Raw genomic sequence first — 57,671 nt, forward strand, 5'->3', positions numbered from 1 at the left:
ACACGGTCGTGGCTGACGAAGATCAGCGTGCCCGGGTAGTTTTCCAGCGCCAGGTTCAGCGCCTCGATCGATTCCATGTCCAAGTGGTTGGTCGGTTCGTCCATGATCAGCACGTTCGGCTTTTGCAGGATCAGCTTGCCGAACAGCATGCGACCTTGCTCACCACCGGAAATCACTTTGACCGACTTGAGGATCTCGTCGTTGGAGAACAGCATGCGGCCCAAAGTGCCGCGAATCATCTGCTCGCCCTGAGTCCATTGACCCATCCAATCGAACAGAGTGACGTCGTCTTCGAAGTCGTGAGCGTGATCCTGGGCGTAGTAGCCCAACTCGGCGGCATCGGTCCACTTGATGCTGCCGGCGTCCGGGGTCAGTTCGTTGACCAGGGTGCGCAGCAGGGTGGTTTTGCCGATACCGTTCGGACCGATGATCGCTACGCGCTCGCCAGCCTCAACCTGGAAGCTGAAGTCCTTGAACAGCGGCTTGCCATCGAAACCTTTGGCCATCTTCTCGACCATGACAGCCTGACGGTGCAGCTTCTTGTTCTGATCGAAACGGATGAACGGGCTGACACGGCTCGAAGGCTTGACCTCGGCCAGTTGGATCTTGTCGATCGCCTTGGCGCGGGAAGTGGCCTGCTTGGCTTTCGAGGCGTTGGCCGAGAAGCGGCTGACGAACGATTGCAGCTCGGAAATCTGTGCTTTCTTCTTGGCGTTGTCCGACAGCAGTTGCTCGCGGGACTGGGTCGCCACGGTCATGTACTCGTCGTAGTTGCCCGGGAACAGGCGCAGCTCGCCGTAATCCAGGTCAGCCATGTGCGTGCACACGCTGTTCAGGAAGTGACGGTCGTGAGAGATGATGATCATCAGACTGCTACGCTGGGTCAGGACGTTCTCCAGCCAGCGAATGGTATTGATATCCAGGTGGTTGGTCGGTTCGTCGAGCAACAGCACTTCCGGGTCGGAAAACAGTGCCTGCGCCAGCAAAACGCGCAGTTTCCAGCCAGGTGACACTTCGCTCATCGGGCCGAAGTGTTGTTCGATGCCGATGCCCAGACCCAGCAACAGCTCACCGGCACGGGATTCGGCGGTGTAACCGTCCATTTCGGCAAATTCGGTTTCCAGCTCGGCCACGGCCATGCCGTCTTCTTCGCTCATTTCCGGCAGCGAGTAGATGCGGTCGCGCTCGGCCTTGACCTTCCACAGCTCTTCGTGACCCATGATCACGGTATCGATCACGGTGAATTCTTCGTAGGCGAACTGGTCCTGGCGCAGTTTACCCAGACGCACGTTCGGCTCGAGCATGACTTGGCCGCCGGTCGGATCAAGGTCACCGCCGAGGATTTTCATGAAGGTCGACTTGCCGCAACCGTTGGCGCCGATCAGGCCATAGCGGTTGCCCGCGCCGAATTTGACCGAAACGTTTTCGAAGAGCGGCTTGGCGCCGAACTGCATCGTGATGTTAGCTGTAGAAATCAAGAGTTTTTCCTGCGAAGCATTCGAGTAGCGAGGGTGCGGCTGGAGCGCTTGGCCCGAGTCAAAGTGCGCTGAAGCGGGAAAGACCCGTCATCAACCAAGGGGGGCGCGTAAAGTTTGGCGGCGATTGTACTGGTCTGGCTCTTTAAACGATAGGGCGATCACGTCAAGATCGCCGATTGGCATGCTCGCGAGACAGATTTTCACAGATGAAGGTTCACTATCGGTTACAAAGTGTGGCTAAAATGCCATCCATTCACCCAGCGCCCCATAACGGCGCGGGCTCATGGATGTGCCATTTGTATTCAGACCACTGCATCAGGCGCTGGGCCTCAGGCCGTCAGGCGCGCAGTTTGTTCACTTCTGACGTGTGACGATTTCCGTGAAACTCATCATTGCTGCTATTTATGTCATTTCGATTGCATACGTTCATCTTCGTGGCCGTGTGCGCCACAAGCTGGGTCGCCAGCTCAGCGATCACTCGACGTTTCTGGCGCCGATCAATTGCTTCCTGTACCTGTTCTCGAAAAAGCCCAACAAACCTTTTCTCGATCCGTCGGAGTTTCCTGATCTAAGCCCCTTGCAGGCACATTGGCAGGAGATTCGCGAAGAAGGTCAGAATTTGCTGCGCGCTGGGGAGATCAAGCGTTCTAACCAATACGATGACGTCGGCTTCAACTCGTTCTTCAAATCCGGCTGGAAGCGTTTTTATCTGAAGTGGTATGGCGAAAGCCATCCATCGGCAATGAAACTGTGCCCGCGCACCACTGAACTGGTGCAGAGCATCGGTTCGATCAAGGCAGCGATGTTTGCCGAGCTGCCACCCGGCTCGAAACTGGTACGCCATCGTGATCCGTATGCAGGCTCCTACCGTTATCACCTGGGCCTGGAAACGCCAAACGACGCCGGTTGCTACATCAACGTCGACGGTGAGAACTATCACTGGCGCGACGGCGAAGCGGTGATGTTCGACGAGACTTTTATTCATTACGCAGAAAACACCACCGACCAGAACCGGATCATCCTGTTCTGTGACATCGAACGTCCGATGAAATACCGCTGGGCGGCGGCGTTCAACAGTTGGTTCAGTCGCACCGTGATGTCGGCGGCGGGTGCGCCAAACGATGCCGGTGATAAAACCGGTGGGATCAACCGTTTGTTTGCCAGAATCTACAAGATTCGCTTGCGCGGCAAAGAATTGAAAAAGCGTAATCGCAAGCTGTATTACATGGAAAAATGGGCGATCTTCGGTGGTTTGCTGGCGATCTTCATCCTGATCTGACGAATCCTTTGACTCACAGGTCGCTGTAGCAGCTGTCGAGTGCAACGAGGCTGTGATCTTTTTACCCTGCTGAAGTGAGATCAAAGGCAAAAGATCACAGCGTGCCGCAGCTCCTACATTGGACCTGCGTCGCGTCGGAGTGCTACGACTCTCGCAAAAACAACCTGTCAGTTGCCTGACGCTTTCTTCGTTTTCTTCGCCGGCGCAGCCTTGGCTTTCGGCTTCGCCGCCGCTTTCCCGCCCAGACTGCGTTTAAGCAGTTCCGTCAAATCAATCACATCCGCAGACTTGCGCTCTTCCTCGCCACCCACCGTCTCGACATCTTCGATCTTGCCTTCATGGGCCTTTTTCTCGACGAGGGCCATGATCTTGTCTTCAAACTCGTCCTTGTAATCCTCGGGTTTCCAGTCTGCGCTCATGTCCTGCACGAGTCGCTTGGCCATGTCCAGCTCACCTTTTGCCAGTTGTGGCTTGGTCACCTCACTGCCCAGCGCCAGTTCATCGAGGCTGCGCACCTCCTGTGGCCAACGCAGCTTTACCAGCACCAGCGCCGATTCCAGCGGCATCAACGCCGCCAGATACTGGCGGGTATGTAAAACCACACGGGCGAGGGCAACCTTGTTGGTTTTGCTCAGCGTCTCACGCAGCAGCGCATACACCTTGCCGCCGCGCTTGTCGGGTGCCAAGTAATAAGGTGTGTCGATGTTTTGCAGGGGGATTTGCTCGGCATCGACAAAGGAAAAGATATCAATGGTTTGCGTTGAGACCGGGTGCGCTGAACGGATTTCTTCTTCGCTAAGCACCACATAGCGACCCTTTTCGTAGGCCACGCCTTTGACAATGTGCTCTTTGGTGACTTCTTTGCCGGTCACTTTGTTTACGCGTTTATAGCCCACCGGATCCATGCTGCGGCTGTCGAGCCAGTCGAAATCGACGCCTTGCGACGAGGTCGCCGAGACCAGCGCGACGGGGATGTGTACCAGTCCGAAACTGATCGCGCCTTTCCAGATTGCCCGAGCCATGGTGAGTTCTCCGAGTGATGATCAGGTGACCTGTTGCGCTGGGCGAAAGTTTCCAGTGATTGCGGCGGCTGCCGCTGACTTGGTCAAGCCGTGTTACATGTTGTTTAAAGGCTGTGACTTAACAAATCCGAACCCTGGGCGTAGCGTGGACTCGAAGGCACTATCCCTGGCGCATCGAGAGGCCGCCCCATGAACCGATTTCTGTTTGTCATCGCTTTCCTCAGCCTCGGTGCGGGCTGGGCTCATGCGGACGTGCCATCCACCACGCTGCTGCTGGCACAAAGTCCGACCGGCAACAGCAACAATCCCTACAACAGTCCGATCCGCCGGGCCAACCCCAACAGCATGCAGGGCACTCAACCCAGTGCACCGCCGATCCGTGGCCCCAATACCGTGCCGGTGCCGCGCCCGCCGACCCTCGAAAACCGTGGTATCGGCAATGGTCAGCCAATCCGCTCGGTGCCGAGTACACCGCCAACCTTCATCCCCAATCCACCTTCACGAAGCACCGGTACTACCCGTTAAACGACAGGACTGAAGCCTGTCAGCCTTGAGACGAACAAAAGGAATCGTGCATGTTGCGTAAAACCCTTCTAGCCAGCCTTTGCGTCGGCGCACTGATCAGTGCTCCAGCGTTTGCCGCAGCGCCCAAAGAATTGCAAAGCGAACAGGGCACTCTTGAAGTCACCACGATTACCCAAGGTCTTGAACATCCATGGGCCTTGGCGTTTCTGCCGGATCGCCAAGGCATGCTGGTGACTGAGCGCCCGGGCAACCTGCGGGTGGTGGGTGTCGATGGCAAGCTGTCAGCACCGATCAGCGGTGTACCGCAAGTCTGGGCCAAGGGCCAGGGTGGTTTGCTCGATGTGGTGCTGTCGCCGGACTTCAAACAGGATCGGCTGGTGTATCTGTCTTACGCCGAAGGTGGCGGTGCCGGCGACAAAGCCGGAACGGCGGTGGGGCGCGGGCGACTGTCGGATGACCTGAAGTCGCTCAAGGATTTCAAGGTGATCTTCCGCCAGGAACCGAAACTTTCGGTGGGCAATCACTTTGGTTCGCGCTTGGTGTTCGATCGTGACGGATACCTGTTCATCACGCTCGGCGAAAACAACGACCGGCCCACCGCACAGGATCTCGACAAGCTGCAAGGCAAAGTCGTGCGTATCTACCCCGACGGCAGGGTACCGGACGATAACCCCTTTGTCGGTCAGTCCGGCGTTCGTCCGGAGATATGGTCTTACGGCCAACGCAACCCGCAAGGCGCAGCGCTCAATCCATGGACCGGCACGCTTTGGGAAAATGAACACGGCCCGCGCGGTGGCGACGAGGTAAACATCATCGAGCGGGGCAAGAACTACGGCTGGCCGCTGGCGACCCATGGCATCAACTATTCCATGCAGCCTATCCCCGAGGCACAAGGCAAGACCGCCGGAGGCACAATTGCGCCACATCATGTCTGGGAAAAGTCGCCGGGCGTCAGCGGTATGGCCTTCTATGACGGCGATCGCTTCAAGCCTTGGCAACACAATGCGTTTATCGGCGCGCTGGTGACGCAGGAGCTGATCCGTTTGCAATTCGAGGGCGACAAGGTTGTGCACGAGGAGCGCTTGCTCGGCGAACTCAAACAACGCATCCGCGACGTACGACAAGGGCCGGACGGCTACCTGTATGTACTCACGGATGAGTCGAACGGCTCCCTGTACAAACTGGGCCTCAAACCCAGCCTTTGACCGTCATCCCCCACTGTAGGAGCTGTCGAGTACAACGAGGCTGCGATCTTTTGATTTTAAAAAACAAGATCAAAAGATCGCAGCCTCGTTGCACTCGGCAGCTCCTACAGATACGGATGGGGCTTATGTTTCGCGGGAGAACAGGACGACTGCCGCACGCAACTTGCCTCGGCCAAATCGGCACATTTTTTCGAACTCTTCATGACTGACAGGCACGTGCTGGCAGTCCATCGGCTGGCGATGCTGGCTGTGATCGACATCCGGATCATGCAGATAAACAAAGTCCTCATCACAGTCGGTGACCATCACCCAGTGCGGGGACTTGGAACGAGTCAACCGATAGCTGCTGATCAACACCAGCGGCTGTCCCCCAGCGGCGAGTAACCGCGGGAGGTCCAGAGCAACACCGATCACTTGCTCGACGTCGCACTCCGCCAATTGCGCCATGAACTCCTCGTGCACCAAGCGCATGACGTCTTTTTTATGCGCATCGCGTACACCATCAAGAAACAACGCCCCGGTCAGACTCACCTGCAGGCGTACTCGAAACCCCCGTCGCCAAGCCGCCAGCGCCAGCCCTTGCGGACTGCATCCGCCATGGCCGGAAGTCATGAACACCGTGGTCGCTTCCCGCCAGATCTGCAGCTCCTCACGACGTTCGAGTAAACGTTGAGCCTGCAATGCGCCCATGGCCATCAGCAGGCAGGCCGGGCCGCAGGTGAATTCGGTGGTTTGCGGGTAGTAGGGCACTTTGATGCTGCGCGAGTCGCGATGCTCGAGGATGCGTTTTTCCAGGCGCAGTGCATCGGCATGGTCTTCGTAGTAATCGTGAATCACCGCGAAGCGCCGGTAGCCGTTGCGCTCGTACAGGGCAATCGCGGCCGGGTTGTCAGTGCGTACTTCCAGCCTCAGGTAGGCGCAATCATGCTCAAGGGCAACGGCCTCGATCCGTTGCAGCAGTTGTTTGCCCAATCCGCTGCCGCGCGACTCGGCGGCAATGGCAATCGAGTACAACCGCGCCAGTGATGTGCCGCGATGAAACAACACCAGTGCGTAACCCAGCAGATGGCCGCTGGATTCTGCCACCAGCAACTGCCCGTTAGCCCGGGTGATCATCCACTGAAAGCTGCGACTGGTCAGCCGATCAGTGGTGAAACATCGCATTTCCAATGCCAGCAACGCCGGCAAATCTTCAACTACCGCCAAACGAGAAATCGCACTCATATGACCACCGTAAAAGTTGCGTAACGAAACGGGACTTTCGAAAAACTTCGTGCTTAATAGAAATGGTCTTGTTCTCCAACGGATCAATCTCTATGTCAGCGGTACAGGGTCATTGGCGCGAAGTATCAGAGCAAAGTTTGCCGTCGGCAACTTTTTTAAATTCAGTTGTTAGAACTCCCAGCCAATTGCTGATCATTGTCGAACGCAAGGAAGACTGGGCTTCGTACTTCCCCAGCGAAGACATCATTACGGCGCAGGAGTACCTTGAACAAACGCGTGAAGGCGAGGCGGGCAAGCGCGTTCAGGTGATCAATCTGTGCCGCAGCTACAAGTATCTGGGTCATGGCTACTACTGCTCGCTCTTGGCTGAGGCCCGTGGCCACAAGGTCATTCCATCGGTACGTACGATCAGTGAGCTGACTAAAAAATCACTCTACGGACTGGCTTTGGATGATCTGGATAAAACGCTCGAAAAAGCGCTGAGTCATCATCTGTATAGCGATACCGAAGGCTTTACCCTGACACTTTATTTTGGCCGTACCCATATCGAACCATTGCAGGATTTGGCTCGTCAGTTGTTTGAAGTGTTTCCCTGTCCGATTCTGCTAGTTGAATTTCGCCGGCACAACGGTTGGCACATAGAGGGTATAAAGTCGGGTGTCTTGCACAAGTTGCGTGATGATCAGGAGGATCAATTCGCCGATGCGCTGGACAGCTTCAGTCGTAAAGTCTGGCGCGTGCCACGCTCGCGACATGTCGCCCGTTATGACTTGGCGATCCTGCATGATCCACAAGAGGCCTTACCTCCTTCCAACCGCAAAGCACTGGAAAACTTCGTGCGGGTCGGCAAGGGCATGGGTATCGATGTCGAACTGATCGAACGCAAGGATTATGCGCGTCTGGCCGAGTACGACGGTTTGCTGATCCGTGAAACCACCAGTGTCGACAACCATACCTACCGTTTTGCAAAAAAGGCTGAAAGCGAGGGGCTGGTGGTGATGGACGATCCGGCGTCGATCCTGCGCTGTACCAACAAGGTCTATCTGACCGATCTGCTCAACAGCCATCAGTTGGGCATGCCCGCCACCGAAATTCTCTACAAGGAGCGACCCGAGGACTTTGAGCGTGTCGGCGAACGTCTGGGCTTTCCGCTGGTTCTGAAGATTCCTGACGGCTGTTTTTCGCGTGGAGTGATCAAGGTCGAGAGCCAGCAGGCGCTGCTTGAAGCCACCGCCGAACTGTTCGAGCACTCGGTGCTGTTGCTGGCTCAGGAGTTTTTCTACACCGAGTACGACTGGCGTATTGGCGTACTCAACCGCAAGCCGATCTTTGCCTGCCAGTACTTCATGTCCAAGGGCCACTGGCAGATCTACAACCACAAAGCCAAGGGACAGGACATCAACGGTGAATGTCGCACCTTGGCGATCCATGAAGCGCCACGCGCAGTGGTCGAACTGGCGGTAAAGACTGCCAATCTGATCGGCGATGGACTCTACGGCGTCGACCTGAAACAGGCTGGCGATAAAGTCGTGGTGATCGAGGTCAACGACAATCCAAACCTCGACGCCGGCATCGAAGATGCTTACCTGCAGGACGATTTGTATTGCCTGGTGCTGGAAGAGTTCGTGCGCCGGCTGGAGCTGAAACGTCGCGGCCAGGCCTGGTGATCTACCGATGATCAACAGTTTTGCACTGAGCCACGGCGCGTTGCAGCGGGTTGAGCGACTGAACGCCGAAGTGATGCTGTTCAGCAATCCCGACGCGGCGGAGCGCGATCTGCTTCACAGTCAGTTCAAGGTCGATGAGCACGCACTGGCCTCGGCGCTGGACCCGGACGAAGTGTCGCGCATCGAGTTTCACCCGGATCATCTGTTCCTGATCTGGAAACGTCCGGAAAAATATTCCGGGGGAGGCAGCCTCGCCTTTGAGGTTTCGTCCTGCGGCCTGCTGTTCTCGCCGGGCCAGTTGCTGGTGATTGCCACCGATGACACGCCACTGCACGGCCTCGGCACCCGTCAGCGGTTAAACGCGCCACTGGATGTGTTGCTGGATGTGCTGTTCAACAACATTCATCACTACCTTGGCCACTTGAAGGTGATCAAACTGGTCGCTCGCGAGTTGCAGCAAAAATTCAATGCCTCAATGCAAAACCAGCATCTGGTGCAGATGTTCAACCTCAGCGAAAGCCTGATCTATTACATCAACGCCCTGCACAGCAATGGCGCAGTACTGACGCGGTTGCGCAATCATGCCGAGAAACAGCACTTCAGCAGCGAAGCGATCGGCCTGATTGACGACCTGATCATCGAGAACAACCAGTGCTACAAGCAGGCCGAAATCTATTCGACGGTGTTTTCCGGGCTGATTGATGCGCGCGGCAATCTGATGAACAACAGCATGAACAACCTGTTGCGCAAGCTGACGTTGATCAACGTGGTGTTTTTGCCGTTGAACCTGATTGCGAGTATCGGCGGCATGTCGGAATTCAGCATGATGACGGCCGGCACGCCTTGGTGGGTGTCGTATCCGCTGTTTTTGACGGTGATGCTGCTGGGGGCGGGCGGGATGTTGTTCGGCCTGCGGCGGCTGGCCAGATGATTATGTGCTGACTCAGAATGCCCTATCGCGAGCAGGTTCACTCCTACATTTGGAATGCAATCACCTGTAGGAGTGAGCCTGCTCGCGATAGCAATATCCGTAGCGCCAAATGCTCCGAATCAGCGCACTTGCACCACATCCAGCCCTTTACGTCGCTCCCGTATCGCGCGCACCACCAGATACAACAACGGCCCAATCGAGACAAAAACCGCCGTCAGCAACAAATAAGGCAGCACCGACCAAATCGTCTGCCCGCGAGACCGTGCATCCTTGACCATCCATACCCCGGCCAACGTCGCCAGCAGGTACAAATCAATCACCACTTGCGCGGTATCCGGGCGCGACATCAGGCTGATGCCGAAGTCGATCAACGATTGTTCAGCCTGAAGCATCACCGAAACGGTGTAGCCGGTAAACGCGAGCAAAGCGGTGAGGGGCAGGGCGACAGACATCATGCAATCCTTCCTTGGTGTGATGAGAGAGTCGCCAGACTAACGCCGCCGGCAAAAATTGGCCATTGACTTGCCAGCACCGCGCAGGCTAATTTCCAGCCCATGACTTCGACTGTATCGCGTTGCCAGCCAATTATTATTACCGCCATTCCTCATTTGGCGGGCTAGCTCACGACTGCAGCACCCAACCCGCCCTAGAGGCGGGTTTTTACTTTCTGTCTCCAGGGTTTTTGAAATGTGGCTCATGTAGGAGCTGCCGAAGGCTCGGGCAGCTCCTACAGGGACCGTGTGAAATTCTGCCAAGGAGATGTTCATGAGTTACACATACGATCAGCAAACCCTGCTTGAGCACTACGTGAAAAAGATCCTTGCTGCGCCGGTGTACGACCTCGCGGTGCGCACGCCTTTGCAAGCGGCGCCGGCGCTGTCGGAGGCGTTGGGCAACCGGATTCTGCTCAAGCGTGAAGACCTGCAACCGACGTTCTCCTTCAAGATACGCGGTGCCTACAACAAACTGGTGCAACTCAGTGAAGAACAGAAGGCGCGCGGAGTGATCACCGCCTCGGCCGGCAATCACGCGCAAGGCGTGGCGTTGGCAGCGCGCGAACTCGGGATTGCGGCGACCATCGTCATGCCAGCGACAACGCCGGAACTGAAAGTGCTGGGTGTGCGCAGTCGCGGCGCTGAAGCGTTACTCCACGGCGAGAGTTTCCCGTTCGCGCTGGCCCATGCGCTGCAACTGGCGGAACAAACCGGACGCACCTTCGTGTCACCGTTCGATGACCCGGATGTCATCGCCGGACAGGGCACGGTGGCCATGGAAATCCTCCGTCAGCACCAGAGCGCGCTGGACGCGATCTTCATCCCGGTAGGCGGTGGCGGCTTGATCGCCGGCATCGCGGCGTACATCAAATACCTGAGGCCGGAAGTGCGGATCATCGGCGTCGAATCCGAACACTCAGCGTGCCTGAAGGCCGCGCTCGAAGCCGATCAGCGCGTCGTGCTGCCCAATGTCGGCACTTTCGCCGATGGCGTGGCGGTAGCGCAGATTGGCGCGTTCGGGTTTGAGGTTTGCCGCTTCTGCGTCGACGAAGTGATCACCGTCAGCAACGACGACCTCTGCGCGGCGATCAAGAATATCTACGACGATACTCGCTCGATCACCGAACCTTCCGGCGCCCTGGCCGTTGCAGGGATCAAGCAATACGTAGCGCGAACCGGGGTGCGCGAGCAGACATTCGTGGCGATCGACTCGGGGGCCAATATCAACTTCGACAGCCTGCGCCATGTCGCCGAGCGCGCCGCGGTCTGCAGCGTCTCGGCGTGAGAGGTTTACGGCAGCAACGGGCGCAGGAAGCTGCGCTCATAGCTGACGATGAACTTCTTCTCGACCAGGCTGGCCACCAGTGCGGTGCTTTCCGGATCGGTCATCGCGATGTGCCGATAGCTCTCGTAATCCGCCAGTGACGGAAAACTGAACAGGCAATAAGCGATGTTGCTCGCGCCCTCGGACGGCAGAAAATAGCCGTGATGCGTGCCGCCCAAGCGCTCGACGATGCCGAGCCAGGCCTTGGCGTAGGCCTCGAACTCAGGCAATTGGTAGGGATCAATGACATATCGGACGTGGCAGGTAATCAAACGACGCACTCCTTGCTCGGGTTATTCCTGCAGGGCTGTACCGACTTTGTCCGACGCCGACCAGATGCGATATCGCACTTCGACATCCGACGGCGCATACACCACGACCGGCAACTTGCTGTTGTAACGCAGCATGAAACCGTCACCGACGACCGGCACGAACGCGCGTTTCTTCTGACTGCCGGGCGGGCAGGCCATCATCGTGCTCATCGGGCCGATGACTTTTTCCAGTCGATAGAACGGATAGCCCCAACCCTCAAGATTCTTCTCATCGAGAACGCCGCCCAAACGCTGGCGGTTGCAGTCCACTTCCAACGTTTTGCCGGCGAGAATTTCCACCTGGAAGTTGTCTTCCTGTTCTTGCTTGGGCAAGTGAATGACCTGGCGGGTGAACCCGGCTTCTGCCTTCGGGTACGGCGCGACGTCTTCAAGTTTGGCGGCGTGGGCGAGGGTGGACAGGCTGGCGATGAACAGCCCGGTGGTCGCGTAAACGCGGAAAGAACCCATGGAAGCCTCCGTGCGGGTGTAGGGTGGATAACCAGCATTCTTACCGTCATAGGCCGTGATTGCAAACCAGCGTCGAGTTGCAAATTGCAGTACCCGCCGAGGCCATTCTTGCAATTTGCAAGTAGCCAAATACTGGCACCGCCGCCAAGTGCTTGATTTCATGAGGGTGAAAATGAACCGATGAAAGGCACGCTTTATGCGTCTTTTCAGTGCGGCGCACCGGCCTTGGGCGCCTACACTCCAATGGGCATTTCGCAGTACCACCGCTTGTAGCACCCAGGGAAACAGCGGGGACACACCCGTGCAGGGGCAGCAACGGTCAGCGTGAATACTTGATTGGCATCTCACAGTAAGGAGAGGGTTTCGCCATGTTTCTGTCTGCCTTGGAACTACGCAATATCATTGAAAGCAGTTTTTTGCCGAAACGCTGCCAGTGCACGCTGTCGCCGGACTTGTCGATGACCGTCAAGGTTTTCGGCGATCACCAGACCGATCAGGTCGATCTGCTGGTCAGTGGCATCGACGCCAGCCATCTCAATGGCTGTCGTGAAATCAACGAATTGATCGCCGGGCTGCGCTCGGATCTGAATCAGCAAACTGTGCAACATCACTACAGCCCACGCTCCAGAGTCGTTTAACGCACCGTTTCACCCAGTTCGACCGTCACGCGCCGGGCCTGCACAAAACCAAGGCCCAGCGCGAACTCGACCAGCACCGCGAGCAAAATCCCGGGGCCGGCATGACCGTTCAACCATTCCGCAAACCCCAACACCGCCAAACCAAAACAACCGACGATAAACCCGTTGCTCAGCGCATTGCGCCCCAGCGACGGCGGTGCATTGCGCACCAGATAAAACATCACCCCCAACGCCGCAAACAGCACCGCACTGCGCCGCGCGACAAACCCGGCAGCGTCGGAATACTCGATGCTCCAGATCGCCAGCAGCCTCTCCGGGAAAACGCCCCAAGCCAACGCCAGCAAGAAACACAACGAACACGTGAAGCCCGACAACGTGCGAAACGACAACTGCATGGCGAATCCTTGCGGCAGTGAGGAGGGCTCCGAGCATAACCGCCGAAACTCCCCACGCCTACCGCAAACCCGCAAATCAGACGTTTCTGTCAGTTCTGGAAGTTGCACGCGTCAGACAATTTCCGATAGCTGATTTCCTCAGGCTTACCGGCATTGTCGATGTACTTCATATCGGCCGTGACCACTTTGCACAGTTGCGTTGGTGGCTCGGTCAACGACACCACCTTGGCCACCTGCAGCGGCATGCCGTACTCATACGGCACGGCTTTGGATGTGGCAGAGGTGTCATTGGCCTGGGCCAGCCCGGCGAACGCAGTGCAGGCGAGGGCGGTGGTGAGCAATAAAGGACGAATGTTCATGAAAGGACTCCCGTGTGGCGGTTCTAGAGTTCGGCGTGATTCACCCGAACCTGCCGCACTGGGCGACAGCCGGAATGGCTGAGGGCGTGCGGTTCAGTAGAGTTTTTGACCGCGGCGTTAAGGGATGGTTAACCAAGCTGAATGCCGGCTGTCAGGGAGTGGGGTGGTTTTCTTCGGGATGTTTGGCGAATTCCTACAAAGGCTAGTGCCTTGTCTGCTTTCGGCGGCTGGAGCGGGGCGGTTATTGTCGGTTGCCGCTGCAAAATCAGTGGTTCGGGTTTGGTCACCTGAGAAAAGTTCATTGCATATGTGCCATCATTTGCATCGCTCGGATTTCACGATCCGTGGAGTGCATTGCTATGGCGGCTGTGTGCAGGACGCCTTCGGGCGAGCTGAGTTTTGAACTGTTCTCGGTTGACCAAGCCTGTACACGGCCGCCTCCCACCGTTTGGTCACGGCTATGGCGGTTACCTTCTAATACAGTTGAGTAATCAGAATGCCGATAATTAAACTGCTACAAAACCGCTATCTCCCCCTCAGCAGCAACGTCACCGAAACCCCGACGCTGCTCATCGACACCCAAGCCAACCCGAAAGACATCCTCGAAGCCGCTGTCCAGCGCGTCCGCGCCGCCGCCGACCTGCTCGAAACCCTGCATTGCCTGTGCTTCAAGCACGCCGACGTGCAAGACATTCCACACATCACCCATGCGCTTTACCTGCTGACGCAGGATGGCAATGATTTGCTGCAGGTGGCGCAGCAGCAGATGTTGAGTTGGAAGGCGCCGGTTTGATGAGAAATTGACAGGACGAAACCACGGGACGGAGTGAGAAACGCCCCGTGTTTCTGCGTGGCAAGGGCAGCGCCGGGCGCACGAATTCGCTCATAAACTAGAAAAGTCAGAAAGGCAGCCACCAGCACTTTCACGCAGATCAATATCTTCATGATCGGACATGGGCACCTCGCTGAATCGCATATTCTTACTGCGCTTCAATGCTTTCCGAAACAGCCTTGGATGGGCGGGATTCGAAGGGGCTGAAGAGGTCAGCACTCCATCCGAGCCGAACTTGATTACCCGGATCAAAGCGCACATGCAAGTACTGATCGTGTGGGCCACGCTGGGGAAGCGAAAGCTGAACTTCATGGCGCTCTTCTACCGCGCCCTGTATTTGCTGCTGTTTGGTCATGTCCAATATCCAAGTGACTTTGGCTGTGTCTCCCTCAAATTTGGAGCAGCACATAATTCCACCGCCGCCCATTGCGACCAGATTGCCGCCCCAAAAGTCATTTATCCAAAAGCTGAAAATTGGGCGATCTGTGTAATTTTCTGATGTCAGCATGGCGCCGGACGTACGAAATAGATCAATGATTTTTGGGGTGGCGTAGCTAATCAGCAAAGCTAGTAAAGCAACGGCTATTTGCCTTCTTCGCCATGTTCGTTTTCGACGTGCGTCCGCAGCAATATCTATCAAGCGCATGAAATCCACACTAGAAAAGCAATATTCAGTCTTTGAGACTGAAATGAATCTGCGTGATTTTAGGTTGACGCGCCTGACTCTGCTGAAGATTTCCGCATCATCTGTTCAAGATAGTCTGGGGCCATTCCTTTGGTTTTATTCAAATCAGGAATGTCAAATGCTCTAACTGAGAAATATTTTATGGAGCTTGGAGATTGCGACATTTGGCTCATCATGAATTTGTCATTCACGTAGAACTCCAGTAAATCCTCGATATCGAAGTTGAGACTCTTTGATTCAGTTGTGAACCATTCGTCGAGCAAGGCTTTTTCTGATTTTGTCGCAAGCCCGATGCTTAAACGCTTAGCTTCTCTATCAACCTCTTCGAGCCAACCAAGTTCAGCACGAAGTCCTTCTTTGCTTTCGCGAGTTTGTTTGAGAGCCGCATCACGCTTATTTGCTTGAGCTTCAGATTCACTCCCCATTCCCAGCATGCGTTTCAATGATCCGGTGTCACCCAAGATTGGACGCTCCAAGCGCTCCTCTTCGTCGCTATAGGCGCGGTGTTGTTCACTATATAACTCCCACAATCCGCGGAGTCTTTGGATGTATAGACGACGATGGGCTAGAAAGGCGTCAGCAGAAACCATTTTATTGCCAGCTATAGAAGCGTATCTTTTACTCGCCTCAATGGCGTTGGTGCCATTAATATGGTCGTGCAACTCGAAGAAACTAGCTACATATCTGTCTTTTTCTTGAAGTTTTGTTATTGACGGGAATGGAACCCCCGCGCTATATGCGGCACGATACATTTCGTGGAGAGTGGCAATATGTAGTTCTCGGCTATGAGGAGCGCTGTTCTTTACTAGCCCACCCCCTACGTCAACACTGGTACCCGGAACCAATCGCTCTTCCCAGCGAGGGGTCAGTGATCCGGTCCCGATCAGACGGGCACGCCTGTCGCTTCTACACTCATGGGCAGCAACCAAATGAAGTGCTGATTTGACGGGGCCAGGTAGGCATTCACCGTCATCTACCGAATTTGAAATCGGCAGCAAAAAATCACGAACTACCGATGCTTCCATGCTCCGATCTACCGCATCGAACAGGCCAGCAAAAACAACCTCCAGCTTTGCGCCTTTATAGATAGTAGTACCAGGGTCGCATGCCTCCAACAGTTTGTGAGCGAAAGCTCGCGCAAGCGTGGCGCCATAATCGAATCCGAATACCGATACTGATATCTTCTTGATCTTAATCGAGTTTGTGCTTTTCACGTCCTCGACGAGCTTTTCGAAACGGTTAGTCGCGGCCTCTAATCTAGTGTCTACACCAGTTTTAAGTAAGCTAAAAGCTATTTCGTGGTCACGGACTGGAGAAACGCCTTCGACTGACGCCTTTGCCGCTGTAGTGGCAATAGCGGAAATAAGATTTTTCGGTTTGAAATTGTTTGTAAAATTTTCCCACCAGTTTTTTCCAGTCAACAAATCCTTACCAACTTCAACAGCAGCTTCTGTAGAGTTGTCTTTCGGTAATTTGGAAACATCATCCTTGATTTTACTGATCGCACCGTTGATGTCGGCGGCGCTCGTAGTTACGTTCGTGCCTAAAGTGGCGTCGAAAGAAGTAGCAAGTCCGGAAATATAATATTTATGGTGCTGGTTAGCCGGGTCCGAAGGTTCAGAGGTCTTCTCATGAGGATAAGCAAGAAAAAGGCGACCAATATTGGTCACTCGGTCTTCCTTCAAGTCATCCTCAAGGTTTCGGCTGACACCATCAAAAAAGTACCCAACATGGAGTGTCCCTTCGCATGGTAGTACTGAACTTTTTTTGCCCTCCGCGACCGTTTTTGTGCGTGCGCTAATGGCTTGTGCATCACATAGTTTTTTAGGTTCGCTCATGGCTGAATACCTTGTTCGTCAGTCTTTTGATGATTAACTGATTTTGCAGAGGGTGACTTTGTATCCAGCGTTGTTGCCGACCACATAAGCTCAATGTTGTTGCCGGGGAGAAAATAGACATGCAACGTATCGTCTTCGGCATTGCGTTTTGGCATAGGCAATACTGCTTCATGTCTTTCGATTTTCATTCCTTGGTCCTCTTGGGCTTTTGACATGCTCAGGATCCAAACGACCTTGGCAGTATCGCCGGACATCTTCCAACAACAGGTAACTCCACCATTTCCTCCCCAATTATCGTTTACCCAGTAGCTACCTACAGGCCTTTCCATATAGTTGTGGGATGTTAGGGCTGCTCCGGGTGTTCGGGTAGTGTTGTAAATATAGAATCCCGTCACGAAGACAGCGACGAGCAGAACTCCGATTGCTAAAGATCGGCGTTTCCATCTCCGTTGATTTGAATTATTCAGTATCAGTGACATTGGGATTTCTCAAGGCTAATGTTCGCAAAATGACTATGTACAGAGATATTGACTCATTCAGACAATTGCTGCATCACGATCCCAAGCGGTAGCTTGTCTGCAAATGCTCGCTCTTTAGCTTGAGCCCACATTGGCCAGTTATTTGGGAATTCGGCATCCATAAGTTGGAGGCTTGCGAAAAGGCTGATGTCCTCCGAATTGGTCAGTCCTTCGTTACGGCCAGCGTCTAACGCTTCTTTGACTTGTTTCAACCGTGCACCGTGGCAGGTGCTGGCAAACACTTCAGGCGCTTCTTTTTCCAGTTCAGTGGTGAGGCTGTAGGGCAGGGGATCGATCTCCATGTCCGTCCACAGCTTTGCGTCGAGAAAAATAGGCTCGTATCTTCCGGGCTTTTCAAGGTTGAGGCCCATCAGAGAGTGCCATTGATCTTCTTCTGTGGGCACCCACCATTCTTGCAGCGGGCCAAACAGCCAAGCATGCCAAGACAGATCATCGCGTGCGTACAGCATCGGCAGCACTTCTGGCGCGTAGCTACGGATCATCAGGACTTCGCCAGCTTCATTATTTGCCAGCAACGCATCACTCAGGTGAGCGGCGAGCTTGTCGGCCGGGCAGTCGGTACGAATCCAACTGGCCATCGCGGTGCAGCCGGTGAAGTGTTCGTGAGCGAGAAAGGCCTCGAATTCCATGTGGCTAACGTCGACGAGCCAAGGGCCGTAGTTGCGCAGTTCGGCGAATTCCGGTTGCACCATCAACGGCCGTCGCGACGGGTCCGCACTGACGAACTGCAATCGAGCGGGGTCCGGCAACAGACCCGTTTCAACGATCGCGAATATCGACTGAGCGTTCTTTTGCGCTTCGCTCCAGGCTTTCGCCGCGTCACTCTTTGTCATCAATTGGCCCCCGATTGCAGGGCGAGTTTTTCGCGCATGGCTTTCTTTAGGCATTCGACGCAGATGCCGGTAGGTGCTTTGAGTTTCGGCGTCACGGCGAGGGACTCCGCCTGCATCATCTGGTTGGCGCGGGTTTGCATCAGACGTCCGGCGTTATCAATGGCTGCGAGCCCCGGGATGAATGGAGCGAGGATCTGAATGCCGGTGCCGGCTCCCGGCCCGCCACCCGAATTCACCTTCACTTCCGCACCGCTGATGGTCACGCCACCGGCGTCGACCTTGACGAAACTCCCGCCGGCCTTGGCGGTAAGCTCCATGCCACCTTCAACCACCACCTTGTCGCCAGCGTGGTAGTGAATCTCCGTCCCGGCCTCAACAAACTGTGCAGTCCCCACTTTCAGGTGCTGGGTGACACCGACGGTCAGGTGATCATCCGCACGCATCTCGCTAATTCGATCCAGATGCGTAATCCGGTGCTCTTCAACCTTGAACTCGCTCAGCGTATTGGCTTCAACGGTGTCATGCCGTTCGTTGCCGACACGAATCTTCTGGTCGTGCTCGATGTTCTCGTCCCAATCGCGCTGGGCGTGGATGTAGATCTGCTCGACGCCTTTCTTGTCTTCGATGCGGAACTCGTTGTAGCCCTTGCCGCCCGGTGAGCTGAGGGTTTTGAAGGTGCTGCGGGTCTTGTTTGCCGGCAGGTCGTAGGGGACGACGTTTTCCTTGTGGTACAGGCAGCCGGTTACGAGTGGCTGATCGGGATCGCCTTCGAGGAAGGTGACGAGGACTTCCATGCCGATGCGCGGGATGGCGATGCCGCCGTACGCCGCGCCGGCCCAGCCGCTGGCGACGCGCATCCAGCAGGTGGTTTTGTCGTTGGACTGACCTTCGCGGTCCCAGTGGAATTGCACTTTGATGCGGCCGTATTGGTCGCAGTGGATTTCTTCGCCTGCGGGGCCGGTGACCACAGCGGTCTGGCTGCCGAGCACTTTCGGTTTCGGGTGTTCGAGGGCAGGGCGGTAGTGCGCGTCCCACGGGGTGGCGAGGAAGCTGTTGCGGTAGCCCTGGTGGAAATCGCTTTTGTGGTCGGTGACGTCGCTGGTGACGTTTTCGCCGAGCACTTGCGGTTGCTTGCCTTCGTGGAAGACTTCCAGCAGCAGCCACAGATCATTCCATTCGGCGCGCGGGTGCTCGGCCAGGGTGAGGAAATGGCCGCTGGTCAGGGTCGGTTCGTCACCTTTGCCTTCGGCGAGTTTGTAGTCGCTGCGATGGCGTTCGAGGGCGCGGGTGGAGAGGAATTTGCCGCGCTCGCGGGTGGTGAAGCGGCCGGGGTAGTCGTAGTCTTCGAGGTCCGGGGCGAAGTCGGATTTGACTGCGCCTTCGGGGAGGATTTTCGGTTTTTCGAAGTCGTAATCGCGGCGAGAAACGCGGGTGGTGCGGGTTTCCAGGCGCAGGTTGAAGCGCTTGATCACCGGTTTGTCGGCGCTCATGCCGGAGTCTTGCTGGTAGCTCACCGCTTTGAGTTTGCGGAAAACCGTCTGGTCATCGCCGAACACCAGTTTGTGCCCGCTGCTACTGTGCTGGAAGTGAAAGTGAATGCCTTCCTCTTCGCACAAGCGCTGAATGAAATGCAGGTCGGACTCGTCGTACTGCACGCAATAATCGCGCTGCGGGTACTCGGCGCTGAGCTGGAAATCGTAGGCGTCGGCGAGGATGCCGCGATCTTCCAGGACCTGGCCGATGATTTGCGGCACCGTCAGTTGCTGGAAAATCTGCTGATCGTGGTTGTGGCGCAGGTAGGCGAGTTGCGGCACCAGGCTGAGGCTGTAGCGGGTCAGGGTTTTGCCGGAATCGCCTTGCTCGATGCGATAGACCAGGCCGTGGATCGTGCCTTCGCCGGTGGCGCCGAAGGTCAGCACGCCGGGTTTGTGCAGGAGTTCTTCGAGCTTCAGGTCGGGGCGGGCGCTGACGAGTTCGAGGTCGAAACGGAACGGTTCATTGAGGGCTTCGCGACCGGTGAAGCTGAGGACTTGCAGATCGGCGTTGGCGCCTTCGAGCGTGAGGGTAATGTGTGTTGCGTTGGCGTCCAGCATGCCTTGAATTCCGTCCGTTGAATAAGCAGGGGGCGGATGTTGCAGGATTAAGCCGCCTCGTTCAAGGCGCAAAAGCCGTATGCGTGGGCAACAGGTGGTATAGGGAAAACCCCTAGATGGCGCGTTTCACCCAATAAAACCGGGCATTTGATAAAGTCTGAAGCCAGCCTGTGACGATCATTCCTACAAACGAAGATTGAAGAATCGCCAGTCAGATTCAGACTAAAGTCGCCTGTAGCACGTCAAAGCCATCTGCCATCATTGCCGTTCACCCCCGCGTGGTTCTCTTCCTCCCGGCTTATTAATGAGCTGGGACGGGAGCTATTTTTCGTTTGTTGCGCGCTTGCGCAAACGCTGCAGTGTTGGAGTTTTTCATGCGTCCCCCATTTTCCCTCATCACCCCGCGCCAGTCGTTTGGCTTCGGAGCCTTTGTGCTGTGCGCAGGTTTTACCGCACAGGTTCAGGCCAGCGGATTCCTTGAAGACACTACGGCGAAAATCGAATCGCGCACGGTGTATTTCAACCGCGATTTCCGTGATGGGCACACCTCAAGCGATCAGGGCGCTTCCAAGCGTGAAGAGTCGGCACAGGGCTTTATTCTCAACCTGCAATCGGGCTACACCGAAGGCACGGTCGGCTTTGGCATTGATGCACTGGGCATGCTGGGTTTTCAGCTCGATTCCAGCCCGGATCGCAGCAACAGCGGCTTGTTGCCATCGAGCGGCGAGAACCCGCGCGGCTCGAAAGGTCAGTACGCGAAAATGGGCCTGACCGCCAAGGTCAAGGTCTCGGACACAGTGCTGAAGTACGGCGCGCTGTTGCCGGATCTGCCATTGCTGAAATACAACGACGGTCGTTTGCTGCCGACCATGTTCAATGGCGCGATGCTCACTTCTAAAGAGGTAAACGACCTGACCTTCATGGCCGCGCGCCTGGACAAGTACACCGCACGCGACTCCACCGATTCGCAAGACATTCGCGTGCACTGCAAGAACAAGCGCTACGCGTGCAATACCACCGCCGATCATTTCGACATGTATGGTTTTGACTACAAGATCAATGATCGCCTGACCGGCCAATATCACTACGCCGAACTGGAAGACATCTATCGTCAGCATTTCGTCGGTCTGGTAGCCAATCAGCCAATGGGTGGCGGTGTGTTGAAGGCCGACTTGCGCTTGCTAAAGAGCGCAGACAGTGGCGATGCGAAAGCCGGCTCCATCGATAACCGTGCCTTGAGCGGCATGCTGTCCTATGCGCACAGCGGCCACACGTTCAGCGCCGGTTGGCAGCGCATGAACGGCGACAACTCGATGCCGTACCTCGATGGCAGCAATCCGTATCTGGTCAACTATGTGCAGGTCAACGACTTCGCCGCCGCGCAGGAACGTTCCTGGCAATTGCGTTATGACTATGACTTCAAGGCCATCGGCATCAATGGTCTTAGCTTCCTGACCCGTTATGTGAACGGTGACCACATCAAGGTGCTGGGCAGTGATCAGGAAGGGAAGGAGTGGGAACGCGACAGCGAGTTGAAGTATGTGATTCAGACGGGCACGTTCAAGGATGTGAGTGTGCGTTTGAGGAATGCTACGTATCGCACCAATTACGAGAAGTTTGCCCGGGATGTGGATGAGACTCGGGTGATTGTGAGTTACAACTTTTCGGTGTTGTAGGTCCTGGATGTGTAGTGCTTGATCGGGCGCTATCGCGAGCAGGCTCACTCCTACAATGGATCAATGTTGAACGCGATATCCGCGTCCGCTGAAGATCCCCTGTAGGAGTGAGCCTGCTCGCGATGAGGCCCTTGAAATTGCTGCTATAACCAATGCCAGAACCGGCTCCAGAATCCGCGATTCAAATCCTCTTTGCACCCGGCATATTGCCGCGCATACACATCCGAGCGGTTCTGCACTTTGCGCGCCGTCGGCATCAGCCACGCTTTGCTGGCGTAAGTCTTGTTGCGGAAGCCGCCCCAGCCTTCGTGGTAGTTGAGGTACTGGTTATAGGCGTCGTACTTGTAGACGCCGTTGATCGAATAGGTCTTGTCCATGTACCAACCGACAAAGTCGATGGCGTCGTCGAAGTCTTCGCGATCGGCGCCGCTGCGACCGGTGCTTTTCTGATAGTCGGCCCAGACTTCATCCTTGGCTTGCGCATAGCCCGATGCGGTGGACACACGGCCCCACGGGATCACCCAGAGCAAGTATTTGCGCGGAGTCTTGGCGTCGTAGCGGTAGCCGGATTCCTGATACATGATCGCGAAGGGCACCTGAATCGGCACGCCCCAGCGTTTTTGCGTGACTTGCGCCGCGTCGTACCAGTCGCTTTTCTCGCGGAAAATCTCGCAGATATCTTCTGGCGAGCGGGGCGGCGAGGTGCCGCACCCGGTCAGTAGCGTTGCCAGTGTCAGTAGTCCCAGCGTCTGCCCGTATTTCAAAAGCCGTTATCCCGTCGTGCGCAAAAAGGCCGACAGTCTACGGCCTAGCTCAATTGGTGACGATAGGGCAGATCCGGACCAGTCTTGCTACAGGTCAGCGCAGCGGCTTGCACGGCGAACTTGAGCATGGCGTCGATCTGCTCGCGGGCGAGTTGTTGCACGCCTTCGACCGAATCCAGCCCATGCTCGGTCAGCCAGGTAATCAGCGCGGCCTGGAAAGTATCGCCAGCGCCAACGGTGTCGGCGATTTTCACCGACACCGCCGGCACAGACCAGTTGCAGTGGTGGCGGCTGAACACGCTGGCGCCGTCGCCGCCACGGGTGAGGAAGACGATCTGGCAGCGCTGTTCGAGCCAGCCTTCGATCACCCGTTGCGGGTCCTGTTCGGGGTAGAGCAGGCTCAGGTCTTCGTCGCTGACCTTGATCAGATCGGCCAGTGGCACCAGCGTCGCGATGCGTTCGCGCCACAGGTCGATGTTTGGCTCGGGATTGAGGCGTACGTTCGGGTCGAGAGTGATCAGGCGTTTGCCGCTTTCGCGCTGTACCAATGTCAGCAAGGTGTCGCCGATCGGCTGCACCACCAGCGAGAACGAGCCGATGTGCAAGCCGCGCACCTCAGGACCCAGCACTGGCAGATGCGCAAGACTCAGTTGCCGATCGGCACAGCCTTCGCCACGAAAGCTGTAGTGCGGCGAGCCATTGGCACCGACCGCGACCATTGCCAGCGTAGTCGGCGCGGCGAAGTCCACCAGATAGTCCGGGCACACACCTTCGTCCTGCAGCACTTGCTGCAAGCGGCGGCCGAGGTAGTCGGTGGACAGTCCGCCAAACAGGGCCGAGTCCACGCCCAGACGGCGCAAACCGACGGCGACGTTGAACGGCGAGCCGCCGGCAATCGCCTTGAAATTCACTTTCGACGCCAGACCGCTGGCGTCGTCTTCACTGAAAAAATCAAACAGGGCTTCGCCACACACCAAATACATAATTGTTTGCTCTTTATAGGGTCGCGACATGCTGTTGATAGCGTTCATAGGCCTGCTGAAACGCCGCAACGTTGGCGGCAATCGGCAGGGTTTCGCTGCTTGGATCGAGTTTCACGCAGCGTTGGCACAGCTCGGCGAGGCTGTCTTCGTGGCCATTGGACCAGGATTTGCACCACGCCGCCTGAATCGCCGCGCCGAGGGCGGCGGCTTCGCTTTGTTCGGTGCAGATCACCGGAGTATTCGTGATGTCGGCGACGATCTGTCGCCATACCGCACTTTTCGAACCGCCACCGATCAGGCAAATGCTGCGGCTTTGTAAACCATTGTGGCGGAGCAAATCCAGTCCGTAACGTAGACCAAAGGTTGTGCCCTCGACGGCGGCGCGGCACATATTGGCCTGGGTCAGGTTGTCCAGCGTCAAGCCGTGCAGACTGCCGGTGGCGTGGGGCAGCGCAGGTACGCGTTCGCCGTTGAGAAACGGCAGCATGCTCACGCCGTCGGAGCCGATGGGTGCCTGGGCGACGAGTTCGTTGAACTGCTGCAGATCAAGGTCGAACAACTCGCGAATCGCGCCGGTGGCGTTGGTCAGGTTCATCGTGCAGATCAGCGGCAACCAGCCGCCGCTGGACGAGCAGAAGGTCGCAACCGAAGCGTCCGGGCTGACTTTCGGTGCGTCGGAATAGGCGTACACCGTGCCGGAAGAGCCCAGGCTCATGGTGATCGCGCCGGGCTGAATATTGCCGGTGCCGATGGCGCCCATCATGTTGTCGCCGCCACCACTCGATACCAGCGCGTTGGGGTTGATACCAAGGTGTGCGGCAATCGCCGGGAGGATCGCGCCGACGGCTTGATGCGCGTCAATCAGCTCCGGCAATGCCGCTTGCAGGCGCCCGCTGGCGTCGATGTCGCGCAGCAGTTGCAAGTCCCATTGGCGGGTGCGCACATTGAAATAGCCAGTGCCGGAGGCGTCGCCGTATTCGCTGCAGGCGCGGCCGGTGAGCCAGAAGTTGAGGTAGTCGTGGGGCAGTAGAATGCGCGCGATGCGTGAGAACACCACGGGATGCTGTTCTTTGGTCCAGAGCAGTTTCGACACGGTGTAGCCCGGGGCGATGACCACGCCGAGGCGTTCCAGCGAGCCTTTTTCTCCGCCCAGGTGAACCAGCAAACGGTCGTTTTCGGCGCTGGTTTCGGTATCGCACCAGAGCTTGGCCGGGCGCAGGACTTCACCTTGATCATCGAGCAGGACCAGACCGTGTTGCTGGCCGGAGACGCCGATGCCGAGGATCGACTGGCCGTCGACATTTGCCGCCAGCAACGCCTGGCGGGTGGCTAGGGTGAAGGCGTCCAGCCATTGCTGGGTGTCTTGCTCGCGGCGGCCATTCGCGCCGCTGATCATCGTGTGTGCGGCGGCGCCTTGACCTAGCACCTGGCCGCTGGCGGCGTCGAGGATGATGGCTTTGGTGCCTTGGGTGCCGCAGTCGATGCCTAGGAACAGTTGTTGTTTTGTCATTAGCACTCCAGGACCGCTCGTTCCCACGCTCTGCGTGGGAATGCCTCATTGGACGCTCTGCGTCTGCTGTTGGATGGGACGCGGAGCGTCCCGGGCTGCATTCCCACGCAGAACGTGGGAACGATCAGGCTGCGAGAATCTTTTCCAGCGTCCGCGTCACACCGTCCTCGCGCAAACTGTTGCAGCACCACTCAAACGCCGCCACAAACTCCGCCGAACGCGGTATCGCCGTGCCAAAAATCTCTTCGACCGCCAACAACCGCTGAGTCATTAAAGCATCGTCCGCCACCAACGCCTGACAAAACGCCGCGCGCGGATCAGGAATCGAATAGGTGTCGCCATTCTCATCCACCCCCTTCAAATACAACGCCCACGCCGCCACCACCAACGCCGCACGTTTAGTCTCCTGCCCATCAGCAATCAAGCGATTGATCGTCGGGATGGTGAACTTGGGAAACTTCGAGGAGCCGTCCGAGCACACCCGCTCCAGTTGATCGGCAATCGCCTGATTGGAGAAACGCGCCACCAGCGTGTTTTTGTAATCCGTCAGATCAATGCCGGGCACCGGCGCCAGTTGCGGGGTCACGTCCAGATCCATATAGGCGCGCATGTAACGCACGAACAGCGGGTCGTTCATGGTCTCGTGAACAAACCGATAGCCTTTCAAAAAGCCCAGATAGGTCAGCGCCAGATGGCTGCCGTTGAGCAGTTTGATTTTCATCTCTTCGTACGGCGAAACATCGTCGGTGAACTGCACGCCGACCTTTTCCCAGGCCGGCCGACCGTTGACGAATTTGTCCTCCAGCACCCACTGCACAAATGGTTCGCAGACCACCGGCCAGGCATCGTCGACCCCGTGTTTGTCGGCCAGTTGCAGGCGATGGGCAGTGCTGGTCATCGGCGTGATGCGATCGACCATGGCGTTGGGGAAACTGACGTTGGCGTCGATCCAGCTGCATAGATTGCTATCGCGCAAAGTGGCAAACGCCAGCAGCGCCTTGCGCGTCACGGCGCCGTTGTGCGGCAGGTTATCGCAAGACATCACGGTAAATGCCGGGATGCCCGCTGCCCGGCGTTTTTCCAGGGCTGCACACAAAAAGCCGAACACGGTTTTCGGTGCCTGCGGATTGGCCAGATCATGTTGAATTTGCGCCAGGTGCGCCATGAACTCGCCGTTGCTGTCGTCGATGCAATAACCGCCTTCGGTGATGGTCAGCGAGACGATGCGGATCTGTGGGTCGGCGAGTTTGTCGATCAACGCCTGAGCGCCGTCCTCGGCCAGCAGCATGTCGCGAATCGCGCCGATCACGCGGACTTCGGTGTCGTCGCTGTCGCCGAGTTCGAACAGGGTAAACAGGTAATCCTGTTCCTTGAGATCGTCGCGGGCGCGGCAGTCTTCGGCGCGCAGGCCGACGCCGCAAATCGCCCAGTCCAGTGCTTCACCGGTGTTCATCAGGGCATCGGTGTAATACGCCTGATGCGCGCGGTGGAAACCGCCGACGCCGATGTGGGCGATGCCCTGACGGGTGTCGCTGAGGCTGTAGGCCGGCAGTTGCACTTCGGCGGCCAGACGATGGAGGTTCTGTTGGTTGAGTTTCATCGGGAGTTCTCGAAATCAGGCCGCAGCGCGCAGCGGACGGGTCAGCGCGACACCTTCGGCATCGAATAAATGGCAGTGCGTCGGGTCGAGGTGCAGGCTCAGTTGTTCGCCGTAGCGGCTTGCCAGATCACCGCGCACGCGCATGGTCAGGGCTTCGCCGGCATTCGTGGCGACGTGGCAGAAAGTGTCGCTGCCGAGGCGCTCGCTGACGTCGGCGGTGACTTGCAACGTGCAGTCGCCGGCTTGCGCCAGTTCCAGGTGTTCCGGGCGGATGCCCAGGGTCACGGCGCTGCCGACGCTGAGGTTGACGGTGTTGAACGGCAAGGTGATGCGCGTTCCGGCGTCCAGCGAAACCTCACAGCTCTGGGCGTCGAGGCGGGCGATCTTGCCCTTGAGGAAGCCCATTTTCGGTGTGCCGAGAAAACCGGCGACGAACAGGTTCGCGGGGTTGTGATACAGGTCCAGTGGCGAGCCGACTTGCTCGATCTTGCCGCCATTGAGCACCACGACTTTGTCGGCCATGGTCATCGCCTCAACCTGATCGTGGGTCACGTAGATCATCGTCGCCTGCAGGTCTTTATGCAGGCGCAGCAGTTCCAGACGCATCTGCACGCGAAGCGCAGCGTCGAGGTTGGACAGCGGTTCGTCGAACAGGAAGATTTTCGGATTGCGCACAATGGCGCGGCCAATCGCGACGCGCTGACGCTGCCCACCGGAGAGCTGCTTTGGCTTGCGCTCAAGCATCGGGCCGAGTTCAAGAATGCGCGCGGCCTCTCCGACTTTCTTCTCGACTTCGGCTTTCGGTACGCCGGCCAGATCGAGGGCGAACGACATGTTCTTTTTCACGGTCATGTGCGGATACAGCGCGTAGGTCTGGAACACCATCGCCAGATCGCGCTTGGCCGGGCTGACTTCGGTGATGTCGCGGCCATCGAGTTCGATGGTGCCGCCGCTGACTTCTTCGAGGCCGGCGATCAGCCGCAGCAGGGTGGACTTGCCACAACCGGACGGGCCGACGAAGACCACGAACTCCTTGTCATTCACCTCAAGGTCAATGCCTTTGATGATGGAGAAGCCTTCGAAGCCTTTTTGCAGATTCTTGATTTTCAGGTTGGCCATGAGGATGGGCCTCCGCAATGTTGTTTTTTTAAGATCAAAAGATCGCAGCCTGCGGCAGCTCCTACAGGGGGACGGCATGCTTTATGTAGGAGCTGCCGAAGGCTGCGATCTTTTGCTTTTCAATCTTCATTTCACGGCGCCGAACGACAGGCCGCGCACCAGTTGTTTCTGGCTGATCCAGCCGAAGATCAGAATCGGCGCACACGCCAGGGTCGAAACCGCCGACAACTTGGCCCAGAACAATCCCTCGGGACTTGAGTAGGAGGCGATCAGAGCGGTCAGTGGCGCGGCTTTCGACGAGGTCAGGTTCAGCGACCAGAACGCCTCGTTCCAGCACAGGATCAGCGACAGCAGCACAGTCGAGGCGAGGCCACCCTTGGCGATCGGCAACAGCACGCGGACCATTTCCTGCCACAACGTCGCGCCGTCGAGGCGGGCGGCTTCGAGGATGTCTTTGGGGATGTCCTTGAAGTAGGTGTAAACCATCCAGACCACGATCGGCAGGTTGATCAGCGTGTAGATCACGATCAGTGCGATGCGCGTGTCGAGCAGGCCGAAACTTTTGGCCAGCAGGTAGATCGGCATCAGCACGCCCACCGGTGGCAGCATTTTGGTCGAGAGCATCCACAGCAGCGTGCCTTTGGTACGCTGGGTTTCGTAGAACGCCATCGAGTAAGCGGCGGGCACCGCGATCAGCAGGCATAGGGCGGTGGCACTGAAGGAGATCACCACCGAGTTCCAGGCAAAACTGAAGTAATCGCTGCGCTCATTGATGTGCAGGTAGTTCTCCAGCGTCGGCGTGAAGATGAACTGCGGCGGCGTGGCGAACGCGTCGATTTCGGTTTTGAAACTGGTCATCACCATCCAGAAGATCGGGAAGAAAATCACGATCGCGATGGCCCAGGCCAGGGTGCCGAGCAGCAGGCTTTGCAGCCGGCGGGATTGTTGGAGAGTCATGGCAGGCCTCAGGCTTTGTCAGTCAGGTTTTTGCCGATCATCCGCACCAGAATGATCGCGGCGATGTTGGCGATGACCACGGCAATCAGACCGCCCGCCGAGGCCATGCCGACGTCGAACTGCACCAGCGCCTGGTTGTAGATCAGGTAGGCGAGGTTGGTCGAGGCGTAGCCGGGGCCGCCGTTGGTGGTGGTGAAAATCTCGGCGAACACCGACAGCAGGAAGATCGTTTCAATCATCACCACCACGGCAATTGGTCGCGCCAGATGCGGCAGAGTGAGGTGCCAGAAGATCGCGATCGGACCCGCACCGTCGAGGCGTGCAGCTTCTTTCTGTTCCTGGTCGAGGGACTGCATCGCTGTCATCAGAATCAGGATCGCGAAGGGCAGCCACTGCCACGAGACAATGATGATGATCGACAGCAGCGGGTAGTGGGCGAGCCAGTCCACCGGTTGCGCGCCGAACAACTTCCAGATGTAGGCGAGGATCCCGGAGACCGGATGGAAAATCAGGTTCTTCCAGATCAGCGCACCGACCGTGGGCATGATGAAGAACGGCGAGATCAGCATGACCCGCACGATGCCGCGCCCGAGAAATTCGCTGGCTTCAAGCAATGCACTGATCAACACGCCGAGGACCACGCTGATCAGCAGTACGCTACCGACCAGCAGCAGTGTATTGGTGGCACCTGGCATGAAGCCCGAGTCGGTCAGAAAGTAGCTGAAGTTTTCCAGCCCGACGAATTCGTTTTCCCCGGGATACAGCAGGTTGTAGCGGATCAGCGAAAAGTAGATGGTCATGCCCAGCGGCACGATCATCCACAGCAGCAACAGGGCCACCGAAGGGCTGACCAGAAACCAGCCGGGGTTGCGTACGCGGACCTTGCGCGCAGGTTGCGACAGGTCGAGGTGGGCTTTGGCAGTTGAAGTATTCATGGTGATCACAACCGAGTCATACAGACCTATGGAGATCTAATGTAGGAGTGAGCCAGCTCGCGATGGCGGTGTGTCAGTCACCGTCTGTTTCAGATTGAAAACCGCCATCGCGAGCAGGCTCACTCCTACAAAAGGCAGGAGCGAGCTTTGCGGGTTACTTGGGATACCCGGCGCGCTTCATCTCGCGTTCAGTGGATTGCTGAGCGGCGGCGAGGGCTTGATCCACCGTGGTCTGGCCGATCAGCGCTGCCGAAAACAGCTTGCCGACCTGGGTGCCCACGGCCTGGAATTCAGGAATGGTCACCAGTTGAATGCCAATGTACGGCACCGGTTTGAGCGTCGGTTTGCCCGGATCGGCAGCCTTCAGCGATTCCAGCGTGACCTTGGCGAACGGTGCTGCGCTCATGTAGGCGTCGCTGTAGGTTGAGGCGCGGGTGCCCGGTGGTACGTTGGCGATACCGTCAGTCTTCGCCACCAGCTCGCCGTACTCTTTGGAGGTCGCCCAGGCGCTGAACTCTTTGGCGGCATCCTTGGCTTTGGAGCTGGTCGGAATCGCCAGCGCCCACGAGTACAGCCATGCCGAACCTTTGTCGGTGACCTGATGCGGAGCGAAGGTGAAGCCGACGTGATCAGCAACCTTGCTCTGGGTCTTGTCGGTGACGAACGAACCGGCGACGCTGGCATCGACCCACATCGCGCATTTGCCGCTGTTGAACAAGGCAAGGTTTTCGTTGAAACCGTTGCTCGAAGCACCCGGCGGGCCGGATTTCTTCATGGTGTCGACGTAGAAGTTCAGTGCGTTCTTCCACTCGGGGCCATTGAATTCCGGCTGCCATTTTTCATCGAACCAGCGCGCGCCGTAGGCGTTGGCGACCGTGGTGATCAGCGCCATGTTTTCGCCCCAGCCGGCCTTGCCGCGCAGGCAGATGCCGTACTGTTCTTTATCCTTTTTCGTAAGCTTTTCGGCGAAACCGGCAATCTGTTCCCAGGTCGGACGCTCGGGCATGGTCAGGCCCGCATCCTTGAACAGGTCGGTGCGGTAATAGGTGATCGAGCTTTCCGCGTAGAACGGCAGGGCATACAGCGAGCCCTTGACCGAAAGGCCTTCGCGCACCGATGGGAACACATCGTCGAGGGCATAACTGGCCGGCAGATCCTTCATTGGTTCGAGCCAGCCTTTGGCGCCCCACAGTGCCGCTTCGTACATGCCGATGGTCAACACGTCGAACTGCCCGCCCTGGGTGGCGATGTCGGTGGTCAGGCGTTGGCGCAGAACGTTTTCTTCCAGTACCACCCAATTGAGTTTGATGTCCGGATGCTCGGTCTCGAAAGTTTTCGAGAGCTTTTGCATGCGGATCATGTCGCTGTTGTTGACGGTGGCGATGGTCAGAGTCTGGGCGCCAAGGCTGACGCTGCTGAGGGTCATGCAGGTGAGGGCAAGCAGAGCTTTTGCAGTGGGTTGCATCGTGCACTCCTTTTCTGCGCCCGGTGGGTAGCAGAAGGACAGTTATTGTTTTTGTGTCTTCCGACGACAGGAAGAATGTGCACTGATTACAGCCTTCAATCGCAGGGCTGACAAATCATCCCTAGCACTTTTATCGATACTTTTTTGCACTGGTGTTTGGCAGTGTAAACGCAGGGAAGGGGTTTTCAGCGGTCAGACGTTATCGAATGCGTACAGGTTTCTGATGCCGACGCAGCCCTCTGTAGGAGTGAGCCTGCTCGCGATAGCGGTGTGAGAGTTTGCAGATATGTTGGCTGACACTCCGCTATCGCGAGCAGGCTCACTCCTACAGGGGACCGGGTTGTCAGGTGTGGTTCTGTTCGGTCAGGCGCTGCACTGCGAGCCGACGGTAATGCGATGGCGTCATGCCTTTGAGCTGCAGGAAGCGCCGGTTGAAATTGGAAATGTTGTTGAAGCCCGATTCGAAACACACCTCGGTCACCGGTTTGTCGCCATCGGCCAGCAGCTCGCAGGATTTACTGATACGCAGGCGATTGACGAACTCGATGAAGTTGCGCCCCGTCGCCTGCTTGAATACGCGGCTGAAATAAGTCGGCGTCATTGCGAGATGCTCAGCGACTTCCTCCAGTGCTATATCGCGGGCGTAATGGCTGAATATGTAATCGACCGCGCGGTTGGTCCGGTCGATGTTGTGCTCGTCGGCGAGTTGCGCAGTGGTTGCGCCGGACAAAAGCTGAAAGTCATCGCTGGCTGCGAGCAGCTCCATCAGGATGAAAAAATGCCCCAGCCGGGTGATGCCTGTGGAGTCGGCAATACGCTGCATCAGCGTCATCGCCTGGCGAATGGTGCGTTTGCAGCGAAACTCGATACCGTATTGCGCACGCTCGAGCAATGGCGCCAGGGATTTCAGCTCGGCAAACACCTGATGGCCACTTTCGAACAACTCGTCGGTGAAATTGACCAGCATGTCGCGTTTCTCGACGACTTCATCTTCGGCGACCTGGCTGATCCAGTTGTGCGGCAGATTGGGGCCGGTAAGAAACAGCGTTTCCGGGTAGAAGTTGCCTATGTAGTCGCCGATGAACACTTTGCCCGAGCTCGCCACGATCAGATGCAACTCGTATTCCTTATGGAAATGCCAGCGCACCAGCGGGCATGGGAAGCCGTGCTGGCGGTAGATGATGGACAACCCGTTATGGTCATCCATCAACTCGTAAGAGGGGTCGGTTACGCGGGCTGTTCGGCTCATGTCAGGACGCTTTTATTGTTATCGCCTGGCGATCATGCCCCTTTCAGCCCGATTGATACAACGTGCGTCCGTAAACTGCTTTCATGCTGTTGGCGACCCAGCAGTTGCGGACAATCTCGGATTCATCGAAAAAGTCGGTGCTGATGATGCTGCAACGGGTGACCCAGCCGCGGCTTGAGTGAAACCAGTCATTGAGTTGTTTCTTGATGTCGCTCGGCCCGCCTAGTAACGAGTAGCAGGTGGCTGGCAGTGACCAGATGAATGTTTCATGGGGCGTACCCTCCAGAGACTTTTCGATATGAAGGCCGAGTGCCGTCGTGTCGGTAAAAACTTTCTTGTTCCACTTGTGCGGGATCTGCGGCCAGAAATAGTTTCTGTCCTGCTCGGGTGAGTAGGGCGCTGCCATGACGATGCGGCGCTTGCTACTGCTGCGTTTGAGTTCACCTATCGTAGTAATTGAATCCATATGGGGAATCAGTCGTGAACCGAGGCGATTGAGCATAAAGTCACTCAGGCGCTGCCGATCAAAAGGCTTGTTGCCATCACCCAGTTGATGAAAGTCCAGAACAATGAATTCGTCGGGATTACGATCGAGGAAAGCCGCAACCGCCTCGACCAACTCATCGAGCACGCGGTGTGACTGAAAACCGTTGTGGTGAAAGTAATACAGCGGGCGCTGCGGCCCGGCAGTGCACCCGAGGCGAATATCGAATGCGCGGGCGCCGTTGTCCAGTTGCCAGGCGAATGAATCGTTCTGGCACGTCGTCCAGTGACCGAGCACGACCTCGTAGTTGGGCGCTTTTTTATCCATGCCGCTGTTGTGGGTGCCGGGCCAGACGATATCGGTCAGCTTGAGCTGATCGATATCCAGTACTTGGCTCATCCAGGTCTGCTTGTCGAGTGTTGCGGTGGCGCTGCTCATCGTGACAACTCCTTGTCGTCATACATCGCCCCATCCTTGGGCGATTGTTGAAATATCCGATGCCGAGGGTGACATCGTCCAGTTTCACCGATTGTCGGGAAAGCTCGAATACAGCATACAAACACCGAAGAACATTACCAGTCGCGGAAATATCCGCTAAAAAATAGCCAATGAATGGCACTCGACAGTATCAGTTACCCGCGTCGCGCTTTACTCAGATTCGTGCTGATGCAGAACGCAACCAGTCGGGTTTCTTCGAAGAAATCGACGTTGACGACATTGCAGTTCTGGAGCCAGTCACTATTGGCGGGGTCAAACCAGCGATCCAGTTCGGTATGAATGTCGACCGGGCCACCCAGCGCCGCATAACTGGTCGCTGACAGCGACCATGGTGCGTATCGAAAAGGCGGAGAGGACATTGTTGTGGCGATGAATTTTTGCAGGTCGCTGGCACTCGGAGTTTGCGTTCCGATCCATTGATGGTGGAGCTTCGGGTTAAAGTATTTATGGTCAAGTTCATGATGCTGTGGCGCATGAATCAGGATTCGCTGCGTGCGGCTTATGCTTTTCAGTTGTTGCAGATTCAGGCCGCTATTGCTGGCAGGGATGATCCTGTTACCCAGCAGTTTAATGAGCATGTGGTTGAACCATGCAAAGTCAAAGGGCCGGTCGCCATCTTTCATTTCATGAAAGTCGAGGACAATGAATTCGTCGGGATACTCTGAGAGAAAGCGCTCTATGTCGGTTATCAGGTGAACAAGCGAGCGTGAAGACAGAAAGCCGTTATGCTGGAAACGAAATTTGTTAAGTTCCATGCCGCTGTTCTGGTAAGTGAGCCGTAAATCCAGGGCTCTGGCGCCATTGAGCAGTTGGTCATAAAAGGACTTGTGCTGGCAAGCCACCCAGTGTGCGCCCGGGATCAGGGCGTATGAGGCCTTCCAGTCGCAACCGGCGTTGTGAGTGCCAGGCAGGCTCAACTTATAGAGCGGTAAAACATCAATGGCGGTATTGGCACTCATCCAGTTAGTGAGTGCGTAGTTGCTGGTTGTTGCGCTGTTCATGATGGCGTCCCTGTAGTAATAATTAATCAAGTGACTTGCTCGCTGTCGGGGCAAGTCACTTGTTTTTAATTTAATTCGAGGGCTTTGATCAATGAATTAGTTGATGCTGGATATATGTATTGTTAAGTGTCTTGCTGTCAGTTGTTATCTGCTTGATGGCGGTTTTTAGCTTCAATCCATTGCGCCATGTATTGAGTGCTTTTGTGATGGTGGTGGCGCAACATGCTGCCGGTGAAGTTTGACTTTCTTGACTGCGCCATGTTTCGCAAACAGTCCTTCAACTTGTCGATGAGTAACGGGCCATGTACCGACTTCCGATAACGCTCGTTCAACATCGACTGACCTGCCAGGCGGGCTGCTTCCCAGCGCTGTTCGTCGCGGTAAAGTTGCACGGCATGGTTGGCGAAATCCTCTGCGGTGCAGGTGATTGCGCCGGGCCACGGCATGCTGCCGTGCATGGCTTCCGCACCGATCGGTGTGGTCACGGACGGTGTTGCGCACAGCATGGCATCGACAATCTTGCCCTTGATGCCGGCACCAAACCGCAGTGGCGCCAGGCACACCCGCGCAGCTGACATGACTTGCAAGGCATCTTCGGCCCAGTTCATCACGTGGAAACCTTGCGCCGCATTGTGCAGGGCCGTGGCCTTGGGCGGGGTGTAGGCGCCATAGATGTGCAACTGCGCTTGCGGCAGTTGCGCGCGGATCAACGGCCAGATCGTGGTTTTCATCCAGAGCACCGCATCCCAATTGGGCGCGTGACGGAAATTGCCGATGCTGAGGAAGTGCGCGCGCTCGGCGAAAGTGCGCGGTTCGGCTGTCGGCAAGTCGATCATCAGTGGACACCAGTGCAGCAGCGCGACCGGCAGGCCAAATTCCTCGACCAGCAATTGGATCTCGACTTGCGAAATCATCAGGTTGAGGTCGCAACGATACAGCGCGGCGATTTCCCGCTTGGCCAGGTCGCTGTCGGCCATCAACTCGAACTCTTCGCGCAACGCCGGTACGAACAACGAGGTGAAATCCTGATTGTCGGGATCTTCCCTCAAGCGCTCCTTGAGGCGCTGCTGCCTTGCGTGTCGCAGGCTTTGCAGGTCGGAGGTTTCCAGCACGCGCAGGGCTTGCGGGCAGTGTTTCTCGACCCGCCAGCCGAACTGTTCTTCCATCATGAATTGATCGAACAGCACGATGTCTGGCGCTAATTGGCTGAGGAAAGCATCGAAGCTGCTGTTGTTGAGTTCGATCGGTACTTCACGAATGCCCAAAGCACTCAGGTCAGCCTTGTGTTCACCGGGGCCTGCCGGGCTGCTGAAGGTGATTTCCCAGCCTTGCTCAAGGAACGTTTCGAGAATTTGCATGACATGCCCACTGGCTGCCGAAGAGCGTGGTTCGGGCCAGACGTAGCCGATGACCAGGACTTTGGTGGCGGGGGATGTGTTCATGAGCAGATGTTCCTTGAAAACGGGCAGGGCAAAACGGGCGCGCAATTAGACCACAAGCCGAAGATCGATCAGTCGATCCGGACTCGCTCAATGGGTAATGACCTGGAGCAGTTGCTGCCGCGAAGCGGATGTTTTGGCAAAGATCAGTGAGGCAAAATGCCGTTCACCTTGTCGCGCAGTTGATCGATGGAAAACGGTTTGCCAATGACGTGCATGTCCGCAGGTACATCAATGGTTTCGGCATAGCCGCTGGCGAACAGGATGGGCAGGGCTGGGTGCAGCGTTCGCGCCTTGGTGGCCAGTTCACGGCCATCCATGCCGGGCAGGCCGACATCGGTCATCATCAGGTGGATTTTTTCTCCCTGATTGCGCAACCATTCCAATGCCTGCTCGCTACCATCAGCCTCCAGCACCTTGAACTCCAGCTCCTCAAGCACATCGACGATGAGCATGCGCACGATGTCGTCGTCTTCTACGACAAGGATGGTGAACGGCGGGGTGGACATATTGAAGGCTCTCAAGAAATTAACGCTGGGTTTCGGCCGGTCGAATGTGCCGGGCTCTTGCATGAGTAAGTAGCGCATGGCCACAAGTTCCCGAACTGACACAAAAAAGCTTAGCTGCAGTTGAGGCGGGCAAGGATAACTGTTGGCACATACCGCCGTGCAGGGGAAAGTGGGAAAATCCTGCTAAATCTGTAGGAAAAATGGATCCATGCTGCCATTTTGGGGCAAACTCCCTGCTTTTCACCCGATCGACAAGGCTGCCCCATGTCCTCTTCGTCCTCAGTTGATGAACAGCGGTTTCGTAAACTCCTGAGTCGCAACATCAGTCTGCCCCTCGGCGTAGGCATACTCAGTGCTGTGTTCTTTGTGTCGCTGATTACCTATTTGCTGTCGGTGATCCAGTGGGTCGAGCACACCGACCGGGTGATCAATAACGCCAATGAAGCAGTGAAACTCACGGTCGACCTGGAAACCGGCATGCGCGGCTTTCTGCTCAGCGGTGACGAGCACTTTCTCGATCCGTACGAGACCGCCAAGCCGCGCATTACCGTCGCACTCAATACCTTGCTTGAGCTGACCGCCGACAACCCCGTGCAAACCGATCGTCTGCGCCGTCTCAAGGCCTTGCAGACCGAGTGGGCGAACTATGCGCAGTCGATGATCGACCTGCAGCGCTCCAGCGGGGATTACAAGGCCGCCGTGAAGGCCGGGCGGGGCAAGCGCCTGACGGATGAAATCCGCAAACAGTTCGAAGATGTCATCGAAACCGAGCAAGTCCTGCGTACTACGCGTAACGAGGAAGTGCGCCGCACGACGATCTGGAGCATCAGCCTGTACCTGCTGTTCATTGCCGGTATCAGTGGCTTGCTCGCCTATATCGGGCGGCGTGATCTGGTCAACCTGTCGCAAAGCTACGGCGCGACGCTCGCCGCACAGGATGCCAGCGCCTATCGCCTGGAGCAGCAGGCGTGGCTGCGCAACGGTCAGACGCAACTGGCCGAACAAGTGCTGGGGCAACTGACGCTGAATTTGTTGGGGCGCAACATTCTGCAATTCTGCGCGCAGTACCTCGGTACCGCTGTGGCGGCGTTATACGTCCGCGAAGAACACGGTGGCCTGAAACGTGTGGCCACTTACGGGTTCTCCCGCGAGCAGGAAGAACAGGATCAGTCGATTTACAGCGGCGAAGGTATCGTTGGTCAGGTCGCGCAGCAGGCGCGTCTGATTCGCCTCGATTCGGTCCCGGCCGATTACTTCAAAGTCAGCTCCGGCCTCGGCGAAGGTCTGCCGCACAGTGTGCTGGTCGTTCCAACCAGCGATGACGACCGGGTCAACGGTGTGATCGAACTGGGTTTCCTGCGCCCGCTCACCGATCGCGATATCGAGTTGCTGGAACTGATTGCCGGTAATATCGGTACGTCGATCGAAGCCGCCCGTTACCGCCAGCGTTTGCAAGAGGTGCTTGCCGAAACCCAGCAGCTCAACGAAGAGTTGCAGGTGCAGCAGGAAGAACTGAAAACCGCCAACGAAGAACTGGAAGAACAGTCGCGGATTCTCAAGGAGTCCCAGGCGCATCTGGAAACCCAGCAAGTCGAGCTGGAACAGACCAACGAACAACTCGCGGAGCAGGCGCAAACCCTGGCCGAACAGCGCGATGCCATGGACCTGAAGAACACCGAACTCAATCAGGTTCAGGTGCAACTTGAAGAGCGCGCCGAAGAGTTGCAGCGTTCGAGCAAGTACAAATCCGAATTCCTCGCCAATATGTCCCACGAACTGCGCACGCCGCTGAACAGTTCGTTGATTCTGGCCAAGCTGCTGGCGGAAAACCCGCAAGACAATCTCAGCGCCGAACAGGTCAAGTTTGCCGAGTCGATCTACTCCGCCGGTAACGATCTGCTCAATCTGATCAACGATATTCTGGATATCTCCAAGGTCGAGGCAGGCAAGCTTGAAGTGATCGCGGAGAACACCAGCGTCGCGCGTCTGGCCGAAGGTTTGCGCGGCGTGTTCGAACCGATGGCGGCAGACAAGCGCCTGACCTTCAGTGTCGATTTGCTGCCGGGAACACCGGCAACACTGTTCACTGACCGCCAGCGCCTTGAGCAGGTGATCAAAAACCTGTTGTCCAACGCTGTGAAGTTCACTGAGCAAGGTACTGTCAGCCTGACCATCAGTGGCCAACCGAATGACTGCGTGGCTTTCGTCGTGCGCGACTCCGGGATTGGTATCGCCGCCGATCAACAGGAAAGCATCTTCGAAGCGTTCCGTCAGGCCGATGGCACGACCAATCGCAAATACGGCGGTACCGGCCTGGGCCTGTCGATTTCGCGTGATCTGGCGACGCTGCTGGGTGGCACGATCAGCGTCACCAGCACACCGGGGCAGGGCAGTGTGTTCACGTTGCTGATGCCTCAGCAGTACAACGAGTCCGGCGAGGTCTCGACTGCGCCGTTGACGTTTACTCCGCCGCCACAGGCTGCGGCCGTTGTACCTGCGGCGATGGTTTCTCCACTGGCGCCGGTGCACATCCCGCGTTTCGCCGATGATCGCGACAAGGCACCGTTCGCCACGCGTTGCATCCTCGTGGTGGAAGATGAGCCGAACTTTGCGCACATCCTCTACGATCTGGCGCACGAACTCGGCTATCAATGCCTGGTCGCCCATGGCGCAGACGAAGGGTACGATCTCGCCCGTGAATTCGTTCCGGACGCGATCCTGCTCGACATGCGCCTGCCGGACCATTCCGGCCTCACCGTGTTGCAACGGCTCAAAGAGCATGCCGAAACCCGCCACATTCCGGTGCACGTCATTTCGGTTGAAGATCGGGTCGAAGCGGCCATGCACATGGGGGCAATCGGTTACGCGGTCAAACCTACGACTCGCGAGGAGCTCAAAGACGTGTTCGCTCGTCTTGAAGCCAAACTGACCCAGAAGGTCAAACGCGTGTTGCTGGTGGAAGACGACGACTTGCAGCGCGAAAGCATCGCGCGCCTGATCGGCGACGAAGACATCGAAATTACCGCCGTCGGCCTCGCCCAGGAGGCTCTGGAAAAACTGCGCACGACGATCTACGACTGCATGATCATCGACCTCAAGCTGCCTGACATGCTTGGTAATGATCTGCTCAAGCGCATGTCCACCGAGGACATCTGCTCGTTCCCGCCGGTCATCGTTTACACCGGACGCAACCTGACCCGCGACGAAGAGGCCGATCTGCGCAAGTATTCGCGCTCGATCATCATCAAGGGCGCGCGCTCGCCAGAGCGTTTGCTGGATGAGGTCACACTCTTTTTGCACAAAGTCGAATCGCAGTTGTCCCATGAACGGCAGAAGATGCTCAAGACCGCGCGCAGCCGCGACAAGGTCTTCGAGGGTCGCAAAGTGCTGTTGGTGGACGACGATGTGCGCAACATTTTCGCCCTCACCAGCGCGCTGGAGACCAAAGGCGCAGTCGTGGTGATCGGCCGGAACGGTCGTGAGGCGATTGAGAGACTTAACGAAGTCGAGGACATCGATCTGGTGTTGATGGACGTGATGATGCCGGAAATGGATGGCTTCGAAGCCACCGTTGAAATCCGCAAGGATCCGCGCTGGCGCAAGCTGCCAATCATCGCGGTGACGGCCAAGGCCATGAAGGATGATCAGGAGCGCTGCCTGCAAGCGGGCGCCAACGATTACCTGGCCAAGCCCATCGATCTGGATCGCCTGTTCTCGCTGATTCGCGTGTGGTTACCGAAGATGGAACGCATTTAGTGGAACGCAGTACGCCAGCTGAACGAAACAGTGAAATCGAGCTGCGCTTGTTGATCGAGGCGATTTACCTCAAGTACAGCTACGATTTTCGCGATTATTCCGGTGCTTCGATCAAGCGCCGGGTGCAGCACGCACTCGGCCAGTTCGAATGTGCGACCATTTCGGCCCTGCAGGAAAAGGTTCTGCACGATCCGACAGCGTTCATGCAGTTGCTGCAATTGCTGACGATTCCGGTCAGCGAGATGTTTCGCGACCCGTCGCACTTCCTCGCGATCCGCAGGGAAGTGGTGCCGTTGCTGCGCACCTATCCGTCGATCAAGATCTGGATCGCCGGGTGCAGCACGGGCGAGGAGGTCTATTCGATGGCGATTCTGCTGCGCGAAGAAGGCCTGCTCGATCGCACGATCATCTATGCCACGGACATCAATCCGCGCTCGCTGGACAAGGCCAAGCAGGGGATCTTCTCGATGGAGAATGTTCGCGCGTATACGGCCAACTATCAGCAGGCCGGTGGTCAGCGCTCGTTTGCCGACTACTACACGGCAGCGTACGGTTACGCGATTTTCGACAAGAGCCTGTGCGAAAACGTGACCTTCGCCGATCACAGTCTGGCGACGGACAGCGTGTTCTCCGAAACCCAATTGATTTCCTGCCGCAACGTGCTGATTTACTTCAACAAGAAGCTACAGGATCGCGCGTTCGGGCTGTTCCATGAATCGCTTTGCCATCGCGGCTTTCTGGTGCTGGGCAGCAAAGAGACGCTGGATTTTTCCAGCTACGCAAACCAGTTCGAAGCGCTGGTGAAACAAGAACGGATCTACCGCAAAACATGAACGAGGCCGTGGATTTACCTCGCGTCGAGGCGATTGTGGTCGGTGCTTCCGCCGGTGGCGTTGAGGCGCTGTTGAGTCTGCTCGTGCCGCTGCGCCGAGGCTATGCATTGCCGATCATCGTGGTTCTGCATCTGCCTGAAGAGCGCCGCAGCCAATTGGCCGAGGTCTTTGCCCGGCGCGTGGAGCTGCCGGTGCACGAAGCTGCCGACAAGCAGGACATCGTTGCCGGCAATGTGTATTTCGCCACGCCGGGTTATCACCTCTCGGTGGAGCAGGATCGCAGCCTTTCGCTGAGTCTTGAGGACCGCGTGCATTATTCCCGGCCTTCGATTGACTACCTGTTTGAATCGGCCGCCGACGCTTACGGTGCATCACTGGCCGCTGTCCTGCTGACCGGCGCCAATCACGATGGCGCGCGCGGGCTGGCCGAGGTCAAGCGCTGCGGTGGCTTGACCATCGTCCAGGATCCCGAAGAGGCGCAAGTCGCCACCATGCCCTTGGCTGCATTGAAGGTTCAGCAGCCGGATCATGTCCTACCCATTCACGGCATCGGCCGTCTGCTTGTCGAGCTGGAACGAATCGCATGCTGAGTAATATCCAAGCCAAACTGCTGATCGTCGACGATCTGCCGGAGAACCTGCTGGCACTCGAAGCGCTGATCAAGCGTGAAGACCGTACCGTCTACAAAGCCTTGTCGGCGGATGAAGCGCTGTCGTTGCTGCTGCAGCACGAGTTCGCCATGGCCATCCTCGACGTGCAGATGCCGGGCATGAACGGCTTCGAACTCGCCGAGTTGATGCGCGGCACCGAGAAAACCAAGAACATCCCGATCATTTTCGTCAGCGCCGCCGGTCGTGAACTGAACTACGCGTTCAAGGGCTACGAAAGTGGGGCGGTGGACTTTCTGCACAAACCGCTGGATATCCATGCGGTGAAGAGCAAGGTCAACGTTTTCGTCGACCTGTACCGCCAGAGCAAGGCGATGAAGCAGCAGGTCGAAGCGCTGGAGCAGGCCCGCCGCGAGCAGGAAGCGTTGTTGCAACAACTGCAAAGCACCCAGTTGGAACTGGAGCAGGCGGTGCGTATGCGCGATGACTTCATGTCGATCGTTGCCCATGAAGTGCGTACGCCGCTCAACGGTCTGATTCTCGAAACCCAGTTGCGCAAGATGCACCTGGCTCGGGACAACGCAGCGGCATTCACCCTCGACAAGATGCACGCCATGGTCGACCGTGATGAGCGGCAGATCAAAAGCCTGATTCGCCTGATCGAAGACATGCTCGATGTGTCGCGCATTCGCACTGGCAAACTGTCGATCCGGCCGAGCCGTTTCGATCTGGTGCAATTGGTCAGCAACCTGCTGCAAAACTTCGCGGCACAGATCGAAGCTGCGGAAACCGACGTGTCGTTCACCGCGCCAGCAGCGGTGGAAGGCCATTGGGACGAGTTCCGCATCGAGCAGGTGGTGACCAACCTGTTGACCAACGCTCTGCGCTACGGCGGTCGGAGCCCGATCCAGGTACGGGTTTACCGCGAAGGCGATGAGGCGCGGGTCGAGGTGCAGGACCGTGGCATCGGCATCAGCCAAGAGAATCAGAAGCGTATTTTCCAACAGTTCGAACGGGTTTCCGCCAAGACGGTAGTGGCCGGGCTCGGGCTGGGTCTGTTCATTTCCGAGCAGATCGTCGCCGCCCATGGCGGCTCCATCGTCGTCGAGAGTGAAATCAACGAAGGCGCCCTGTTTCGCGTTTGTCTGCCGATCCAGGAAAACGGCAAATCCGACGCAACCTCTGAGTGACCGCACGGTCGTATCAGCAGCTATTGACCGAACAAAGGCTTCCCATGAGCGTAGATGCGCAAGATGTAGTACTCGTCGTCGAGGACGAACCGGTTATCTTGATGGTCCTGACCGATTATTTGTCAGGGCAGGGCTATCGTGTGTTGCAGGCGGACAGCGGCGAGCAGGCTTTCGAAATCCTTGCAAGCAAGCCGCATCTGGATGTGTTGATCACCGACTTCCGTTTGCCCGGCGGCATCTCTGGCGTGCAGATCGCCGAACCGGCGGTCAAGTTGCGACCTGACCTCAAGGTGATTTTCATCAGCGGTTATCCGCAGGAAATCCGCGAGACCGGCAGCCCGATCACGCGCAAGGCGCCGATCCTCGAAAAGCCCTTCGATCTGGATGTACTGCAGGAAAAAATCCAGGAACTGCTGGCCTGATATCTGTGTAGGAGCTGCCGCAGGCTGCGATCTTTTGATGTTGATCGTTAAAAACAAGATCAAAAGATCGCAGCCTGCGGCAGCTCCTACAGTTTCAGCATTATCAGCTTTTGATCATTTCGCGGACCTTCGCGGTCAGCAGATCGAAGGTGAAGGGCTTGGTGATCATCTGCATTCCCGGGTCGAGAAAACCGCCGCGTACTGCCGCATGCTCGGCGTAGCCGGTGATGAATAACACCTTCAGGCCAGGCCGGTACTGCCGACCTACTTCGGCCAGTTGCCGGCCGTTCATGCCCGGCAGACCAACGTCGCTGATCAGCAGGTCGATCCGTTGCGCCGAGTTGAGGATCGGCACAGCGCCGTCGGCATCACTGGCTTCGACAAACGCATAGCCCAACTCACTGAGCACGCCGCTGACCAGTACGCGCACGGCCGGATCGTCTTCGACAATCAATACGGTTTCGCCATCCATTGCATGAGGAGTCTGCCCGCTGTCGGTAACCGGTTGCTCGTCTTCTTCGCCGCGAAAGCGCGGCAAGTAGAGTTTGACTGTGGTGCCTTGATCGATTTCGCTGTCGATGGACACATGCCCGCGCGACTGCTTGCTGAAACCGTAGATCATCGACAGGCCCAGCCCGGTGCCCTGACCAATCGGTTTGGTGGTGAAAAAGGGATCGAATGCGCGGTTTATCACACTTTGCGGCATACCGCTGCCGTTGTCGGTGACGCTGAGCATCACGTAATCGCCCGGTTCAAGGTTGCTGCAGGCCTCGGTGAATTCGCTATCCAGCACCTGATTGCTGGTTTCCACCACCAGTTTTCCACCCTCGGGCATCGCGTCGCGGGCGTTGATCACCAGGTTGAGCAGGGCGCTTTCCAGTTGATTGGGATCCGCTTCGGCGACCCACAATTTGTCGTGCAGGCGCATGTCCAGATGAATGCTTTCGTTGAGACTGCGCTGCAGCAGTTCCCCCATCGACAGCACCAGGGTATTCATTTGCACCGCTTTGGAGTCGAGTGACTGCCGACGGGAAAACGCCAGTAGTCGATGGGTCAGGCTGGCGGCGCGGTTGGCTGAGGTCACGCCGAGGTCGATCAGGCTGTCGAGATCGTCCGTACGCCCGCGCGCCAAACGCCGGCGCAACAACTCCAGGCTGCCGATAATCCCGGTGAGCATGTTGTTGAAGTCGTGTGCGATGCCCCCCGTGAGCTGGCCGACCGCTTCCATTTTCTGCGACTGACGCAATGCTTCTTCGTTATGCCGCAATTGCGCGGTGCGTTCTTCGACTTGGTGTTCAAGGGTTTCCAGCGTCGATTGCAGACGTCGCTCGCTTTCACTCAAATCGATCAGTCGGTCGCGGGCTTCGTATTGTCGTCGTCGGCCACGCAGGGCGGCGGACACCAAGCTGATCAGTGTCGCTGGATGAAACGGGCGTTCAAGAAAGGTGACGTTGCCGAGCAGATTGCTCAGTTTCGAGGAGGGGCCTTGCTCTTGTCCGCCGTGATGAGTGAGCAGCACGATCGGCAGATCCGACCACGCCGGCTGCAGCTCCAGATGCAGGAACAGCGCTTCGAGTTCCGGACCGCGCAAGGCTTCGGCAGCGATCAACAGCAAGCCTGCGCCGAGTTCCAGTTCGGTACAGAGCGTGCCCAGCCCGGGCGTGACCAGGCCGCCATAACCTGCCTCGTTGAGGATCATCAGGGCAATCTGACTGTCGCGACCCACGGGGGCCAGAATCAGCGCCCGTTCGGCCAGCGGCACCGACACCGTCACAAGGTTTCTTCCTGAAGCAGCGGGTTGCTTGCGCCGAGGTAGGTCGGTACACCGCGCAACACACCCTGAAAGGCCTCAAGTGGTTCGCCGATGGTCATGCCTTGCGCCGAAATGCGGTATTCACGAATCGTCGATTCATGGCTGCCGGTGCGTTTCTTGATGATGGAAATGGCCCGGCGAACCTTGCCCAGTGCTTCGAAATAACGCAACAGAATCACCGTGTCGGCCAGATATGTGATGTCGACCGGTGCCTGCATGTCGCCGACCAGGCCATGCTGGGCGACGGTCATGAATGTCGCAGCACCTTTGCGGTTAAGGTACAGCAGCAACTCGTGCATGTGCAGCACCAAGGCGTTTTCTTCCGGCATCGCTGCCTGATAACCATTGATACTGTCGATGACCACGGTTTTGATCTGGCCCTCATCGACGCAACGTCGCACCCGATGGGAAAACTCGCCTGGCGACAACTCGGCCGCATCGACCTGATCGATCAGCAGATTACCGGTGTCTTGCAGGGCCTTGAGATCAATGCCGATGTTCTTCATGCGCTCGAACAGCAAGCCCAGTTCTTCATCGAAAATAAACAGTGCAGCTTTTTCGCCGCGTTGTACGGCGGCAGCGGCAAACACCATCGAGATAAGTGATTTACCGGTACCGGCGGGACCGAGAATCAGTGTGCTTGAGCCGGTTTCGATGCCGCCACCGAGCAGAGCATCCAATTCCTTGATGCCGCTGGTCAATTGCAGGCGTGGGTAGTCGCCGCGATGTTCTGCCGCCACCAATCGCGGGAACACATGCAAGCCGTCGCCCATGATGGTGAAATCATGGAAGCCGCCGCGATACTTCTGGCCTCGGTACTTCACCACTCGCACGCGCCGTCGCTCGGCGCCGTAGTTGGGCGTCAGCTCTTCGAGGCGGATGACCCCGTGAGCGACGCTGTGCACGGTCTTGTCGAGTGATTCGGTGGTGAGGTCGTCAAGCAGCAGAACCGTGGCGTTGTAGCGCACGAAATAATGCTTGATCGCCAGAATCTGTCGGCGATAGCGCAAAGAACTTTGTGCCAGCAAGCGAATCTCCGAGAGGCTGTCGAGCACTACGCGGGTTGGCTTGACACGCTCGACGGCCTCGAAAATCTGCTTGGTCGCCTCGCCCAACTCCAGATCGGAAGAGTAGAGCAAGCTTTGCTGGTGCTCGGCATTGAGCAGGCTTTCCGGCGGCGTCAGCTCGAAGATCTCGATATTTTCGTCCAGCTCCCAGCCGTGCGATGCGGCGCCTTGGCGCAATTCACGCTCGGTTTCCGACAGCGTGATGTACAGGGTGCGTTCGCCGGCAACGGAGCCCGCCCTCAGGAAGTGCAAAGCGGCAGTGGTTTTGCCTGTACCGGGTTCACCCTCAAGCAAAAAAACATGCCCGCGAGACAATCCACCGGCCAGGATATCGTCCAGACCATTGATGCCGGTGGCAGCTTTTGCACTGATAAACTCGTTGGATGTAGACAAAAAATGCCCTCTCATGACTACGGGAATCGAGGTCGCTGACAAAAAAACGTGCGGCCTGAATTACTTGACCCGCTGCCATGATGGCAGTTCCGCACTTTCTTTCGGAATGTGCCGAGAGAACAGTTGCTTGTCGGTCAGAGTCCTTGCTGTAACGCCGGGTCATCCGGGTTCAGTTGTTCGAGTTGCGCCAGCAGAACCTGAACATTTTGCAGCTGTCCGCTTTCCTTCCAGTAATTGATCAGTAATACCCGCGCCTTGCGGTCGGCCGGGTGGCGCTGGACGATTTCCTGCAGTTGCTTCTGCGCCGCTTCCAGCTCCTGCGCGCTGTGCAGGGTGGTGGCGAGGTCGTAACGATAGTCCTTGTTGTCGGGCTCGAGTTCGACTGCTTTGGACAAACCGAGCAAGGCGTATTCACGCTGGTTGTGGTGCAGCAGCCAAAGCCCCAGGGCATGTTGCAGATACGCCGAGTCAGGCTGGGCCTTGAGTTGTTGCGCAAGTAACTGTCGGGCGGCATCGCTCTGGCCCTGACGGTCGAGTACATCAATCTGCATGACCAGCGCCGGCAAATTGCCAGGCTCGACACGCAAGGTATTGTCCAGTGCTTCCTGCGCCTGCTTGAGTTCGGCGTTATGTATATGGAGGCGCGCCAGTTGCAGATAAGTGGCGGCGCTCGGCGACTGTTCCTTCAATGCTTGCTCCCAACCGTCGATGGCCTGTTGCAACGGCGCAAAGTACAAGCCGAGCTCATCCGGTGACAAGCCGAGCAGGGCGTTGATCGCGGCAAAACGCACGCTTTGGTCCTCATCATCGAGCAATGGCCCGAGCAACAGGCTGCGTTGCCCGCCCGGCACCAGTCCAATCAGACTTCTGATCGCTGCCAAACGCACTTCGGGTGCTTCATTCTGCAGGTCTGCGTCTGCCAGTTTCAACGCTTGCGGGCTCGGGTAATTGGGCAGTTCGGCATGCAGCCAGAGGCGGCGTTTGACCGACAGGTCCGGGCGCCCCAATTGCTGATACAGCTGGCGTGCCGCGCCCGGCTGGCCGGCACGGGCGGCCGCCAATGCTTCGCTATAGCCATGTTTGATCGCGTCGGGCACCACCGGTGCAGTGCTGCGCAGGGACAACCAGCCGACGAAGATGACCAGTGCGAGGCCAAGGCCGATGAGCAGATAGCGGCGGGACTGAGGCATGCGGGGTTCCGGAAACGTGGATACTTGAGCAGAGCGGCAAGCTTCGGTCAGCTCGGGCTGGGAGTCAAACCCCGTGCATGCGAATCGCCCTACAAGTCGCGTCGACTCAGTTAACCGTCAGGCTCTCGATGCAGTGTCTACGCTTGCAGGAGTCGCTTCGATGAGTGTGCCCATGCAAGCCCTGCTCAATTATTTCAATGCTGTGATCCATCCCGGTCGAGCCGTGTTGCTGTTTGCTCTGCGCACCATTGCGGCAGGGCTGCTGACGTTGTATCTGGCGTTTCTGTTCGACCTCGACCAGCCCAAGTGGTCGATCATGGCCGTGGTCATCGTCAGCCAGCCTTTGGCGGGAATGGCCCTGGCACGCAGTTTTGGCCAGGTGATCGGTACCACGCTCGGGGCCGCCGTAGCGGTATTGCTCATGGCGATCTTCCCGCAGGCACCATTACCCTTCATTACAACGTTGGCGTTATGGCTGGCAGTGTGTACGGCGGGTGGCACGTTGCTGCGCTACACCAGTTCCCAGGCGTTCGTTCTCAGCGGTTACACCGCAGTGGTGGTAGCGTTGCTGGCGATCCCGGATCAGGACGGCACGTTTCTGCTGGCCGTTACCCGGGTTACCGAAACCTTGCTCGCCGTGGCGTATGTCTGCTTGGTGAGCCTGCTCACGGCCCGGCCGGAAGCGGTCGCCAGCGGCTACTTCGCCAAGGTCGATCAGGTGATCAAACTGGTCGCCAGCCACGCGGCTGCGGTCATCCGCACCGAAGAAAGCGAAGCCGATTTGCAGCGCCGGCAAATGCAATTGCTCGGTGAAATCAGCGCATTGGAGGGATTACGCCGGCATCTGTATTTCGACGCGCCGCGTTTGCGCAGTGCCAACAATCTGGTGCTGCTATTAGGTAATCAATTGATGCTGCTGACCTCAAGATTGACGGCGCTGCGTCATCAACGGCAATTGTTGACCGAGCGTTGGGAAGGGGATTTGCCACTCGACGTCCAGCGCCTGCGTGCAGAGGAACTGGCACTTCTCGACCAGTTGGCGCAGCAGGGCCGCGCGTTACCGGCCGAAGCACGACACCAGTTCGTCACGTTGCAGCAGCAATTCGAACAGCTTGCCTACAAGTCCGAACAATTGACTGAAGAGATGAGCGCGACCCTGCGCTCCCTGGCGTGGGCTCTGCGCTGGGAACAGGCGCGTCTTTTGCGGCAACTGGAGCAGATCCTCGAATTGAGCGAGGCCATCCAGGAGGGACGCGAGGCCAGTTGCATGTATCGCGGCCAGGCCAGCCCGCTGCATCTGGATTTCACCCTGGCCTCGATGAACGCCGTCCGTGCCTTTATAGCGCTGCTGGTGGCCGGGCTGATCTGGATCGAAACCGCATGGGACGGCGCTCGGGGCGGGATGATTCTGGTGGGGATCCTGTGCTCGCTGATGGCAACGTTTCCGCGACCGCTGATGGCCGCACAGAGTTATGCACGCGGGCTGGGGCTGGCGCTTTTGGTGTCGGCGCTCTACCAGTTCGCGCTGGTCCCGGCAGTCAGTGATTTCGAACCCCTGGCCTTGTTACTGGCGCCATTGTTGTATGTCATCGCAGTGGGACTCGCGAGCCCTGCAACAGCGGGGATCGGCATGGGGCTGGGGCTCTCGAGTTTCCTGATGATCGGCCCGCAGAACATCGGTACCGGGCAGAACACTGCGATTCAATGGTTTGAATTTGCCGGTGCCTATGTCAGTGCGGCAATGCTTGCCTTGATCGTTTACGCGTGGATTTTCCCGTTTCGCCCGGTGCTGCGCATTCGCCGCTTGTACAACGAGGCGCGGGAGCAGGTGTATCAGTTGAGCAAGGCGCCGGCCACCGACGAACAACAGTTTGCCTTCGAGAGCCGGATGACCGATCGACTGACGAGCATGCTTGGGCTGCTGCCTGCTGCAAATGACCGGGCGATGCAGCAGTTGTATGAAATCAGTCTGGCCTGTGTCGCACTGGGGGTGGCCACGCACCAACTGCGGCAACAGGCACAGAACAATACTTTGCTCACGCAAACCTTCAGTCAGCAATTGTCTTCGGCATTGCGCCAGACCGCGCGGTTTGTCGCCGGACGTGCGGACGCGCAACTGACGCCGTTGCTGGGCACGCTGCACACCCTTGGTGAGCAACTGGACGCGTTGCACGTCGCCAGTCACGCGCATTTATGGTCGGTGTTTCGCATGCGCGTGGCATTGCTGATCGTCGAGGCTTTTCTGCAGCGTCATGGTGAACATTTGCAACGAAACATCGAGGAAGGAGCGCCAGCCATTGCCCATTGATTTCGAAATTGGCGGCGTTTACTTGCCGCCCATTGCTCAGGCGCTGTTGCTGGCCATGCCGATTTTCATGCTGCTCGACTGGCTCTTGCGGCGCATGGGCGTACTGCGGCGGGTCTGGCATGAAGCCCTGTTCGAAGGCGCCTTGTATGCCTGCGTTTGTGCCACGCTGATTCTGTTGATGGGAGCCTGACATCTTGAAATTGTTACTCGCGCGGTTGACGACAGTGGCAGTGGTGATTCTGGCCATCGTGCTCGGCTGGTTTGCCTGGGAGCATTACACCCGCGCACCATGGACCCGGGATGCACGGGTGAGGGCGGACGTGGTGACGTTGTCGGCAGACGTCTCGGGGCGCATTGTCAGATTGGCGGTGCAGGACAACCAGCACGTCGACAAAGGCCAGTTGTTGATGGAGATCGATCCTGCGCGCTACACCCTGGCAGTGGAGCATGCGCGGCGTTCGGTGGAAGTGGCAAAGGCTACATTGGGGCAGTCGCAAGCAGCGATCATCTCCAGTGAAGCCTTGCTCAAACAGCGCCAGAGTGAAGAGCGCCGGCGGCGTACGCTGAAGCAGGGTTTCGCCATCTCGGGCGAGGAATGGGAGAAATCCAGCACTGACGTGGCCGTGGCCCAGGCCGATCTGTTGCGCAACCAGGCCAATCTCGGCCTGGCTGAGGCCAATGTGCAGTTGGCTATTGCTGCGCAGACTCAGGCCGAACTCGATTTGCAGCGCACCCGCGTCGAGTCTCCGGTCAGCGGCTACATCACCAATCTGCTGACCCGAGAGGGCGATTACGCGGTAGCGGGCGGCGCGCTGTTGGCGCTGGTCGACAGCGAATCGTTCTATGTCAGTGGGTATTTCGAAGAAACCAAGTTGCCGCGGATCGAAGAGGGTGATCGGGTACGAATCCAGTTGATGAGCGGTGAAGCGTTTGGTGGCACGGTGCAAAGCATTGCCTTCGCCATTGCCGACCGGGAAAACGCCCCGGGCAGCCGATTGTTGGCCAACATCAACCCTAGCTATACCTGGGTGAAACTGGCGCAACGGGTGCCGGTGCGGATCGCCATCGACGCCGACTATGCCGGCAAGAATCGCCTGCGCGCCGGCACCACCGCCACGGTCACCGTCGAACACCCCTGACAATGCTGCGCCCTGACACCCCCTCCTACAGGGAGAAGGTTCGAGTATTAGGCAGGCACAAAAAAGCCCCGCGACCGAATGATACGCGGGGCAAAGAATCTGGTTGGTTGCGGCCAACCAAAGGAGCTCTTTAACAATCGATTACTTGCTGGCGACGGTCTCCGGCTGCCAGCCGCCACCTAGAGCCTTGTAGATCGCGACGATGCCGCGATACAGATCGACTTCAGCCTGGGCTTGAGTGTCTTCAGCGTTCAGACGCTCACGCTGCGCATCGAGCAGCACAAGGAAGTCCGTGGTGCCTTCGCGATAGCGGATTTCAGCCAGATCAGCGGCCTTGCGGCTCGATTCACTCTGACGAATCAGCGAGATCAGGCGTTGCTGACGTTTGCCGTAATCACTGAAAGCGTTTTCCGACTCCTCGAGTGCCAGCAGCACTTGTTGCTCGTAGGTCGCCAGAGCGCCTTCGGCTTCAGCATCGGCGCCGCGCAAACGGGCGCGCACGCTGCCAAGGTCGAACGCCGCCCACGTGATGCTCGGACCGAGTGCCCAGGCGTTGGCCGCCGAGGAACCGATCTGTGAACCACGCCCGGCCGTCCAGCCGAGGAAGCCACTAAGGCTGACCCGAGGAAAGAGGTCGGCTTTCGCCACGCCGATGCGCGCCGTGGCCGAAGCCAGGTTGCGTTCCGCGCTGAGAATGTCCGGGCGACGTTGCAGCAGTTCACCCGGGTCACCGATCGGCAAGGCCTTGGCTATCGCTGGCAAGTCTTTTGGACTCAGGTCGACGGTCAGCTTGTCCGGGCGCTCGCCCAGCAGGGTAGCGATGCGGTTCTTCTGCCGAACCTGTTCCGCCTGCAATTGCGGCACGCTGGCTTCGACCGAAGCCAGGCGTGCATCGGCACGCTCGACATCGAGTTGATCGCCAACACCGGCGTCACGCAGGCTGATGGTGATCTTGCGCGACTCCTGCTGGTTGTTCAGGTTGGCCACGGCGATCTTTTCCCGCAATTGCGCACCACGCAGTTGGCCGTAAGCGTCCACCAGTTCGGCAATCATGGTGACTTGCAATTGATACAGATCGGCTTCAGCGGCTTGCTGGTCGGCGTCGCTGGCTTCCAGATTACGCTGGATGCGCCCGAACAGGTCGAGTTCCCAGGCCATGTCCAGACCGAGGTCATAGCGTTCGCTATTGACCCGGTTGGTGGTCTGGCCAGGGATTTGGCCCTTGGCCAAGTCACTGCTGGCGCGGCTGGTGATGGTTGGCATTGCGTCATTGCTGGCGTCGTCGCGGATCGCCCGGGCGGCTTTCCAGCGGGCGAATGCCACGCGCAGTTCACGGTTGCCTTGCAGCGATTGCGTCACCAACTGGTTGAGGGTCGGATCGTCGAATTGCTGCCACCAGATGCCTTCGAATTTCGAACGGTCGAAGTTCTTTTGCCCGGCGGCGCCATCGGTAGCGGCCGTGATATTGGCCGCCTCCGTGGTTGGGGTCTTGTAGTCGGGGCCGACGGCGCAGGCACTGAGGGCCAGCACCAGCAGGCTCGGCAGGAAGACTTTCAGACTCATTGTTGCGCCTCCAGTGGCTTTTGAAGATTGAGCGCCTTGGCTGCTTTGCGCTGCTCACCGCGTTCGACGAAATTACGGATCAGTACGTAGAACACGGGCGTCAACAACAGGCCGAAGAAGGTCACCCCGAGCATCCCGGAGAACACCGCCACACCCATGGCGTGACGCATCTCGGCACCGGCACCGCTGGAGAACACCAGTGGCACCACACCCATGATGAACGCGAAGGAGGTCATCAGGATCGGCCGCAGACGCAGACGGCAGGCTTCCAGTACTGCAGCGAGCGGGCCGAGACCTTCTTCCTGTTTGTCCTTGGCAAACTCGACGATCAGAATCGCGTTCTTACAAGCAAGTCCCACCAGTACGATCAAACCGATCTGGGTGAAGATATTGTTGTCACCGCCCGAGATGATCACGCCGGTAATGGCCGAGAGCAGGGTCATCGGTACGATCAGGATCACCGCCAGTGGCAGGCTCCAGCTTTCGTATTGAGCCGCGAGTACCAGGAACGCCAGCAGTACGCAGAGCGGGAACACGAACAGCGCAGTGTTGCCGGACAGAATCTGCTGGTAGGTCAGGTCGGTCCATTCATAGGTCATGCCGTTCGGAAGTTCTTCCTTGAGCAGTTTTTCAATGGCTTTTTCGGCCTGGCCAGAGCTGTAGCCCGGGGCTGCGGCACCGTTGATTTCAGCGGTGATGAAGCCGTTGTAGTGCATCACGCGATCCGGGCCCGAGGTGTCGCTGACCTTGATAAAGGTCGCCAACGGGATCATTTCGCCTTTGTTGTTACGGACTTTCAGCTGACCGATCTGATCGGATTCGAGGCGGAACTGCTGTTCGGCCTGAACGTTGACCTGATAGGTGCGGCCAAAACGGTTGAAGTCGTTGGCATACAGCGAACCCAGGTAGATCTGCAGGGTGTCGAAGATGTCGCTGACGGCCACGCCGTGTGTCTTGGCTTTTTCACGGTCGATCGCGGCATCGACCTGCGGCACGTTCACGGTATAACTGGTGAACAGGCCAGCCAGTTCCGGCACGCTGTGGCTCTTGTTGATGATGTTCATGGTTTCTTTGTACAGCTCGTCGTAGCCCAGGTTGCCCCGGTCTTCGATTTGCAGGCGGAAACCACCGATGGTGCCCAGACCTTGTACCGGCGGTGGCGGGAAAATCGCCATGTACGCTTCTTGAATGTTGGCGAACTGGCCGTTCAAGGCCCCGGCGATTGCACCGGCGGACATGCTCGGGTCTTTACGCTCGTCGAACGGTTTCAGGGTCACGAACACGATGCCGGCATTCGGGCTGTTGGTGAAACCGTTGATCGACAGCCCCGGGAACGCTACGGCGCTTTCCACGCCTGGCTGTTTCAGCGCCAGATCAGACATGCGCTTGATCACATCTTCGGTGCGATCCAGGCTCGAAGCGTCCGGCAATTGCGCGAAGGCCACCAGGTATTGCTTGTCCTGGCCCGGCACGAAACCGGTCGGGGTGCTGGAGAAACCGAAGAAGGTCAGCACCATCAGGCCTGCGTACAGGAGGAGGGCGATGCCGCTGCTGCGGATAACCCGCCCCACAGTGCCGACGTAGCCATGGCTGGCACGGTCAAAGAAGCGGTTGAACGGACGGAACAACCAGCCACCGAAGATCTTGTCGAGTGCTTTGGAAAAGCGGTCTTTCGGCGCGTCGTGGCTTTTCAGCAAGACTGCGGCCAACGCTGGCGACAAGGTCAGCGAGTTGAATGCCGAGATCACCGTCGAGATCGCGATGGTCAGTGCGAACTGCTTGTAGAACTGCCCGGTGAGACCGGAGATGAATGCCGCCGGAATGAACACCGCACACAGCACCAGTGCCGTGGCAACGATCGGACCGGTCACTTCACGCATGGCGCGCTTGGTGGCTTCCACCGGGTTCAATCCGAGTTCGATGTTCCGTTCAACGTTCTCCACCACCACGATGGCGTCGTCGACCACGATACCGATGGCCAGTACCAGGCCGAACAAGGACAGCGCGTTAAGCGAGAAGCCAAACAAATGCATCACCGCAAACGTACCGATCAACGATACCGGCACCGCCACCAACGGAATGATCGAGGCGCGCCAGGTTTGCAGGAACAGGATCACTACCAGTACCACGAGGATCAGTGCTTCAAAGAGGGTGTGAACCACCGCCTCAATCGAACCGCGCACGAAGATCGTCGGGTCATAGACGATGCTGTAATCCATGCCTTGCGGGAAGCCTTTCTTCAACTCGTCCATTTTCGCCCGAACGTCGTTCGAGATGTCGATGGCATTGGAGCCTGGACGCTGAAAGATCGGGATGGCTACGGCAGGCTGGTTGTCCAGCAACGAACGCAGCGCGTATTGGCTGGAACCCAGTTCGACGCGAGCGATGTCTTTGAGGCGAGTGATTTCACCGTCGTCGCCTGCACGAATGATGATGTTCTCGAACTCTTCCTCTGAGACCAGACGGCCTTGAGTGTTCACCGATAGCTGAAAGCTCTGGGCATTCGGGGCAGGGGGTGCGCCCAATTGACCGGCTGCAACCTGACGGTTCTGCTCACGAATCGCGGTGACCACATCGGTCGCGGTCAGGTTGCGCGAAGCGGTCTTGTTCGGGTCGAGCCAGACACGCAGCGAATAGTCGCCCATACCGAACAGTTGCACGTCACCGACGCCGTTCAGACGCGCCAGCTCATCCTTGATGTTGAGGATCGCGTAGTTCGACAGGTAGAGCATGTCGTAGCGTTTGTCCGGCGAGGTCAAGTGCACAACCATGGTCAGATCGGGCGATGCCTTGTCGACGGTGATACCGATGCGCGTCACTTCCTCGGGAAGTTTCGGCTCGGTACGGGTCACCCGGTTTTGCACCTGCACCTGCGCGTTGTCCAGGTCTGTGCCCAGGGCGAAGGTGATGGTCAGGGTGATCTTGCCGTCGGCGGTCGACTGCGAGGACATGTACAGCATGTTCTCGACGCCGGTAATCGCTTGCTCCAGCGGAGCGGCCACGGTTTCACCGATGACTTTAGGGTTGGCACCCGGGAAGTTCGCACGTACCACCACGGTCGGTGGCACGACTTCGGGATATTCACTGATCGGCAACTGGAACAGCGAGATCGCACCAGCGATCAGGATCAGCAGCGACAGCACCGCTGCGAAGATCGGCCGTGAAATGAAGAATTGGGAAAAATTCATCGGAGTTGTCGTCCCTTAACCGCGTGGGGTCGTGGCGGCCAGCTTCACAACCGCACCGGACGCACCCTTGGCAGGGGCGACTTTGGGCAGGTTGCTGGCTTCCAGCGCTTGACGTTGTTGAGCGAGTGCCGCGATGGTCTGTTCGCTGGCCATCGGTACCACTTCAGGGGTGACCGGCGAGCCAGGGCGAACCCGTTGCAGACCCTTGACGATGATCGTGTCGTCCTTGTTCAGGCCGGTACGGACGATGCGCAGGCCTTCGATTTTCGGACCCAGTTCGACGGCGCGGTACGCGGTTTTGTTGTCCGCATCCATCACCAGCACGAACTTTTTGCCGAGGTCGGTACCGACCGCTTCGTCGTTGATCAGCATGGCGTTGTAAGTGCCGCTGCCGACCAGTTTCAGTCGTGCGTACAGGCCCGGGGTGTAGGTGCCGTCGCTGTTGTCGAATACCGCGCGACCACGGATGGTGCCGGTTTTCGGGTTGACCTGGTTGTCGACGAAGTTCATCTGACCCAGGTGCGGATTGCCGTCCTCGTTGGACAGGCCCATGTACACCGGAGTCGTGGCGCCACGCTGACCGTTACGGGCCAGTTGGGTGTATTTGAGGAAGACGCGCTCGTCAGCGTCGAAATAGGCGTAAACGCGATCGGTGGAAACCACGCTGGTCAGCGGCGTAGTGTCTGCGGTCACCAGGTTACCGGCGGTGATTTCGGCACGGCTGACACGGCCACTGATCGGTGCGGTCACGCGGGTGAAGCTGAGGTTCAGTTTGGCCAGATCCAGCTGCGCCTGCAGGGCACCGACAGCAGCTCGGGCTTCTTGAGCCGCACTGGTACGCGAGTCGGCGAGCTCTGCAGAAATCGCGTTGCTGGCACGCAGGCGTTCGCCACGACCAGCTTCGTTTTCACTGCGGGTGGCGTTGGCACGGGATTGGGCTACGAGGGCTTCGAGGCGGCGCACCTCAGCCTGGAACGGACGCGGGTCGATCTGGAACAGCAGGTCGCCTTTCTTGACCAGCGCGCCTTCAGTGAAAGCGACTTGATCGATCTGGCCGGAGACCCGTGGACGGATTTCAACGGTTTCCGGCGCCTCAAGGCGCCCGGTGAATTCGTCCCACTCGTTGACCGGTTGCTCGATTACCTTGGCCACGCTGACTTTGGCAGCAGGCGCGGTGGCGGCAGTCTCCGGAGTCTTGCCGCAGGCGCTCATCACCAGTACGGCCAACAAGGCCAACGGGAAGCGCAAATGTTTGAGTGACTGTTCCATGGATGCATCCGCCAATGTATTGAAGATGGGCGGATGATGCTCGGCGGGGTGTGATGGCACGAATCGAATGAAGCAAAGGTAACTATCATTCGGAATGATATAAGACCCGAACGAGCCCTCTAGTATGCGTCTTTCGTTAGGGGGCTATCAATATCCGTGATGAAAGTTTCATGATGCGTTGCGTAGCAAATCACGGTGCAAATCCGCAGGCCAGAAACAAAGAGACGGCCATGAAGGCCGTCTCGATCAGCTAGATGCCGATGTGTATCAGTTGATGCCTTTGCGGTTCGGACCGAAACGGTTCGGGCCCGGCTGGCTGTCTTGCGCCAGGAACACCAGGTTGACGATTGGCAGCAGCAACCACCAGCCGCTACGATCGGTGTCGTGCATACGACGTACACCAACGGCAATGCTCGGCACTAGCAGCGCCAGATTATAAAGACCTTGCAGAACCCCGCCGGTTTTGAAAAAACCGTCAATGAATCCCATAACGAACGCAACACCCATGCTGATCAGGAAGAACAACCAGTATTCACGGCGCGTAGCACGACCGTTGAATACCGCGTAATTCTTCAATGCTTCAAGGTAAGGATTGCCCGTCGA

Annotated in this window: 49 protein-coding genes and 1 pseudogene (1 of these 50 running past the window's edge); 17 read left to right on the top strand and 33 right to left on the bottom strand. The window is 57.6% G+C overall.

Annotation, left to right across the window (positions count from 1 at the left end):
• Positions 1-1,478: ABC-F family ATPase (locus tag ACIPIZ_RS00005; protein WP_401163176.1), on the bottom strand; the 1,478-nt coding region annotated here is incomplete at its 3' end.
• Between the two features lie 379 nt (positions 1,479-1,857).
• Here ACIPIZ_RS00005 and lpxO point away from each other — a divergent pair.
• Positions 1,858-2,757, top strand: coding sequence for a lipid A hydroxylase LpxO (lpxO, locus tag ACIPIZ_RS00010; protein ID WP_064391173.1), 900 nt, complete (start codon positions 1,858-1,860; stop codon positions 2,755-2,757).
• A gap of 167 nt (positions 2,758-2,924) precedes the next feature.
• Here the strand turns inward: lpxO and ACIPIZ_RS00015 are convergent, their stop codons facing one another.
• Positions 2,925-3,779 carry a Ku protein gene (locus tag ACIPIZ_RS00015; protein ID WP_064391145.1) on the bottom strand — a complete coding sequence of 285 codons (855 nt, stop codon included), beginning with the start codon at positions 3,777-3,779 and terminating at the stop codon, positions 2,925-2,927.
• A gap of 189 nt (positions 3,780-3,968) precedes the next feature.
• On the opposite strand from ACIPIZ_RS00015, the gene ACIPIZ_RS00020 reads away from it, so the two are divergent.
• Positions 3,969-4,304 carry a hypothetical protein gene (locus ACIPIZ_RS00020; protein ID WP_122660501.1) on the top strand — a complete coding sequence of 112 codons (336 nt, stop codon included), beginning with the start codon at positions 3,969-3,971 and terminating at the stop codon, positions 4,302-4,304.
• A 50-nt stretch (positions 4,305-4,354) separates the two neighbouring features.
• On the top strand, positions 4,355-5,509 hold the full coding sequence (locus tag ACIPIZ_RS00025; RefSeq protein ID WP_150648688.1) for a PQQ-dependent sugar dehydrogenase: 1,155 nt from the start codon (positions 4,355-4,357) through the stop codon (positions 5,507-5,509).
• 123 nt (positions 5,510-5,632) lie between these two features.
• Here ACIPIZ_RS00025 and ACIPIZ_RS00030 read toward each other — a convergent pair whose 3' ends face one another.
• Positions 5,633-6,733, bottom strand: a complete 1,101-nt coding sequence (locus ACIPIZ_RS00030) for a peptidase C39 family protein (protein ID WP_401163181.1) — start codon at positions 6,731-6,733, stop codon at positions 5,633-5,635.
• Positions 6,734-6,825: 92 nt separating this feature from the next.
• Here ACIPIZ_RS00030 and ACIPIZ_RS00035 point away from each other — a divergent pair, with 92 nt between their 5' ends.
• Both ACIPIZ_RS00035 and ACIPIZ_RS00040 read left to right on the top strand, forming a co-directional pair.
• Entirely contained in the window at positions 6,826-8,400 is a 1,575-nt protein-coding gene (locus ACIPIZ_RS00035) for a RimK family protein (protein ID WP_401163183.1), read from the top strand.
• 7 nt (positions 8,401-8,407) lie between these two features.
• Positions 8,408-9,331, top strand: coding sequence for a magnesium transporter CorA family protein (locus ACIPIZ_RS00040; protein ID WP_105708208.1), 924 nt, complete (start codon positions 8,408-8,410; stop codon positions 9,329-9,331).
• A 119-nt stretch (positions 9,332-9,450) separates the two neighbouring features.
• Here the strand turns inward: ACIPIZ_RS00040 and ACIPIZ_RS00045 are convergent, their stop codons facing one another.
• The gene (locus tag ACIPIZ_RS00045; protein ID WP_122660504.1) at positions 9,451-9,786 is read right to left on the bottom strand and encodes a DUF2834 domain-containing protein; all 336 of its coding nucleotides are present in this window, start codon (positions 9,784-9,786) and stop codon (positions 9,451-9,453) included.
• A gap of 304 nt (positions 9,787-10,090) precedes the next feature.
• Between ACIPIZ_RS00045 and ilvA the strand changes: the two are divergent.
• Positions 10,091-11,086, top strand: a pseudogene (ilvA, locus tag ACIPIZ_RS00050) (threonine ammonia-lyase, biosynthetic); the annotation flags it as partial.
• A gap of 29 nt (positions 11,087-11,115) precedes the next feature.
• Here the strand turns inward: ilvA and ACIPIZ_RS00055 are convergent.
• Both ACIPIZ_RS00055 and eco read right to left on the bottom strand, forming a co-directional pair.
• Positions 11,116-11,421: an NIPSNAP family protein gene (locus tag ACIPIZ_RS00055; protein WP_064362707.1), complete on the bottom strand. Its 306-nt coding sequence runs from the start codon at positions 11,419-11,421 to the stop codon at positions 11,116-11,118.
• 21 nt (positions 11,422-11,442) lie between these two features.
• The gene (gene eco / locus ACIPIZ_RS00060) at positions 11,443-11,928 is read right to left on the bottom strand and encodes a serine protease inhibitor ecotin (protein ID WP_064391153.1); all 486 of its coding nucleotides are present in this window, start codon (positions 11,926-11,928) and stop codon (positions 11,443-11,445) included.
• Between the two features lie 368 nt (positions 11,929-12,296).
• Between eco and ACIPIZ_RS00065 the strand changes: the two genes are divergently transcribed.
• A complete protein-coding gene (locus ACIPIZ_RS00065; RefSeq protein WP_007912157.1) occupies positions 12,297-12,566 on the top strand; it encodes a DUF1652 domain-containing protein in 270 nt (89 codons plus the stop codon).
• Here ACIPIZ_RS00065 and ACIPIZ_RS00070 read toward each other — a convergent pair.
• Both ACIPIZ_RS00070 and ACIPIZ_RS00075 read right to left on the bottom strand, forming a co-directional pair.
• Complete coding sequence (locus tag ACIPIZ_RS00070; protein WP_026000451.1) at positions 12,563-12,961, bottom strand: hypothetical protein; 399 nt, start codon at positions 12,959-12,961, stop codon at positions 12,563-12,565. The genes ACIPIZ_RS00065 and ACIPIZ_RS00070 overlap by 4 nt on opposite strands.
• Positions 12,962-13,050: 89 nt before the next feature.
• Positions 13,051-13,320 carry a DUF2790 domain-containing protein gene (locus tag ACIPIZ_RS00075; protein ID WP_122855161.1) on the bottom strand — a complete coding sequence of 90 codons (270 nt, stop codon included), beginning with the start codon at positions 13,318-13,320 and terminating at the stop codon, positions 13,051-13,053.
• 496 nt (positions 13,321-13,816) lie between these two features.
• Between ACIPIZ_RS00075 and ACIPIZ_RS00080 the strand changes: the two genes are divergently transcribed.
• Complete coding sequence (locus tag ACIPIZ_RS00080; RefSeq protein ID WP_401163186.1) at positions 13,817-14,113, top strand: hypothetical protein; 297 nt, start codon at positions 13,817-13,819, stop codon at positions 14,111-14,113.
• 187 nt (positions 14,114-14,300) lie between these two features.
• Here ACIPIZ_RS00080 and ACIPIZ_RS00085 read toward each other — a convergent pair whose 3' ends face one another.
• From ACIPIZ_RS00085 to ACIPIZ_RS00105, 5 genes are read right to left on the bottom strand one after another with little or no spacing between them, the layout of a single operon-like run.
• The gene (locus ACIPIZ_RS00085) at positions 14,301-14,798 is read right to left on the bottom strand and encodes a DUF3304 domain-containing protein (RefSeq protein WP_401163188.1); all 498 of its coding nucleotides are present in this window, start codon (positions 14,796-14,798) and stop codon (positions 14,301-14,303) included.
• 59 nt (positions 14,799-14,857) lie between these two features.
• Positions 14,858-16,675 carry a DUF2235 domain-containing protein gene (locus tag ACIPIZ_RS00090; RefSeq protein ID WP_122660506.1) on the bottom strand — a complete coding sequence of 606 codons (1,818 nt, stop codon included), beginning with the start codon at positions 16,673-16,675 and terminating at the stop codon, positions 14,858-14,860.
• Complete coding sequence (locus ACIPIZ_RS00095; protein WP_401163190.1) at positions 16,672-17,154, bottom strand: DUF3304 domain-containing protein; 483 nt, start codon at positions 17,152-17,154, stop codon at positions 16,672-16,674. Before ACIPIZ_RS00095 ends, ACIPIZ_RS00090 begins: the two co-directional genes overlap by 4 nt.
• A gap of 53 nt (positions 17,155-17,207) precedes the next feature.
• Complete coding sequence (locus ACIPIZ_RS00100; protein WP_064391159.1) at positions 17,208-18,047, bottom strand: DUF4123 domain-containing protein; 840 nt, start codon at positions 18,045-18,047, stop codon at positions 17,208-17,210.
• Positions 18,047-20,140, bottom strand: coding sequence for a type VI secretion system tip protein VgrG (locus ACIPIZ_RS00105; protein ID WP_401163192.1), 2,094 nt, complete (start codon positions 20,138-20,140; stop codon positions 18,047-18,049). Before ACIPIZ_RS00105 ends, ACIPIZ_RS00100 begins: the two co-directional genes overlap by 1 nt.
• A 374-nt stretch (positions 20,141-20,514) precedes the next feature.
• Between ACIPIZ_RS00105 and ACIPIZ_RS00110 the strand changes: the two genes are divergently transcribed.
• Positions 20,515-21,816, top strand: a complete 1,302-nt coding sequence (locus ACIPIZ_RS00110; protein WP_253484059.1) for an OprD family porin — start codon at positions 20,515-20,517, stop codon at positions 21,814-21,816.
• A 143-nt stretch (positions 21,817-21,959) separates the two neighbouring features.
• Here ACIPIZ_RS00110 and ACIPIZ_RS00115 read toward each other — a convergent pair whose 3' ends face one another.
• The 13 genes from ACIPIZ_RS00115 to ACIPIZ_RS00175 form a co-directional block, all read right to left on the bottom strand.
• Complete coding sequence (locus ACIPIZ_RS00115) at positions 21,960-22,580, bottom strand: hypothetical protein (protein ID WP_064389853.1); 621 nt, start codon at positions 22,578-22,580, stop codon at positions 21,960-21,962.
• Between the two features lie 44 nt (positions 22,581-22,624).
• Positions 22,625-23,563: a carbohydrate kinase gene (locus ACIPIZ_RS00120; RefSeq protein WP_401163196.1), complete on the bottom strand. Its 939-nt coding sequence runs from the start codon at positions 23,561-23,563 to the stop codon at positions 22,625-22,627.
• A 13-nt stretch (positions 23,564-23,576) separates the two neighbouring features.
• On the bottom strand, positions 23,577-25,073 hold the full coding sequence (gene xylB, locus ACIPIZ_RS00125) for a xylulokinase (RefSeq protein WP_401163198.1): 1,497 nt from the start codon (positions 25,071-25,073) through the stop codon (positions 23,577-23,579).
• Between the two features lie 124 nt (positions 25,074-25,197).
• Positions 25,198-26,673 carry a mannitol dehydrogenase family protein gene (locus tag ACIPIZ_RS00130; RefSeq protein ID WP_150648772.1) on the bottom strand — a complete coding sequence of 492 codons (1,476 nt, stop codon included), beginning with the start codon at positions 26,671-26,673 and terminating at the stop codon, positions 25,198-25,200.
• Positions 26,674-26,688: 15 nt separating this feature from the next.
• Positions 26,689-27,792 (bottom strand): ABC transporter ATP-binding protein, encoded by a 1,104-nt coding sequence (locus tag ACIPIZ_RS00135; RefSeq protein ID WP_064389857.1) that lies wholly within the window; start codon positions 27,790-27,792, stop codon positions 26,689-26,691.
• Between the two features lie 126 nt (positions 27,793-27,918).
• Complete coding sequence (locus ACIPIZ_RS00140) at positions 27,919-28,749, bottom strand: carbohydrate ABC transporter permease (RefSeq protein WP_034154211.1); 831 nt, start codon at positions 28,747-28,749, stop codon at positions 27,919-27,921.
• Between the two features lie 8 nt (positions 28,750-28,757).
• Positions 28,758-29,684, bottom strand: coding sequence for a carbohydrate ABC transporter permease (locus ACIPIZ_RS00145; protein ID WP_105706829.1), 927 nt, complete (start codon positions 29,682-29,684; stop codon positions 28,758-28,760).
• A gap of 154 nt (positions 29,685-29,838) precedes the next feature.
• Entirely contained in the window at positions 29,839-31,149 is a 1,311-nt protein-coding gene (locus ACIPIZ_RS00150) for a sugar ABC transporter substrate-binding protein (protein WP_064389858.1), read from the bottom strand.
• 343 nt (positions 31,150-31,492) lie between these two features.
• Positions 31,493-32,398 (bottom strand): AraC family transcriptional regulator, encoded by a 906-nt coding sequence (locus ACIPIZ_RS00155; protein ID WP_064389859.1) that lies wholly within the window; start codon positions 32,396-32,398, stop codon positions 31,493-31,495.
• Positions 32,399-32,441: 43 nt separating this feature from the next.
• Complete coding sequence (locus ACIPIZ_RS00160; RefSeq protein WP_401163202.1) at positions 32,442-33,320, bottom strand: phospholipase; 879 nt, start codon at positions 33,318-33,320, stop codon at positions 32,442-32,444.
• A gap of 194 nt (positions 33,321-33,514) precedes the next feature.
• Positions 33,515-34,381, bottom strand: coding sequence for a phospholipase (locus ACIPIZ_RS00165; protein WP_253484044.1), 867 nt, complete (start codon positions 34,379-34,381; stop codon positions 33,515-33,517).
• Between the two features lie 137 nt (positions 34,382-34,518).
• Positions 34,519-35,823, bottom strand: a complete 1,305-nt coding sequence (locus tag ACIPIZ_RS00170; protein WP_401163204.1) for a glycosyltransferase — start codon at positions 35,821-35,823, stop codon at positions 34,519-34,521.
• A gap of 143 nt (positions 35,824-35,966) precedes the next feature.
• Positions 35,967-36,329: a response regulator gene (locus ACIPIZ_RS00175; protein WP_064389863.1), complete on the bottom strand. Its 363-nt coding sequence runs from the start codon at positions 36,327-36,329 to the stop codon at positions 35,967-35,969.
• Positions 36,330-36,593: 264 nt separating this feature from the next.
• Between ACIPIZ_RS00175 and ACIPIZ_RS00180 the strand changes: the two genes are divergently transcribed.
• Genes ACIPIZ_RS00180 through ACIPIZ_RS00200 form a run of 5 tightly spaced genes read left to right on the top strand, consistent with a single transcriptional unit; the run spans position 36,594 to position 43,138 of the window.
• Positions 36,594-40,085 (top strand): response regulator, encoded by a 3,492-nt coding sequence (locus ACIPIZ_RS00180; protein WP_105706210.1) that lies wholly within the window; start codon positions 36,594-36,596, stop codon positions 40,083-40,085.
• Positions 40,085-40,918, top strand: a complete 834-nt coding sequence (locus tag ACIPIZ_RS00185) for a protein-glutamate O-methyltransferase CheR (protein WP_064389865.1) — start codon at positions 40,085-40,087, stop codon at positions 40,916-40,918. Before ACIPIZ_RS00180 ends, ACIPIZ_RS00185 begins: the two co-directional genes overlap by 1 nt.
• Complete coding sequence (locus ACIPIZ_RS00190) at positions 40,915-41,508, top strand: chemotaxis protein CheB (RefSeq protein WP_064389866.1); 594 nt, start codon at positions 40,915-40,917, stop codon at positions 41,506-41,508. The genes ACIPIZ_RS00185 and ACIPIZ_RS00190 overlap by 4 nt, the downstream gene beginning before the upstream one ends.
• Positions 41,502-42,716 (top strand): hybrid sensor histidine kinase/response regulator, encoded by a 1,215-nt coding sequence (locus ACIPIZ_RS00195; RefSeq protein ID WP_122660533.1) that lies wholly within the window; start codon positions 41,502-41,504, stop codon positions 42,714-42,716. Before ACIPIZ_RS00190 ends, ACIPIZ_RS00195 begins: the two co-directional genes overlap by 7 nt.
• A gap of 44 nt (positions 42,717-42,760) precedes the next feature.
• A complete protein-coding gene (locus tag ACIPIZ_RS00200) occupies positions 42,761-43,138 on the top strand; it encodes a response regulator (protein ID WP_064389868.1) in 378 nt (125 codons plus the stop codon).
• A 103-nt stretch (positions 43,139-43,241) separates the two neighbouring features.
• Here ACIPIZ_RS00200 and ACIPIZ_RS00205 read toward each other — a convergent pair whose 3' ends face one another.
• The 3 genes from ACIPIZ_RS00205 to ACIPIZ_RS00215 all read right to left on the bottom strand — a co-directional run bounded on the left by ACIPIZ_RS00205 (position 43,242) and on the right by ACIPIZ_RS00215 (position 47,601).
• The gene (locus tag ACIPIZ_RS00205; protein WP_105706217.1) at positions 43,242-44,912 is read right to left on the bottom strand and encodes an ATP-binding protein; all 1,671 of its coding nucleotides are present in this window, start codon (positions 44,910-44,912) and stop codon (positions 43,242-43,244) included.
• The gene (locus ACIPIZ_RS00210; protein WP_401163209.1) at positions 44,909-46,411 is read right to left on the bottom strand and encodes an ATPase domain-containing protein; all 1,503 of its coding nucleotides are present in this window, start codon (positions 46,409-46,411) and stop codon (positions 44,909-44,911) included. The genes ACIPIZ_RS00205 and ACIPIZ_RS00210 overlap by 4 nt, the downstream gene beginning before the upstream one ends.
• Before the next feature lie 134 nt (positions 46,412-46,545).
• Positions 46,546-47,601 (bottom strand): tetratricopeptide repeat protein, encoded by a 1,056-nt coding sequence (locus ACIPIZ_RS00215; RefSeq protein ID WP_401163211.1) that lies wholly within the window; start codon positions 47,599-47,601, stop codon positions 46,546-46,548.
• A gap of 172 nt (positions 47,602-47,773) precedes the next feature.
• On the opposite strand from ACIPIZ_RS00215, the gene ACIPIZ_RS00220 reads away from it, so the two are divergent.
• The 3 genes from ACIPIZ_RS00220 to ACIPIZ_RS00230 are packed head-to-tail and all read left to right on the top strand — an operon-like array spanning position 47,774 to position 51,048.
• Positions 47,774-49,909 (top strand): FUSC family protein, encoded by a 2,136-nt coding sequence (locus ACIPIZ_RS00220; RefSeq protein ID WP_401164209.1) that lies wholly within the window; start codon positions 47,774-47,776, stop codon positions 49,907-49,909.
• Positions 49,899-50,099, top strand: coding sequence for a DUF1656 domain-containing protein (locus ACIPIZ_RS00225; protein ID WP_064389872.1), 201 nt, complete (start codon positions 49,899-49,901; stop codon positions 50,097-50,099). Before ACIPIZ_RS00220 ends, ACIPIZ_RS00225 begins: the two co-directional genes overlap by 11 nt.
• A 4-nt stretch (positions 50,100-50,103) precedes the next feature.
• Positions 50,104-51,048: an HlyD family secretion protein gene (locus ACIPIZ_RS00230; protein WP_105706221.1), complete on the top strand. Its 945-nt coding sequence runs from the start codon at positions 50,104-50,106 to the stop codon at positions 51,046-51,048.
• A 141-nt stretch (positions 51,049-51,189) separates the two neighbouring features.
• Here the strand turns inward: ACIPIZ_RS00230 and ACIPIZ_RS00235 are convergent, their stop codons facing one another.
• The 4 genes from ACIPIZ_RS00235 to ACIPIZ_RS00250 form a co-directional block, all read right to left on the bottom strand.
• On the bottom strand, positions 51,190-52,611 hold the full coding sequence (locus tag ACIPIZ_RS00235) for an efflux transporter outer membrane subunit (RefSeq protein ID WP_122855751.1): 1,422 nt from the start codon (positions 52,609-52,611) through the stop codon (positions 51,190-51,192).
• Entirely contained in the window at positions 52,608-55,799 is a 3,192-nt protein-coding gene (locus ACIPIZ_RS00240) for an efflux RND transporter permease subunit (RefSeq protein ID WP_064389875.1), read from the bottom strand. Before ACIPIZ_RS00240 ends, ACIPIZ_RS00235 begins: the two co-directional genes overlap by 4 nt.
• A 15-nt stretch (positions 55,800-55,814) precedes the next feature.
• Positions 55,815-57,068, bottom strand: a complete 1,254-nt coding sequence (gene mexE / locus ACIPIZ_RS00245) for a multidrug efflux RND transporter periplasmic adaptor subunit MexE (protein WP_122660529.1) — start codon at positions 57,066-57,068, stop codon at positions 55,815-55,817.
• 267 nt (positions 57,069-57,335) lie between these two features.
• Positions 57,336-57,671, bottom strand: partial view of a DUF805 domain-containing protein gene (locus ACIPIZ_RS00250; protein ID WP_064389877.1) — the 3' portion only. It continues 117 nt past the right edge of the window; only the last 336 of its 453 coding nucleotides appear in the window; its start codon lies off the right edge, out of view; its stop codon occupies positions 57,336-57,338.

The sequence above is a fragment of the Pseudomonas sp. NPDC087690 genome, assembly GCF_044743175.1.
Lineage (GTDB): Bacteria > Pseudomonadota > Gammaproteobacteria > Pseudomonadales > Pseudomonadaceae > Aquipseudomonas.

Coding starts and splice junctions, on each gene's coding strand:
- ACIPIZ_RS00015 (WP_064391145.1), bottom strand. CDS start 3,779: ATGGCTCGGGCAATCTGGAAAGGCGCGATCAGTTTCGGACTGGTACAC.
- ACIPIZ_RS00020 (WP_122660501.1), top strand. CDS start 3,969: ATGAACCGATTTCTGTTTGTCATCGCTTTCCTCAGCCTCGGTGCGGGC.
- ACIPIZ_RS00025 (WP_150648688.1), top strand. CDS start 4,355: ATGTTGCGTAAAACCCTTCTAGCCAGCCTTTGCGTCGGCGCACTGATC.
- ACIPIZ_RS00030 (WP_401163181.1), bottom strand. CDS start 6,733: ATGAGTGCGATTTCTCGTTTGGCGGTAGTTGAAGATTTGCCGGCGTTG.
- ACIPIZ_RS00035 (WP_401163183.1), top strand. CDS start 6,826: ATGTCAGCGGTACAGGGTCATTGGCGCGAAGTATCAGAGCAAAGTTTG.
- ACIPIZ_RS00040 (WP_105708208.1), top strand. CDS start 8,408: ATGATCAACAGTTTTGCACTGAGCCACGGCGCGTTGCAGCGGGTTGAG.
- ACIPIZ_RS00045 (WP_122660504.1), bottom strand. CDS start 9,786: ATGATGTCTGTCGCCCTGCCCCTCACCGCTTTGCTCGCGTTTACCGGC.
- eco (WP_064391153.1), bottom strand. CDS start 11,928: ATGGGTTCTTTCCGCGTTTACGCGACCACCGGGCTGTTCATCGCCAGC.
- ACIPIZ_RS00065 (WP_007912157.1), top strand. CDS start 12,297: ATGTTTCTGTCTGCCTTGGAACTACGCAATATCATTGAAAGCAGTTTT.
- ACIPIZ_RS00070 (WP_026000451.1), bottom strand. CDS start 12,961: ATGCAGTTGTCGTTTCGCACGTTGTCGGGCTTCACGTGTTCGTTGTGT.
- ACIPIZ_RS00075 (WP_122855161.1), bottom strand. CDS start 13,320: ATGAACATTCGTCCTTTATTGCTCACCACCGCCCTCGCCTGCACTGCG.
- ACIPIZ_RS00080 (WP_401163186.1), top strand. CDS start 13,817: ATGCCGATAATTAAACTGCTACAAAACCGCTATCTCCCCCTCAGCAGC.
- ACIPIZ_RS00085 (WP_401163188.1), bottom strand. CDS start 14,798: ATGCGCTTGATAGATATTGCTGCGGACGCACGTCGAAAACGAACATGG.
- ACIPIZ_RS00090 (WP_122660506.1), bottom strand. CDS start 16,675: ATGAGCGAACCTAAAAAACTATGTGATGCACAAGCCATTAGCGCACGC.
- ACIPIZ_RS00095 (WP_401163190.1), bottom strand. CDS start 17,154: ATGTCACTGATACTGAATAATTCAAATCAACGGAGATGGAAACGCCGA.
- ACIPIZ_RS00100 (WP_064391159.1), bottom strand. CDS start 18,047: ATGACAAAGAGTGACGCGGCGAAAGCCTGGAGCGAAGCGCAAAAGAAC.
- ACIPIZ_RS00105 (WP_401163192.1), bottom strand. CDS start 20,140: ATGCTGGACGCCAACGCAACACACATTACCCTCACGCTCGAAGGCGCC.
- ACIPIZ_RS00110 (WP_253484059.1), top strand. CDS start 20,515: ATGCGTCCCCCATTTTCCCTCATCACCCCGCGCCAGTCGTTTGGCTTC.
- ACIPIZ_RS00120 (WP_401163196.1), bottom strand. CDS start 23,563: ATGTATTTGGTGTGTGGCGAAGCCCTGTTTGATTTTTTCAGTGAAGAC.
- xylB (WP_401163198.1), bottom strand. CDS start 25,073: ATGACAAAACAACAACTGTTCCTAGGCATCGACTGCGGCACCCAAGGC.
- ACIPIZ_RS00130 (WP_150648772.1), bottom strand. CDS start 26,673: ATGAAACTCAACCAACAGAACCTCCATCGTCTGGCCGCCGAAGTGCAA.
- ACIPIZ_RS00135 (WP_064389857.1), bottom strand. CDS start 27,792: ATGGCCAACCTGAAAATCAAGAATCTGCAAAAAGGCTTCGAAGGCTTC.
- ACIPIZ_RS00140 (WP_034154211.1), bottom strand. CDS start 28,749: ATGACTCTCCAACAATCCCGCCGGCTGCAAAGCCTGCTGCTCGGCACC.
- ACIPIZ_RS00145 (WP_105706829.1), bottom strand. CDS start 29,684: ATGAATACTTCAACTGCCAAAGCCCACCTCGACCTGTCGCAACCTGCG.
- ACIPIZ_RS00150 (WP_064389858.1), bottom strand. CDS start 31,149: ATGCAACCCACTGCAAAAGCTCTGCTTGCCCTCACCTGCATGACCCTC.
- ACIPIZ_RS00155 (WP_064389859.1), bottom strand. CDS start 32,398: ATGAGCCGAACAGCCCGCGTAACCGACCCCTCTTACGAGTTGATGGAT.
- ACIPIZ_RS00160 (WP_401163202.1), bottom strand. CDS start 33,320: ATGAGCAGCGCCACCGCAACACTCGACAAGCAGACCTGGATGAGCCAA.
- ACIPIZ_RS00165 (WP_253484044.1), bottom strand. CDS start 34,381: ATGAACAGCGCAACAACCAGCAACTACGCACTCACTAACTGGATGAGT.
- ACIPIZ_RS00170 (WP_401163204.1), bottom strand. CDS start 35,823: ATGAACACATCCCCCGCCACCAAAGTCCTGGTCATCGGCTACGTCTGG.
- ACIPIZ_RS00175 (WP_064389863.1), bottom strand. CDS start 36,329: ATGTCCACCCCGCCGTTCACCATCCTTGTCGTAGAAGACGACGACATC.
- ACIPIZ_RS00180 (WP_105706210.1), top strand. CDS start 36,594: ATGTCCTCTTCGTCCTCAGTTGATGAACAGCGGTTTCGTAAACTCCTG.
- ACIPIZ_RS00190 (WP_064389866.1), top strand. CDS start 40,915: ATGAACGAGGCCGTGGATTTACCTCGCGTCGAGGCGATTGTGGTCGGT.
- ACIPIZ_RS00195 (WP_122660533.1), top strand. CDS start 41,502: ATGCTGAGTAATATCCAAGCCAAACTGCTGATCGTCGACGATCTGCCG.
- ACIPIZ_RS00200 (WP_064389868.1), top strand. CDS start 42,761: ATGAGCGTAGATGCGCAAGATGTAGTACTCGTCGTCGAGGACGAACCG.
- ACIPIZ_RS00215 (WP_401163211.1), bottom strand. CDS start 47,601: ATGCCTCAGTCCCGCCGCTATCTGCTCATCGGCCTTGGCCTCGCACTG.
- ACIPIZ_RS00220 (WP_401164209.1), top strand. CDS start 47,774: ATGCAAGCCCTGCTCAATTATTTCAATGCTGTGATCCATCCCGGTCGA.
- ACIPIZ_RS00235 (WP_122855751.1), bottom strand. CDS start 52,611: ATGAGTCTGAAAGTCTTCCTGCCGAGCCTGCTGGTGCTGGCCCTCAGT.
- ACIPIZ_RS00240 (WP_064389875.1), bottom strand. CDS start 55,799: ATGAATTTTTCCCAATTCTTCATTTCACGGCCGATCTTCGCAGCGGTG.
- mexE (WP_122660529.1), bottom strand. CDS start 57,068: ATGGAACAGTCACTCAAACATTTGCGCTTCCCGTTGGCCTTGTTGGCC.